Annotated in this window: 48 protein-coding genes, 1 tRNA gene, 1 pseudogene and 1 other annotated feature (2 of these 51 only partly in view); of the genes and pseudogenes, 24 read left to right on the top strand and 26 right to left on the bottom strand. The window is 52.1% G+C overall.

The genetic code is table 11. The annotated features are described in order from the left end of the window. The 9 genes and pseudogenes from ACOQPM_RS11160 to ACOQPM_RS11200 form a co-directional block, all read left to right on the top strand. Positions 1–442, top strand: the 3' end of a protein-coding gene (locus ACOQPM_RS11160) for a M24 family metallopeptidase (RefSeq protein ID WP_420629338.1). Its footprint begins 890 nt before the window's first position; the window shows 442 of its 1,332 coding nt (coding positions 891–1,332); the start codon falls outside the window, past its left edge; its stop codon occupies positions 440–442. Between the two features lie 59 nt (positions 443–501). Continuing rightward, entirely contained in the window at positions 502–1,500 is a 999-nt protein-coding gene (locus tag ACOQPM_RS11165; protein ID WP_420629339.1) for an aldo/keto reductase, read from the top strand. 55 nt (positions 1,501–1,555) lie between these two features. Then, the gene (locus ACOQPM_RS11170) at positions 1,556–2,353 is read left to right on the top strand and encodes a phosphotransferase family protein (protein ID WP_420629340.1); all 798 of its coding nucleotides are present in this window, start codon (positions 1,556–1,558) and stop codon (positions 2,351–2,353) included. Positions 2,354–2,425: 72 nt separating this feature from the next. Beyond that, a complete protein-coding gene (locus ACOQPM_RS11175; RefSeq protein WP_420629341.1) occupies positions 2,426–2,656 on the top strand; it encodes a hypothetical protein in 231 nt (76 codons plus the stop codon). Beyond that, a complete protein-coding gene (locus ACOQPM_RS11180) occupies positions 2,653–2,916 on the top strand; it encodes a hypothetical protein (RefSeq protein ID WP_420629342.1) in 264 nt (87 codons plus the stop codon). Before ACOQPM_RS11175 ends, ACOQPM_RS11180 begins: the two co-directional genes overlap by 4 nt. Before the next feature lie 93 nt (positions 2,917–3,009). Next, positions 3,010–3,465: a GNAT family N-acetyltransferase gene (locus ACOQPM_RS11185; RefSeq protein WP_420629343.1), complete on the top strand. Its 456-nt coding sequence runs from the start codon at positions 3,010–3,012 to the stop codon at positions 3,463–3,465. A 100-nt stretch (positions 3,466–3,565) separates the two neighbouring features. Beyond that, positions 3,566–4,780, top strand: a pseudogene (locus tag ACOQPM_RS11190) (PIN domain-containing protein). A 47-nt stretch (positions 4,781–4,827) separates the two neighbouring features. Continuing rightward, positions 4,828–5,145, top strand: a complete 318-nt coding sequence (locus ACOQPM_RS11195; RefSeq protein WP_420629344.1) for a hypothetical protein — start codon at positions 4,828–4,830, stop codon at positions 5,143–5,145. A gap of 41 nt (positions 5,146–5,186) precedes the next feature. Then, entirely contained in the window at positions 5,187–5,711 is a 525-nt protein-coding gene (locus ACOQPM_RS11200; protein ID WP_420629345.1) for a hypothetical protein, read from the top strand. 73 nt (positions 5,712–5,784) lie between these two features. Here the strand turns inward: ACOQPM_RS11200 and ACOQPM_RS11205 are convergent, their stop codons facing one another. The 5 genes from ACOQPM_RS11205 to ACOQPM_RS11225 all read right to left on the bottom strand — a co-directional run bounded on the left by ACOQPM_RS11205 (position 5,785) and on the right by ACOQPM_RS11225 (position 12,202). Then, the gene (locus ACOQPM_RS11205) at positions 5,785–7,110 is read right to left on the bottom strand and encodes a BCD family MFS transporter (protein WP_420629346.1); all 1,326 of its coding nucleotides are present in this window, start codon (positions 7,108–7,110) and stop codon (positions 5,785–5,787) included. Positions 7,111–7,268: 158 nt separating this feature from the next. Next, positions 7,269–8,717, bottom strand: a complete 1,449-nt coding sequence (gene hemG, locus ACOQPM_RS11210; RefSeq protein WP_420629347.1) for a protoporphyrinogen oxidase — start codon at positions 8,715–8,717, stop codon at positions 7,269–7,271. 101 nt (positions 8,718–8,818) lie between these two features. Then, positions 8,819–9,451: a MerR family transcriptional regulator gene (locus ACOQPM_RS11215; protein ID WP_420629348.1), complete on the bottom strand. Its 633-nt coding sequence runs from the start codon at positions 9,449–9,451 to the stop codon at positions 8,819–8,821. Between the two features lie 267 nt (positions 9,452–9,718). Further along, positions 9,719–10,822: a hypothetical protein gene (locus tag ACOQPM_RS11220; RefSeq protein ID WP_420629349.1), complete on the bottom strand. Its 1,104-nt coding sequence runs from the start codon at positions 10,820–10,822 to the stop codon at positions 9,719–9,721. Positions 10,823–10,864: 42 nt separating this feature from the next. Then, the gene (locus ACOQPM_RS11225; protein ID WP_420629350.1) at positions 10,865–12,202 is read right to left on the bottom strand and encodes a hypothetical protein; all 1,338 of its coding nucleotides are present in this window, start codon (positions 12,200–12,202) and stop codon (positions 10,865–10,867) included. Positions 12,203–12,426: 224 nt separating this feature from the next. On the opposite strand from ACOQPM_RS11225, the gene ACOQPM_RS11230 reads away from it, so the two are divergent. From ACOQPM_RS11230 to ACOQPM_RS11255, 6 genes are all read left to right on the top strand, one after another. After that, complete coding sequence (locus ACOQPM_RS11230; protein ID WP_420629351.1) at positions 12,427–13,137, top strand: hypothetical protein; 711 nt, start codon at positions 12,427–12,429, stop codon at positions 13,135–13,137. Positions 13,138–13,620: 483 nt separating this feature from the next. Continuing rightward, positions 13,621–15,135 carry a DEAD/DEAH box helicase gene (locus ACOQPM_RS11235; protein WP_420629352.1) on the top strand — a complete coding sequence of 505 codons (1,515 nt, stop codon included), beginning with the start codon at positions 13,621–13,623 and terminating at the stop codon, positions 15,133–15,135. A gap of 96 nt (positions 15,136–15,231) precedes the next feature. Further along, positions 15,232–16,002, top strand: a complete 771-nt coding sequence (locus ACOQPM_RS11240; RefSeq protein ID WP_420629353.1) for a sugar nucleotide-binding protein — start codon at positions 15,232–15,234, stop codon at positions 16,000–16,002. Between the two features lie 87 nt (positions 16,003–16,089). Then, entirely contained in the window at positions 16,090–17,034 is a 945-nt protein-coding gene (locus ACOQPM_RS11245; RefSeq protein ID WP_420629354.1) for a TerB family tellurite resistance protein, read from the top strand. A gap of 80 nt (positions 17,035–17,114) precedes the next feature. Beyond that, positions 17,115–17,525 carry a DUF4259 domain-containing protein gene (locus ACOQPM_RS11250; protein ID WP_420629355.1) on the top strand — a complete coding sequence of 137 codons (411 nt, stop codon included), beginning with the start codon at positions 17,115–17,117 and terminating at the stop codon, positions 17,523–17,525. A 23-nt stretch (positions 17,526–17,548) separates the two neighbouring features. Then, positions 17,549–18,289 (top strand): LppX_LprAFG lipoprotein, encoded by a 741-nt coding sequence (locus ACOQPM_RS11255; RefSeq protein ID WP_420629356.1) that lies wholly within the window; start codon positions 17,549–17,551, stop codon positions 18,287–18,289. A 51-nt stretch (positions 18,290–18,340) separates the two neighbouring features. Here ACOQPM_RS11255 and ACOQPM_RS11260 read toward each other — a convergent pair whose 3' ends face one another. Continuing rightward, entirely contained in the window at positions 18,341–19,429 is a 1,089-nt protein-coding gene (locus ACOQPM_RS11260; protein ID WP_420629357.1) for a hypothetical protein, read from the bottom strand. A gap of 183 nt (positions 19,430–19,612) precedes the next feature. On the opposite strand from ACOQPM_RS11260, the gene ACOQPM_RS11265 reads away from it, so the two are divergent. Beyond that, positions 19,613–21,193, top strand: a complete 1,581-nt coding sequence (locus ACOQPM_RS11265) for a hypothetical protein (protein ID WP_420629358.1) — start codon at positions 19,613–19,615, stop codon at positions 21,191–21,193. Positions 21,194–21,277: 84 nt separating this feature from the next. Here ACOQPM_RS11265 and der read toward each other — a convergent pair whose 3' ends face one another. The 5 genes from der to argF form a co-directional block, all read right to left on the bottom strand. After that, positions 21,278–22,645, bottom strand: coding sequence for a ribosome biogenesis GTPase Der (der, locus tag ACOQPM_RS11270; RefSeq protein WP_420629359.1), 1,368 nt, complete (start codon positions 22,643–22,645; stop codon positions 21,278–21,280). 110 nt (positions 22,646–22,755) lie between these two features. Next, positions 22,756–24,177 carry a YbbR-like domain-containing protein gene (locus ACOQPM_RS11275; RefSeq protein ID WP_420629360.1) on the bottom strand — a complete coding sequence of 474 codons (1,422 nt, stop codon included), beginning with the start codon at positions 24,175–24,177 and terminating at the stop codon, positions 22,756–22,758. Further along, entirely contained in the window at positions 24,174–24,989 is an 816-nt protein-coding gene (cdaA, locus tag ACOQPM_RS11280) for a diadenylate cyclase CdaA (RefSeq protein WP_420629361.1), read from the bottom strand. Before cdaA ends, ACOQPM_RS11275 begins: the two co-directional genes overlap by 4 nt. 12 nt (positions 24,990–25,001) lie before the next feature. Beyond that, on the bottom strand, positions 25,002–27,272 hold the full coding sequence (locus tag ACOQPM_RS11285; protein ID WP_420629362.1) for a tetratricopeptide repeat protein: 2,271 nt from the start codon (positions 27,270–27,272) through the stop codon (positions 25,002–25,004). A gap of 79 nt (positions 27,273–27,351) precedes the next feature. Continuing rightward, on the bottom strand, positions 27,352–28,266 hold the full coding sequence (argF, locus tag ACOQPM_RS11290; protein ID WP_420629363.1) for an ornithine carbamoyltransferase: 915 nt from the start codon (positions 28,264–28,266) through the stop codon (positions 27,352–27,354). Between the two features lie 240 nt (positions 28,267–28,506). Between argF and ACOQPM_RS11295 the strand changes: the two genes are divergently transcribed. Continuing rightward, positions 28,507–29,562, top strand: a complete 1,056-nt coding sequence (locus tag ACOQPM_RS11295) for a hypothetical protein (RefSeq protein WP_420629364.1) — start codon at positions 28,507–28,509, stop codon at positions 29,560–29,562. 146 nt (positions 29,563–29,708) lie between these two features. Then, complete coding sequence (locus ACOQPM_RS11300; protein ID WP_420629365.1) at positions 29,709–30,647, top strand: NAD-dependent epimerase/dehydratase family protein; 939 nt, start codon at positions 29,709–29,711, stop codon at positions 30,645–30,647. Positions 30,648–30,727: 80 nt separating this feature from the next. Here ACOQPM_RS11300 and ACOQPM_RS11305 read toward each other — a convergent pair. Together ACOQPM_RS11305 and ACOQPM_RS11310 are read right to left on the bottom strand one after the other, a co-directional pair. After that, positions 30,728–30,810, bottom strand: a tRNA-Leu gene (locus tag ACOQPM_RS11305). Positions 30,811–30,892: 82 nt separating this feature from the next. After that, the gene (locus tag ACOQPM_RS11310; protein ID WP_420629366.1) at positions 30,893–32,035 is read right to left on the bottom strand and encodes a beta-ketoacyl-ACP synthase III; all 1,143 of its coding nucleotides are present in this window, start codon (positions 32,033–32,035) and stop codon (positions 30,893–30,895) included. A gap of 216 nt (positions 32,036–32,251) precedes the next feature. Between ACOQPM_RS11310 and ACOQPM_RS11315 the strand changes: the two genes are divergently transcribed. The 3 genes from ACOQPM_RS11315 to ACOQPM_RS11325 are packed head-to-tail and all read left to right on the top strand — an operon-like array spanning position 32,252 to position 35,187. Continuing rightward, complete coding sequence (locus tag ACOQPM_RS11315) at positions 32,252–33,070, top strand: SDR family oxidoreductase (RefSeq protein WP_420629367.1); 819 nt, start codon at positions 32,252–32,254, stop codon at positions 33,068–33,070. Between the two features lie 8 nt (positions 33,071–33,078). Further along, a complete protein-coding gene (locus tag ACOQPM_RS11320) occupies positions 33,079–33,966 on the top strand; it encodes an RNA polymerase sigma-70 factor (protein ID WP_420629368.1) in 888 nt (295 codons plus the stop codon). 6 nt (positions 33,967–33,972) lie between these two features. Then, positions 33,973–35,187 (top strand): DUF3048 domain-containing protein, encoded by a 1,215-nt coding sequence (locus ACOQPM_RS11325; RefSeq protein WP_420629369.1) that lies wholly within the window; start codon positions 33,973–33,975, stop codon positions 35,185–35,187. A gap of 324 nt (positions 35,188–35,511) precedes the next feature. Here the strand turns inward: ACOQPM_RS11325 and ACOQPM_RS11330 are convergent, their stop codons facing one another. The 3 genes from ACOQPM_RS11330 to ACOQPM_RS11340 all read right to left on the bottom strand — a co-directional run bounded on the left by ACOQPM_RS11330 (position 35,512) and on the right by ACOQPM_RS11340 (position 38,811). Further along, complete coding sequence (locus ACOQPM_RS11330) at positions 35,512–37,980, bottom strand: tetratricopeptide repeat protein (RefSeq protein WP_420629370.1); 2,469 nt, start codon at positions 37,978–37,980, stop codon at positions 35,512–35,514. A 79-nt stretch (positions 37,981–38,059) separates the two neighbouring features. Next, complete coding sequence (locus tag ACOQPM_RS11335) at positions 38,060–38,455, bottom strand: IS1 family transposase (protein WP_420627216.1); 396 nt, start codon at positions 38,453–38,455, stop codon at positions 38,060–38,062. Further along, the gene (locus ACOQPM_RS11340; protein ID WP_420627217.1) at positions 38,452–38,811 is read right to left on the bottom strand and encodes a helix-turn-helix domain-containing protein; all 360 of its coding nucleotides are present in this window, start codon (positions 38,809–38,811) and stop codon (positions 38,452–38,454) included. Before ACOQPM_RS11340 ends, ACOQPM_RS11335 begins: the two co-directional genes overlap by 4 nt. A gap of 134 nt (positions 38,812–38,945) precedes the next feature. On the opposite strand from ACOQPM_RS11340, the gene ACOQPM_RS11345 reads away from it, so the two are divergent. From ACOQPM_RS11345 to ACOQPM_RS11355, 3 genes are all read left to right on the top strand, one after another. Then, complete coding sequence (locus ACOQPM_RS11345) at positions 38,946–40,016, top strand: metal ABC transporter substrate-binding protein (protein WP_420629371.1); 1,071 nt, start codon at positions 38,946–38,948, stop codon at positions 40,014–40,016. Between the two features lie 126 nt (positions 40,017–40,142). Beyond that, a complete protein-coding gene (locus tag ACOQPM_RS11350; protein WP_420629372.1) occupies positions 40,143–40,547 on the top strand; it encodes an SRPBCC family protein in 405 nt (134 codons plus the stop codon). 21 nt (positions 40,548–40,568) lie between these two features. Then, positions 40,569–41,345 carry a helix-turn-helix domain-containing protein gene (locus ACOQPM_RS11355; protein WP_420629373.1) on the top strand — a complete coding sequence of 259 codons (777 nt, stop codon included), beginning with the start codon at positions 40,569–40,571 and terminating at the stop codon, positions 41,343–41,345. 98 nt (positions 41,346–41,443) lie between these two features. Here the strand turns inward: ACOQPM_RS11355 and asd are convergent, their stop codons facing one another. The 10 genes from asd to pheS form a co-directional block, all read right to left on the bottom strand. Further along, complete coding sequence (gene asd, locus ACOQPM_RS11360) at positions 41,444–42,499, bottom strand: aspartate-semialdehyde dehydrogenase (protein ID WP_420629374.1); 1,056 nt, start codon at positions 42,497–42,499, stop codon at positions 41,444–41,446. A gap of 96 nt (positions 42,500–42,595) precedes the next feature. Next, positions 42,596–42,840, bottom strand: a binding site (T-box leader). A gap of 91 nt (positions 42,841–42,931) precedes the next feature. Next, positions 42,932–44,629, bottom strand: coding sequence for an alpha-amylase family glycosyl hydrolase (locus ACOQPM_RS11365; protein ID WP_420629375.1), 1,698 nt, complete (start codon positions 44,627–44,629; stop codon positions 42,932–42,934). 135 nt (positions 44,630–44,764) lie between these two features. Next, complete coding sequence (locus tag ACOQPM_RS11370; protein ID WP_420629376.1) at positions 44,765–47,914, bottom strand: FG-GAP-like repeat-containing protein; 3,150 nt, start codon at positions 47,912–47,914, stop codon at positions 44,765–44,767. Positions 47,915–47,929: 15 nt separating this feature from the next. Further along, a complete protein-coding gene (locus tag ACOQPM_RS11375) occupies positions 47,930–49,642 on the bottom strand; it encodes an alpha-amylase family glycosyl hydrolase (protein WP_420629377.1) in 1,713 nt (570 codons plus the stop codon). Positions 49,643–49,757: 115 nt separating this feature from the next. Then, entirely contained in the window at positions 49,758–50,675 is a 918-nt protein-coding gene (locus ACOQPM_RS11380) for a sugar ABC transporter permease (protein ID WP_420629378.1), read from the bottom strand. Further along, on the bottom strand, positions 50,668–52,266 hold the full coding sequence (malF, locus tag ACOQPM_RS11385; RefSeq protein ID WP_420629379.1) for a maltose ABC transporter permease MalF: 1,599 nt from the start codon (positions 52,264–52,266) through the stop codon (positions 50,668–50,670). Before malF ends, ACOQPM_RS11380 begins: the two co-directional genes overlap by 8 nt. A 202-nt stretch (positions 52,267–52,468) precedes the next feature. Further along, the gene (locus ACOQPM_RS11390) at positions 52,469–54,199 is read right to left on the bottom strand and encodes an extracellular solute-binding protein (RefSeq protein ID WP_420629380.1); all 1,731 of its coding nucleotides are present in this window, start codon (positions 54,197–54,199) and stop codon (positions 52,469–52,471) included. 151 nt (positions 54,200–54,350) lie between these two features. After that, on the bottom strand, positions 54,351–54,839 hold the full coding sequence (locus tag ACOQPM_RS11395; protein WP_420629381.1) for a MarR family winged helix-turn-helix transcriptional regulator: 489 nt from the start codon (positions 54,837–54,839) through the stop codon (positions 54,351–54,353). A gap of 139 nt (positions 54,840–54,978) precedes the next feature. After that, positions 54,979–57,516, bottom strand: a complete 2,538-nt coding sequence (gene pheT / locus ACOQPM_RS11400) for a phenylalanine--tRNA ligase subunit beta (protein ID WP_420629382.1) — start codon at positions 57,514–57,516, stop codon at positions 54,979–54,981. 50 nt (positions 57,517–57,566) lie between these two features. Then, positions 57,567–57,671 carry the final stretch of a phenylalanine--tRNA ligase subunit alpha gene (pheS, locus tag ACOQPM_RS11405; RefSeq protein ID WP_420629383.1) on the bottom strand. 921 nt of this gene lie beyond the right edge of the window, so 105 of the gene's 1,026 nt are visible here — the last part of the coding sequence; its start codon lies off the right edge, out of view — the gene reads right to left on this strand; the stop codon is at positions 57,567–57,569.

Raw genomic sequence — 57,671 nt, forward strand, 5'->3', positions numbered from 1 at the left:
GATTGGCCCGTATGGCATCTGCGTAGATATTTCGCGCACCTGGCTGTGTGGGGATAGAGAGCCGACGCCTGCACAAAAAGAGATTTACACGATGGCGTATGAGCAGGTGCAGAAGAACAGGGAGATGTTGCGCCCAGGCGTCACATTTAAGGAGTTGAGTCACAAATCGTTGGTCTATCCTAAAGAACAGTTCCGCTACTACTCTTGCCTTTATCACGGCGTTGGCCTATGCGACGAATATCCGGACGTGCCTTATCCCTGGAACTGGAACGAACTGACCTGCGATGGCGTACTTATCCCCGGCATGGTGCTTTGCGTAGAAAGCTACGTGGGGCGTTGGGAAGGCGGGCCGGGCGTCAAGCTGGAAGATCAGGTGTTGATTACGGAGGATGGGTATGAACTGCTATCGCATTATCCGTATGAAGCCGAGCTTATACTTTAATTTTTAATAGTGAGGTGGAGAAACGGCCGTTTCCCACCAATCATAAAAGGAGATTCAACATGGCAGTAACACATAAACGACTCGGCAAACATGGTGTACTCGTGAGCAACCTTTGCCTGGGCACGATGAATTTTGGCTGGCACACTAGCGAAGAAGATAGCTACAAAATTATGGATCGCGCCTTGGAACTGGGCATCAATTTCTTCGACACGGCTGATGTGTACGGCTGGGAAGTAGAGCAAGGGCACACTGAAGAGATCATCGGACGTTGGTTTGCCCTGGGCGGCGGACGGCGGGATGCCACTGTGCTAGCGACCAAAGTGTACAATCCCGTGGATCGCAAAGCTAACTTACCAGAAGTGAACAGCGACGGCCGTAGCCTCTCTGCCTACAAAATTCGCAAGCATTGCGAAGGCAGCCTCAAGCGACTGCAAACCGACTGGATTGATCTGTACCAGATGCACCACATTGACCGGGATTGTCCCTGGGATGAAACGTGGCAAGCATTTGGCAGTCTGGTTGACCAGGGCAAGGTGGTGTATGTTGGTTCCAGCAATTTTGCAGGTTGGGACATCGCCACTGCCTGCCAGGAGGCGTCTAAACGGGGCATGATGGGCTTGGTGAGCGAGCAAAGCATTTACCATTTGGATAACCGCATGGTTGAGCTGGAAGTCATCCCCGCCTGCCGCCACTACGGTTTGGGGCTGATTCCCTGGAGCCCGCTGGCAGGTGGCTTGCTAGGCGGCGCGTTGGAAAAACTGGAAACCGGGCGGCGCAAAGGGGAGCATTTTGAGAGGATGGTCAACGAGAAGCGAGACCAATTAGAAAAGTATGAAGCCCTCTGCCGCGAGATTGGCCATCCGCCAGGGGAAGTGGCACTGGCCTGGCTGCTGCACAATCCCATCGTCACCGCACCCATTATTGGGCCACGCACGATGGAGCACCTAGAAAGTGCCGTGCGCGCCACGGAAATCGAGCTGGACGACGAAACGCTGCAAAAGCTGGATGAAATTTTCCCCGGCCCCGGCGGCGAAGCCCCGCAAGCCTACGCTTGGTAACAAGAACGACAGAGCCGCCCGCAGAAAAGTGCGGGCGGTTTATTTTGAGGCGCGTATGAATCTTGAGCTTGGTTCTCCGATTGCTTACGGCGCAACGGCCGAAATCTATGCCTGGGAAGAGGGGCAGATCCTCAAGCTATTTTTCGACTGGTTTGGGCGGGAAAATATTGAATACGAAGCCCGAATGGCCCGCGCCGTTTACGCTAGCGGCCTGCCGGTGCCTGCGGTGGGGGAGATGGTGGTAGTGAACGGCCGTATCGGACTTATCTACGAGCGGGTGGCGGGGAAATCGCTGTTTGAGGTGATGCCCAGCAAGCCGTGGACCATTTTTCGATATGCACGGCGCATGGCGGAGATGCACGTCGAGATGCACGCCAATCCGCTTGAGCCAGAGATTCCCCGTCAGCGTGAGCGGCTAGTGAGAAAAATTAAGGCTGCAAAAGCATTGCCAGACGCTTTGCGGGTGCGTGTTTTAGCTACTTTGGCCAAGATGCCAGATGGCAATCAAATTTGCCACGGTGATTTTCATCCGGGCAACGTGATGGCCTCACCGCAAAGTGAAATCATTATTGATTGGATCGATGCCACGCGGGGCAATCCGCTGGCAGATTTGGCACGTTCGTCCATTATTGCTTTGGGCGCAGCCGCCAGCAGCCAGACTCCAAAGCGTACGGATAAAATGTTTGTGCGGCTGTTCCACAGGCTGTACCTGCGCCACTATTTTTCTTTGCGGTCAGAAGGGAGGGGGGAATACGGCCGTTGGCTCCCCATCGTTGCCGCTGCCCGGCTCAGTGAAAACATCCCAGAGCTAGAACAATGGTTGCTGGCGCAGGCGGAGAAGGCGGTGGATTGAGAGACGGCCGTTTTTCGTTTACAATGGATGCAGAAAATTGGCTAGATAGAGTTTAGTTTGAGGAAAATGGAAATGTCATCTACAGCAATTGCGACCATGAAAAAAATGATGGAATCTTTGCCGGAAGCTGCTCAAGAACAAGCAGTGGAGCAACTGCGTGATTTTATTGCCGAAATGCAAGAAGAAAGTGAATGGGATGCGCTGTTTGAAAAGACACAAGATCAGCTCATTGTAGCTGCCAGGAAAGCCAGGGCAGAGATTGCGTCGGGCAAGTCGGAACCAATGGATTATGAGCAGTTATGAAGTCGGCAACCTTGCCTTCATTCTGGAAGGCATATCGCTCACTTGATGGAACCATCCAGAAAAGAGCCAGAAAAGCTTACATTCTGTGGCGAGAAAATCCCTTTCACCCTTCCTTACGCTTCAAGTGCATTAACAGCCAAGAAAATATTTGGGCTGTGCGCGTGACTTTGGGCTACCGTGCACTTGGTATCTTTGAAGGTAATACGATCACATGGTTCTGGATTGGGAGCCATGACGATTATGAACGCTTTTTTGGGTAATATGGCAACGCTTAGAAATGTGATATGCGAAGCGATGGGATAGTGTTGAGCCATCGCTTTTTTATTTTACATTGAGCTTGAATAGAAAGTGTCATGATGCAGATTCGCGTGGCGAGAGTGGCTGATGCCGAAGCGATTTGGCAACTGCATAACCGCTCCGTTTTGTCGCTTTGTGCGGCGGATTATAGCCTGGAACAACTAGCCGATTGGGTGAAGCACAGCACGCTGGCGCGGCAGCAAGCGCGTCTGAAAAAGCACTGCGTTTTCGTGGCAGAGGAAGATGATCGGCTGATTGGCTTTGTGCGCTGGAATCCGGCCACCAATGAACTGTGCTCCCTCTTTGTAGACCCCGATTTTGTGCGTCGTGGCGTGGCCTCCGCCCTTATGGAAACAGCTTGCCAGGACGCGCTTGCCTGTGGGGTAACTAAATTTTGGCTGGATGCGAGCTTAACGGCCGTTCCCTTCTACAAAGCCACTGGCTGGCAAACCATCAAACAAATGATGCACGGCGAACTGGCCTGCGTGCGCATGACCAAGCAGCTTGGGTAATTGAAAGGTGGGTGGAGAAACTGCCGTTTTTCGTTTACAATGTTTAGCCATTTTTTAATGTTTGTTTATTATCAAAAACATCACGGAATCCATCAGATAAATGAGAAATTTGTTTCCACATTACTACAGGCTTTCAGAGTTACAACTTGCTCAAATCTGGCAAGATTGTGTTTTTTCTTTTGATGCAAATGTCCTTTTGGATATTTACAGATACACCTCTCAAACGCGTGAGCGTTTCTTAGAGATTTTATTTTTGCTGAAAGACAGAATTTGGATTCCGAATCAAGTGGCGTTCGAATTTCATAAAAATCGACAAAGTGTAATATTGAATCAGCTGCAACCATATTAGGAAATCAGAAAAATGGCTCAACAAGCTTTTGGGGGATTAAAAACTGATATAGAGGGTTTGAATCTTAAAGGAAATCGTCCACATCCTTTTATAAAAGCTGAGGAACTCTTCAAGATAATTAATACCGCTCAAGAAAAATTACAGGTTGTCTTGGATGAAATGGAATCTCACCATCCAAATTACCTATCGTCAGATGGGCTACTTGAGGTAATCACTGAGCTTTTCTCAAATAAAGTTGGTATACCGTATTCCCAAGAAGAGCTTGATAAAAAATACGAGGTTATAAAAATTCGATATTCTATGGATATTCCTCCTGGTTATGAAGATGTGAAAAGCAAGAAGGTTCCTCAAAAAGGTGATCCAGAACCCAAAGCGTACGGTGATGCGATTTTATGGATGCAAATGCTCGACTTCATAGAATCAGAGCATAAGCCATTGATTTTTGTTACTGGTGATGTTAAGTCTGATTGGTGGTTAAGATTAAAAGGTAAAACAATTGGTGCAAGACCAGAATTGCGTAAAGAAATGCTTGAAAAGGCACAATCTGATTTTCATATGTATCAAACACACCGATTTATCGAGCTCGCTCAAAGGTTTTTAAAGCTCGAACGCCAAGATGAAGCTGTTAATGAGATTCGAGAATTGGATCGGAAAAATCATGAACTAGATTTAATCGTTTCAAATTGGCCTATCATTCTAAGGTATGTTGGGAGTCGAGATGAAACTTTAAGAGCTTATCTTTCGGTTGCAAAACTGTTAGATTTTAGTGGGTCTGTTTTTACAATCGGATTCGATTTCTTAGCCGTAAAAGAGAAGTTTGAAAAAGTACCGTTAGCTCATGAAATTGTGAAAGAAGCAATTTCGGTCACCACTGCATTAAGACATTTTAGTTTCCATACAACTTTGGTATCTGAATGGAAGCCTATGAAGAGCTCTGGGTTCGATGTGGATGATGTTCCATTTTGATTTCTAAAGAGACAATATAGATATTGACTAACTAAAGGACATAATCAATGAAGATCGAGACGGACGGTGCATACGGCGAACCCCATATTGTGTGCCCTTATTGTGATTTTGAATACGTTCATCCAGCTAAAGTACGAGTATATCCAGTTGAGGGGGATTTGGAGTGGGAAATCACCTCAAAAGGCCCCGCTCTTCGAGATTCTGACGCGGCCAAGCATCAGCGTGGTGTTACGATAAGTATTACATTTTTCTGTGAAAGTGGGCACTCATGGGAAAGCGTTTTTCAATTTCATAAGGGTAGCACTTTTTTCAATGTAATAGAAGTAAAATCAGATAATGATTTAGACACTTTGTGGCGAGATTAGAATATTTCTATTAATTGAAGATTTAATTTGATTTGATGTATATGGGCCAAGAATCATTTCAAGAGATGCTAACCGGTGGCCACCCAAATTCGCTGGGGCGGACGGTGGAGGTGGCGGCGCTTGTCCTGGCGGATCGGGCGCGGCTGGGGGAGCTGTATGCCTGCTACCAAAGCGAGGATGCGGTGGTGCGGCTGCGCACGTCCAATGCGCTCAAGCGCATCTCGCGGGAGAAGCCGGAATGGCTGGTGCCGCTCATTGATGGCTTCCTGACGGAAATCGCCGAGCTCGATCAGGCGTCGGCGCAGTGGACGCTGGCGGATTTGTTCCAAACGCTGGCTCCGCATATGACCCCCAGCCAACGCCAGCAGGCAGAAGCAGTGCTTAAGCGCAATTTGGCCAACCACAACGACTGGATTGTGCTCAACCAAACAATGAAAACGCTCGGCAGTTGGGCTAAAGATGACCCTGAACTGCGCCATTGGCTGGTTCCCCATTTGGAGCGATTGTCTGGAGACGGCCGTAAATCCGTCGCCAAAACCGCTGCCAAAACGTTGTTGAATCTTTAGCAAAGTAGGACTGGCAGTCCTGTAAACTGGTTAGTCTGTCACGACGAATACAGAGGACTGCCAGTCCTGAGTTTTAATCAGTTGGTGTAGGAACGGCCGTTCCCCACGCCCCAATCCGCGCCACAGATGCTTTTGCTTCAGCCACATCCACCTTAGCAATTAGCCCAATCGCCACAATGACCAAAATCGTTTCCAGCACAAACGCCGTGCCGTAAGCCAACATCTCGTTGCCACCAGAAACCGACAGCAAACTGTCCACAACCAGACCACCCAGCAAACTAGCCATCGCCCGCCCCAGCTGGTGCGCCACGCCCCAGACGCCAATCAGCAAGCCGGCGCGCGCTTCCGTCGTGAACTCAATCATCGAGACGAGCAGGCTGGCCGCTGCCAGCCCCGTGCCCAACCCCAGGAATACAACGGCCAGCCGCAGCAGGTTGGCATTGCCCGTAAAACCAATAGCCACGATGACTAAAAACATGACGGCGACAACGCCCAAACCAATGCGATAAATACGCAGGTAGCCAAATCGCTTGATCAAATAGAGGCCAGAAGCCAGCATGGCGATGAGCGTACCCAATCCCCAAAATGCGGTCAGTTGGGAACTTTCACCTACCGTCATGCCAAAGCGAACGGCCGCATACGGCTCCAGCAGCACATCCTGAATTTGGGTGCCCAGCAGCGTTAGCATCACCACCACAAAAAAGCGGCGCACCTGCGGGTTGCCCATTACAACTTGCTTCACAATCGTTCTAAAATCTTGCGAGCGAGCTTCCTGGCTGCCCCGATCGGCGACGTCACGCGGTTCTTGACGCGGCGCAGCAAACAGGGCAAACAGCAACGCCATTCCCCCGATGACGGCGACAACCACCGTGAGCCGCTCTGGTGTGTATGGCTGCAAGGTTGCGCCCACAATGCCAGCCCCGGCGATGAGGCCAATCATGTTCACCACCTCGTACAGCGTGGCGGCGCGTGAGCGGGGTGCGCCCTCTTCAAATTTGTCTGCCAGCAACGCTTGGAAGGTGTTGCTCGTCAGGTTTTTGCCGATGCCGTACACAATCAGGAACAGCAAGGTCGCTGCTGCACCCACACTGAGTAACGATTCGGTTCGCAGCACAAGGGCCACGGAAACGGCCGCTCCCAAACCAGCCAATCCTGCGCCAATGATGATGTACGGCTCACGCCGCAGCCCGCGAATGGGGTAGGCGTCGGAGCGATGCCCCAGCCAAACCCGCACGGGCGCAACTAGCAGCGGCACGGCCAGGAAAAGTCCTGCCAGCGTCACGGGTAGACCCAACTCCACCACCATGACGCGGTTGATGACGCTGCCTGCCAAAATGCTGATCAAAGTTAGGCTCAGCGGTACGGCCGCTAGCCGAATCAAGTTAAAACGATGCTTCATTTCTTCTTCTCCTCTTCAGAAATTCCCCGGAAATCGTCTCAGTTTCTGAGGAAAATAATTACCATCCCATTCAAATTTAAATTAACCAGCATATTCGGGTAGGGGCAGACCCCCGTGTCTGCCCGAAGTCGGGCGCACACGGGGGTACGCCCCTACCATCAAAAATTCCGTTGCAAAGGATTGTATTCAGCAATATTTGCCATGATCTGCTTAACCAAGTTGCGGGATTGGCGAATGCAATCTGGAATGCCCTGGCCGCGCAAGCCTGCCCCGGTGAGATAAAGTTGGGGTAGCTGTTCCGCCAGCTTCTGCTCAACTTGGGCGATCATCGCCAAATGGCCAACAGGTGGTTGCGGGTTGGCTGGCAACCAGCGCTGCACGTGAATTTGTGTGGGATTGGCTGTGATGTCAAAAATTTGCTCCAGCTCTTGCCGCACCAATGCAATTAGCTCATGTTCCGATAAGCTGGCCAACGCTGGATGCTTTTGTCCGCCCACAAAGGCGCGCAGCACAAATTGGTCATTGGGGGCGCGGTGAGGGAACTTGACAGACATGCCTTCAACGGCCAGAAGGGAGGATGATTCGGTATCGGGGACGACGACGCCAAAGCCATCGAAGGGATTATTGATTTTATTCCGGTTGAAGGCGAGGTTGACAGTGGTGACGGGGTTGTAAGGAATATTGCGGAGGTCGTTTATAACGGCCGTTTCCACCAATCCATCCAGCAAATCGGCTATCACAAAGGTGGGAATTGCCAGAACGACCAAATCGGCGCGGAGGGCGCGGCCGTTACTGAGCGAAAGTGTAAAAGGATGGGTGTGGGTTAGGTCGTGGTGCAGATGGGTAACTGCCGTATCCAGCAAAATCTCCCCTTCAATTCGATCCGCCAACGTTTCGATCAGCCCCATCAGCCCCGTTTTCAGCGTGGCAAAGCCGGGCTTTTTGGCCGGGCGGGGCTCGCCAGACGCTTTGCGGTCGGCGCGCTTCTCTTTCATCAGGCCAAACATCCCCCTGACTACGCTGCCGTGCGTTTGCTCCATCTCCGCAAAGCGGCCGAACGACACCTGCACGCTCATCTCGTCCACATTGCCCAAATAAACGCTACCAATGGCGGGCTTGACGATGTTGTCCACCATCTCATCCCCCACGCGGCGGCGCAAAAAGCTGCCCAGCGATTCGTCGCTGGTTTCTGTGCGGGGCTTTACAAATGGCTCTTTGAGCAGCCGCAGCTTGCCTTTGGCAGAAAGCAGCGGGGTAGAAAGGAAGCTCCCAGGCCCAGATGGTACGATGGCGGGACGGCCATTGTGCAAGACATAATTTTTGCCGGAGCTGGTGGTGCCAACGAGTTGATCTTGAAGCCCCAGCTCATGGCAAAGTTCCCACGCTTCTGGCTTGCGGGTCACAAACGATTCAGGTCCCCCTTCAAAAACGAAGCCCTCTTGCTGCTGCGTGGCAATCTTGCCACCCAACACATTCACTTTTTCTAAAACGGTGGTATGAATGGTGATGCCTTGCTGACGCGCCTCTTTTTCTAAATAGTAAGCGGTGACCAAACCAGAAATGCCGCCGCCCGCGACGACAATCCTTTGGATTCCATGAGCTGTCATCTCATCTTCCTCACTTTCAACAGGCAAACAGTAAGAACGGCCGTTGCCACGCCGGATTTTGTGGAAATCAAATTTAATTTTGAGTTACAGATTGAAAGATTCTACGATTGCTGCTCGTAAATTTGCGCGATGGCTAACTGCACCACATTGAGCAGTTCGTTTATGCGTCGCATGAGTCGCAGATTGGCTTCTGGTTTGATGGTGGCGGTGCTGGGCAGCTGGAAGGCGGTGTCTACTAGCATGTCGCGGAAGCGGAGCGTGGTTTCCAGTGCTTCGGTGAGAGGGAGGTTGGCTTGTATGGCCAGACGGCCGTATTCTAAACCAATACCTTTTGCCTCTTTTAGCAGCACACCATTCGATTCTGGGTCAGAGATGTATTGCAACGTTAAGCCCATCAACCGACGACCCAGCAAGCGATGTTGCTCGCGTACCTTGTCATCAAACTGGGTCAGCCACCCTTCACCTTTGTGGGCCGAAATTTCTTGGCGCGTTTGCGTCAATGCTTTTTCAGCCCAAAGCTGCTCTAAACTGCTGGGGAGCTGTACCTGCCGCCGCCCGGCTGCAAACTGATTTAGGTCGGACAATGCAAAGCGCCGATGCCCGCCTGGGGTAAGCATGAACGAAATTTGGCCGCCATCCGCCCAGCGCCGCAGCGTGGTGCTGTGTACGCCAAGCAAATCTGCCGCCTGCGAGAGCGAAAGCCATTGTTCAGTTTCAGGAAGAAAGTTGTTCATAAAACCTACCTAAAATCATTGCAAAACCGTGTAAATCTATGCAAATCTATGTAACTGTGAGGATTATACTAATCTGATTTTAGAGCGTCAATTGGATTTGGCAACTATTGACAAATGTCACGGAGGGGGTATGACAAATGGCTTGCTATTTTTTGGCGAATAACAGAAAAATATTGCGTATAACGTATTGTGTAGCCCCAAGCAGGCACGCAATGTGTTATACGCAATACAAAAGAATCCACGAGTTCTAAAAAAGGAATCTAAATCCTAGGATGAAGATTGCACGTTGTTGATGTACCAGGCGTAGAGTAGTGGCAGGACGGCCGTTCCGCCCACACCAACTGTTAATACCCCCACGAGACCAGCCCATGCCAGCGCATCCTCCGCCACGGTAAAGCCGAGCCCCAGCAATACCAGTGTCATCAGCAAGAAAACGGCCGCGACGCCCAATATGATGCCTGCCACACGCCGCGCCCGCTTCATCGAGGCCCGCTTGATGGCGTGCAGCTTGCCGGATTGCCCGTGCAGCAGCACCATCTGGGCGCGATTGTCATCGTCCAGGTAGTAGCTGGTGTAAAGTGGCAACAGCAGTTGGGTCCAGTGCTGGTTGGCAAAGCTGGGCGACCATTTGAAGCCGCGTGTGTGGTCGGCTTCACTGGCTTGGCGGCAATCCTGGGAAACGGCCGTTTGCAACACTAAAACCGCATCATTCCAGGCATCATCCGGTGGGCGGTTTGGCAGATGCACAATGGCTCCCTTCAAGTCGCCTGGATGGAATGGCTTCTGGTCTTTCGTTTGAAAACGGCCGATTTTGGCCTCGACCTCATCTTGCTGTTCCAAAGCAGGTGTGGCCTGATTGTGATAAGCACGGTTGAGTCGCCCCAAGCGTGGCTCCCAGCGTACGCGATTTTCTTTTACCCGCTCCGTTTGCCAATCATTATTTTTGTACTGTTCCCGGTGGCTCACAATTTCGTAATTGAAGCCCATTTCGGCTTGCCAGCCGCCCTGCACGTGGGCATCCACCAGCCACATAGGTAGGTAAACAGGTTGCAAGCGACCGAGTAAGTTGCGCTCCTGCAAATCGGACGGAGCCAGCCAGATGCTTTTGGCAAATTGGCTTACGCTTTGTCGCAAAACATCCTCATTAGCGCGGTACGGCACTACCATTTCCGGTGGCTGCGTGTAAATGGGGCGGTCATCGGTGGGGTCCATTTGGGCCAGGGTCGCTTGCCCGCAAAGCGGACAGCGTTGGCTGACCTTATCTGGCGGCAGCACAAACACGCCGTTGCAGCTTACGCACCCCTCCAGCACCCAGTCAGTTCCCCACTGCTTAATCCAGTTTTCATTTGCCATTTGGCTTGTTTCAGACATCTAATTAACCACTTGCAATTAAAAATTAACCGTTAACCATTCCTAGGCATCTGTCATCTTGCCAGCTTTCCGCAGCGTGTCGATGACAAAAATGAGCCAAGTGAGCAGCGCAAAACCAGCTACCAGCAAAACGGCCGCCCCAATCCCAATCTCATTCGCCAGCAAAACGGCCGCAATAATCGCCAATAGTAGTCCCGGCAAAAACCAAAGCCCCAGCACCCTGGCTACCTTGCGCCAATCCACAGGCCGCTGCCCGGCAATGATGCCGGTTTGGCCGTTGATAAGTACCTGGAACACCTTGTCGCCGTAGCGGTAGGTCGCCAGGTAGAGCGGCAGCAAAATGTAGCGCCAGCTCTCGTCGCTGAAATCCATTTTCATGCTGAAGTTGCGCATGTTGCGGGCGCTGGCCTGATCTTGGCAGGCTCTTTTGGTTCGGACACGCATGGTGCGCCGCGCCGAGGCCCAGGCGGTTTCCAAATCGATATCGTACGCTTGGGCTGAGAGGCCCGCGAGGAAGGTGGGTTGGTACGGTACCAGTTCGCCTAGGCGATAGCCGCGCATATGCTTGAGCAGCTTTAGACTAATTTGGCGGCTGCCACTCACCAGTAGATCGTCCGTGAACAGGCTAATCGCCCCGGATTCCCAATCCCACTGATTGCCTTCGCGGTTGCCCATTTTGAGGAGTAACTGCCGTTCCCACTTCCAATTGGGCGCAGAGTGTCGGCGACGGCTGGCATCAGTGTTGTACACCTCGGCACGCCAGCCGGCTTTGGTGCGGGCGTCAAAGGTCCAAAAGGGAATGTAGATTGGCGTGTATTCGGTGCTGCGCGCCAAATTTTGCAAATCTTTAGGCAGCAGCCAGCTATTTTGTAGCCAGTCGGCCGTAATTTGGCGGCAATTTTCTGTGGTGGTTACAAATGGCACCAAAAAGCGCGGGCGCAGCACGTCTTGCGGGGCGCGGGTTTGCACCACTGCGTTAGAGCCGCAAAACGGACAGGTGTGGCTGAGCATGTCGGTAGACAGCGTGGTGTGGGCGGCGCAGTTGTTGCAAACAAGCTCTTTCCGTTCTTGCCCCCAGCCGTTTGTGGAACGCTCCACCGTCTCTACGGTGAACTCAAACTCTTGTGCCCCTTTGCCCACAATTTCTACTTCGGGGGCTTCATAGTAGCCGCAGAAGGAGCAGGTAAGGCCGCCGTCGTCGGTGCTGAAGGCGGTGGCTCCGTCGCAGTTGGGACAGCGAAAATCCACCACCGGGCGGGCATCTTCCAGCTCTTCCGGGGTTAATGGTCGGTAAACTTCTATGCCTGAAACGGCCGATTTTGTTTTGACAAACCCATTTGGGATAAATGGGTCTCCTTCAGGTGGGAATCTATTACTCATTGGTTTCCTGCTTTGGTTGCTCCACAGATTTCAGAGATAAGATTAGTACATTGGCTTGGGGTTGGCAAGCGGTTCAAACAATGAAAAGATTTACCACGAACGGCACGAATTGACGAATGAAACGAATAATTATTTGAGAATTCGCGTTATTCGTTCATTCGTTAAATTCGTGATTGCTTTTTCCAGGATTCTGCTAAGATCAGCGCAAAAGTGAGCGTGAATTTGTGAAACGAAACCGACGATTTTTAACGATTTTACCTATTTTGGCAGATGCGGCGGGTGCGGCGGCCATGATTTTGCTGCTGCCGACGCTGGTAGCACAGTTTGCGGAGCCAGCGACTATCAATGTGCTGATTTTGAGCGGGGCGTTTGTGGTTTACTGCACGGCCGTTTACCTCATTCGCAAATTGGAGCCAGCCGCCGACGCCGGCAGGGTTTCTCGCCTGCCAGCGTGGCTGACCCAAACGTTGACGATGCGCGTGCTGGCTATTCTTTTTTCGCTGGCTTTTGTGGTGGAGTTGCTGCGGCAGTTTGGCTACTGGGATTCTATTTTTGTGGTGGATGACCGCATTTTAGGGGCAGGGGAATCGGCTTCCTTTTTTGTGTACGGGCCGGGGGCGTTGATTGGTTCTGCGCTATTTTATGTGCTGGTGCTTAGTGCCTCGGTGCGGGTAACGATTGAGGATGCGTCTCGAAATTATGCGGGGCTGGTGCTGCTGGGTTTGCTGATGGTGAATGGAGCGGTGCTGGTGGGAACGGCCGTTCTCCAATCCATTCCACTTTTTAACGGCTGGCTGGGCATGATTGGTGCTTTTGTGTTGCTCATTTTGCTCTTTTTGCCGCCGCGCATTTGGTATTTGAGCAAACGGCCGTCTTTGCTGGCGGCTATTTCGTATCTGGCGTTGCTGGGGTTGATGTCTTGGCAGGTTGCATAAAATACATTGAACCGCTCCGGCGTTCTCTAAAAAGGCGATACTTCAATGAAATTAAGATATTGTCGGCACTGCAAAAAAGAAGTACCGATGTTCAATAACGAAGAATACGAACAACTTCGAGAAGTTTTTAGTGAATGTATTCGGAATATTAAAGAGTACCGTCGAACAAATAATGCCACTCTTCCAGAAACGCCATTGGATAAGCTATATAAGCCTTTTTGGGAACTGTATACATGGTTCGCTGGTGTCGGGCCTGAGTTCGACGTAGATGAAGTTGTTCGGCGACATTACCTGGCTCGATGGAATAAGTACAAGCACGAAGCAAATTAAAAAAAGAGAACAAGCCCATTCGGGTGGCCCCGAAGGGATTTCACAACTAGCCGGATGGCTTCAGCCTCTGACGTGGCTTGCAAACTCGCCTACTTGCATACTTGCCCACTTCTTCAGGTGCAGAAACGGCCGTTTTAGGCTAGACTCACCTCCATGAACGAAACAGAAATAATCGAACAACCAGAAGAAGAAATTACCGAGCCTGAAACGGCCGATCTAGCTGTAGAGGAAGAAATTGAAGAGCCAGAAGACAGTCTGCCATCGGTGCAGATTGGTGATTTGCCCCCTCGTTTAAGCGAAGCCACCGCCCGCGCGGGCTGGAACTCGCTCACTCCCGTGCAATCCAAAGCGATGCCCTACATCTTTGCCCAACGGCCGATGATGGTGCAGGCGCGCACCGGCAGCGGCAAAACCGGCGCATTCATCATGCCCATCATGGAGTTGGTGAATCGCTTCAAAGACGAAACGCAGGCGTTGGTGCTGGTGCCTACCCGCGAGTTGGCTACCCAAGTTGTTGCCGAGGCGAAGACCTTGTTTGGTGATAGTGGGTTCCGAGTAACGGCCGTTTACGGCGGCGTCGGTTACGGTGCTCAGCTCAAAGCCTTGCGCGAAGGCACACACCTCATCGTAGGGACGCCAGGGCGCGTGCTGGATCATTTGCTGCGCGGCTCGATGTCACTGAAAAAGCTGAAGGTGCTTGTGTTTGACGAGGCTGACCGCATGTTGAGCATGGGTTTTTACCCCGATATGCGCCGCGTACAGGAATATTTGCCAGACAAAGTTTACACTTGCATGTTCTCCGCCACATTTCCGCCCACGGTGCGTAGCCTGGCGCGGCAATTTATGGAAAATCCTGACTTCCTCAGCCTGAGCCGCGATCATGTGCATGTGGCAGATACCTCTCACCAAACCGTCATGGTTTCGCCCATGGAAAAAGACCGAACGTTGGTGCGGCTCATCGAGCTGGAAAATCCCGACTCGGCCATCATTTTTTGCAACACCAAGCAACGTGTTCATTATGTGTCGGTGGTTTTGCAGCGATTTGGCTACAACGCCGATGAGCTAAGTGGCGATTTGCCGCAAAAAGAGCGCGAGAAGGTGATGGATCGTTTACGTAAGGGCAAGCTGCGCTTTTGCGTAGCCACCGACGTGGCAGCGCGGGGCATTGACATTTCCGATCTGTCTCACGTCTTCCAATATGAGCTGCCGGAAGACCCGGAAATTTACATTCACCGCGCCGGGCGCACCGGGCGAGCGGGAGCGGCTGGCACGGCCGTTTCGCTCGTGGGTGACTTCTCAGAACAGGTGCTGCTCAAGAAGATTGCCAAGCAGTACAGTATTGAATTTGAGGAACGGCCGTCTCCCGATGAAGCCGCCTTAGCCAAAATAGTATCCGAGCGCATGATTGTGCAGCTAGAAGCCCAAATGCGTGACCGAGACAAGCTACGTGTGGAGCGGCTGCAGCGTTTTGTGCCGATGGTCAAAACTTTAGCTGAAAATGAAGAAGGGGCGCAGCTACTGGCCATGCTGCTGGATGATTTGTACCAGCAAACGCTCCATTCGCCGCCCGCAACAGTGGAAGTAAGAGAGCCGGTACGTCGCCAATCATCAGACAAACCCAGGAAAAAACGCCGGCGACGGTCACGCGGCCGTTCGCGTAAATCCTAAATTTATCCGCAGATTCCGCAGATACGCGCAGATTTTCTCCGTGAAACTCTGAGTCTCCTCTGCGTAACTCTGTGCTACGCTTTTTTACAAAGTTTTATGAAAGCACTTATCACAGGGATGAACGGGGCAGTCGGCACTGCCTTGAACGAATACCTTTTGGCAGATGGTCATTTGGTGGTGGGTTGGGATCGAACGGCAGTTTCTCCCAACGACCTCCCTGCGGCCAAACAATTTTTGCAAGCCACCCAGCCAGATGTGCTGTTTCATTTGGCCATTGCTTCCCAATCCACCGGGCAGGCAAATGAAGGGTGGCGCATCAATGTGGAATGGCCCACCCAACTGGCGCAGCTTTGCCATGAGCAAAACATCCGCTTCGTTTTTACCAGCTCGGTGATGGTCTTTACGGACGATGCCGTTGGCCCATTCACCCCGGAATCGGTACCGGATGCCCGTGAAGGGTACGGCTATGACAAGCTAATGGCCGAACAGCAGGTGCGTGCCGCCAATCCAGAAGCCATCATTGTCCGGCTGGGCTGGCAAATTGGCGACGCCCCTGGTTCCAACAACATGGTTGACTTTTTAGCAAAGCAAGAAGTGGTGCGCGCCAGCGAAAAATGGCTCCCCGCGTGTAGCTTTTTGGTGGATACGGCCGTTGCCCTGCAAACCCTCGCTCACGCTACCCCCGATCTGTACTTGCTGGATAGCAATTCACGCTGGAACTTCTACCAAATCGCCACCGCCCTGAACGAATTACATGGCAACCAATGGCGCATCGAAAAAACGGCCGATTTCATCTATGACCAGCGCATGAGAGATCCCCGTGCCGACATGCCCTCGCTGGACAAACGCCTGTCCTCCCTCGCATAATTACGAACAGTCTCAATTACTTGGACACAGATTGACACTGATTTATCTTGCTTGTGTCCTGTTATTTTATTCAGCTAGGAAGTCACTATGTCTGATCGCAATCTTATTTTTACGTTAGCTAAAGTGATAATTGCCGCTGCTTGGGCCGATGGGGAGGTGAGCACCGAAGAGGTGAACAGCCTCAAGGATTTGCTATTTCAGCTACCCCGCGCCGGAAAGGAAGGTGGCCTGCAAATGAGCGGCCAGGAATGGTCGCGGCTGGAGATGTACATTGACCAGCCGATTGGCGAAGCAGAACGCGCTCGCTTGGTTGTTGATTTGCAAAATGCGCTGCGTACCCCACGTGACCGCCAATTGGTGCGGCAGGCTCTGGATGAAATGGTGGGTATTGACGGTGAGATCACCGCAGAAGAGCAGGTGCTGGTTGATGAGGTGAAACGAGCGATTGCTGATGTGAACTTGAGCCTGTTTATGCAGATAGGCCGGATGGTGGGTGGGGCGATGGCGCGGCGAACGGCCGTTGCCGACACACCCAATCGTGAACGCCATTTTGAAGATTACATCAAGAACAAAGTGTTTTACGCTGTTAGCCATCGGCTGCATGTGGAGCAGTCTGAATTGCAACTGCCAGAGGCGGCGTTACGCAAACTGAGCCTGGCCGGAGGATTGATGGCAAAGGTAGCACATGTGGATCATGATGTGTCTAAAGCTGAGTTTGGCGCAATGGTACAGGCGTTGCAAACGCATTGGGAGGTGGATGAGGTAACGGCCGTTTTCATTACCGAAGTTGCCGTGTCTGAAGCAGCCAAAAAGCTGGATCACCACCGCACCGTGCGCCAATTTGCTACTCGCACCACCCGCGAAGAGTGGCTGCACTTTTTGGACGTGCTGTTTGCCGTCGCTGCAGCCGACGGCATGGCCACTTACGATGAAATCGAGGAGATTCGCGCCATCGCCCGCACCCTCAACCTGACGCGCGAGGCGTTCATCGAAGCCAAGCTAAAAGTCCCCCGCGAAAAACGCGAAGCGTAGATTTTAGCCACAGATTTCACAGATTAACGCAGATTTTCATAATTTATCCTTCATAATTCATAATTTTCATAGGAGAAAATATGGGAACCTGGGGCTCAGGTAATTTTGAAAACGATGCAGCCGCAGATTGGCTGTACGATTTTGGTGAGAATGATTTTCGGTTGATTGACCGGACGCTGGCAGGCGTGGCGGGCATGATTGATGCCGATGAGCTGGATGCCGACGAAGCGCAAGAGGTGTTGGCCGCCGCTGAATGTGTGGCCGCCGCCGCTGGCTTTCCCCCAAACAATCCGCCGGCAGAATTGGCCGAGTGGCTGGCGGAAAACAGCCCAATGCAGGTGAAGTCAGCATACATAGAAATGGCGCAGAAGGCAGTGGCTCGCGTGCTAACAAAATCGGAGCTGCGTGAGCTGTGGCTGGAGAGTAATGAATTTGGTGCGTGGGAAACGGCCGTTACCAACCTCCAATCCCGCCTCAACCGAATCAAATAAAACGAATGAATCTGAGTTTTAAAATGATGCGCTTACGAAACAATCCGCTTTGTCTGCTGATATTATTTCTTCTTTTGCTTGTCCCATCTGCCTGCGGCGACCCTTCTCTGCCCGAAATTTCTGCCGAGGAACTGGTACAACTCTCCTCTGAGCGAATGAAAAACAGTGATGGCTTTCAGTTTGTCATTGAGCGCGACGGTGCGCCTGCCTACCTTGATCCGGGCGAAACGCTATCCTTCCGGCGGGCAACGGGTGCCTATGTGGCTCCAGACCGCGCTTTGGCGACGGTGCGGGTCATTGGCCCCGGCATCATTACCGATGTGGACGTGATTAGCGTGGCGGAAATTCAGTGGCAAACCAACGTCGTGACGGATGTTTGGGAGGAGCTGCCGCCCAACTGGGGTTTTAACCCTGCCGTTCTCTTTGACGGCGATATTGGCATTCAGGCGGTGCTGCTGGCTGATTTGTCTGAGATTGCATTGGCTGAACCGGAAAATTTGGCGGAAAGTGAGGGGCCGGATGAGCTGCTGTATAGCGTAACGGCCGTTGCTACTGGTGAAAACATTTATCAAATGAGCGGTTACCTTATTGGCCCAGAGCAGGTGGATATTCAGCTCTGGATTCGCCCAGAAACATTTGAACTGGTGCGTATTGTGGTGCGTGAGCCAGAGCCAGAGGATGAAGAGCTAGAAAGCATCTGGCAAGTGGATATTTCTAACTACGATGAACTTATTGACATTGAACCACCAGAATTGGGTAATTGAGTAACTAGGCAATTGACATAATGACTTAATTGCCAATTCCCAATTACAATTTTAGCTACGGCGGAGGATGTAGATACGCCCCCACTGCCCCAGCACGGCAACGGAGTAGCCAGTTAAAATCTCTAAATTTGAGCATTGGCGGACGGACTCTTTTACCAAATCGTATTCGCTACTAAGCACGACGGCACGGCCGTTTCTTCCCAAAACCCGCTCCAATTCTCCAAAAAACGCTGGATACAATCTTTTTAGTGCCTTAGGTGAACTAATTTGCTTGCCAAATGGTAGGTTGGTTGCCACTTTGGTGATGCTGCCGTTAGCCAGTGGCAACCGGGTTGCGTCCAGATGCAAGGCACCAAAACTGTTGGGCGGCTCCTTACGCAACGCATGTACGTTTTGTCGCGCGGCCTGCGTATGGTCATAAAGCATGTCTCCCGCCAGCATTTGGCTGTACGCTCCGGCGTAGCGCCGCTCCATCAGCAGCGTGCCACTGCCGCACATCGGGTCTAGGAAGATGTCATCATCAGTAGGTTGGGTGAGGTGAATCATGGCGGCGGCGACGGACGGCCGTAACGCAGCTTTCAGCGGCATGGGCTTGTTAAAACGATGGCGCATGGTGCGGTCTGTCAGGCGGATGCCGCCCACCAGGCGCGAGCCGAGCAAGTTGATCCAAATTTCTAGCATGGCGTGGTCATCTACCAGCCGCCAGCGCGGGTATCGTTCCTTCATCCCTCGCCGCACCGCCTCGCCGAGCTGCTTGCGGTAAATGTCGTGGCTGCCATACAGACGACTAATTGCCCGATAAGACGGCCGTCCCGGTTGCTTACGGATAGGCATGGCGATGTCAATGGCATGTTGGAAGGTTGCCGATTCGCCAATCAACTCCGTTAGCTGCGGCAGCACTTGGCGGGTACGCGGCACTTTGTCTATAGAAACCGCTAATACAAAAACGTCTTCCACGGCGCGTAACTGAAACAAATCGGAAGCGTCCCCGGAGTAGCTAAAAAGCAAAAGGCCATTTTGGTCTTTGGCAAAGACAGTTTCACTGAATTTGGCACCTGGCAGCTTGTCTCGAATTTCTAGCCAGGCAATCTCTTCTACCCCTGGCATTGTTTGCACATAATAGGTTGTTGCGTTGTTCATCCTGATCTTCATTCCCTGTAAAAGTCGCTAGATGATACCACATGACCAATCTGAATGATTGGATCATTGGCAAACTAGTTGCATAAACCCCCGACAATAATTACACTGTATTTGTGTCCACCCAGAAAGAATGAGAGTGCCCCAAATATTTACTCAGTTCCAAACCGCAACTAGGAGGTTAAAGTGATTCAAAAACATAAGCCCAGCAAACTTTGGTCTGCGATTTTACTTTTGTTAACGGCCGTACTGCTTTTCACTGTAGCGGCTTGTTCCAGTGGTGAACAACTGCTGCTGGCTGAATTTAATCGGGATTTTGAAGCGGAAATATTTTTAGCCGAATTAGGTTCTGAATCAGGTGAATGGCAATCTTTGGCTGAAGATGCTGTGTCAACGATTCTGTTTGATGGCAGGTATGCAACATTTGTACCCGATACCAACCATATTCTGCTTTGGTATGAAGATGGAAATGATCTGCGTGTAGAGCAAATGGAAATCGGAGATGATGCCCCAACTGAACTTTTTGAAGGGGATGTAGCCGACCGCGTTTTTGGGTCTGTTTCAAGCGATCCGTTTCTCATATTTTTGACTGAAACAGAAGATTTTTCTGAATTTAGCTGCTATGTGTCTGTTGATGGGGCAGAAGCTGAACGGCTGGCGAAAGGGTCCATTTGCTGGGTTTCAGAACACGGTGTCGTGTCGGAGGAGAGGGATGAAGATGAATTAACCCTAACCCTCTATTCACTCGATGGTGAAGAAGAAACAGTCATTCTTGATGGCGTTGAGGATGTTTTAGACACCGCTTGGAATCAAGATTTATCTACTTTTGCTTATGTAGAACTTGATCGTCGGGATGCTCAGGCGTATATGATCGAGCCAGGTGACGATGAAGCAACCCCTATTGGTGATGAGTTTGAAGTTATCGTGTCTGTGGGCTTCATGGCTGATGGCGAGACCATCTACATTGTGGGTAAACCGGATGAAGATGATGATGAAGCGGGATTGTTCATCAACGGTACCGGGGATCCAATTTTGGAAGAAGAGAGCATTCGCTATGCTGGCCGGGACGAAGAGGGCGACTATGTCCTGTTTAGAACCTTAAACTCGCGAGGGGAAACGCTTTTCGTTTATGATGTAAATGATGAAACGGCCGTGGAAGTAGCAGACGGAGACGCTGTTTCTACAATTGGTTATCTTAGCGATCGGCTGCTTTTTTCTGTGGCGGAAGATGATGATTTTGCTGTGTTTAGCGCCGAGGCAAATGGTGCGGAGCCAGTTGAGCTGTTTGCCGATAATGATTTTGAAGTGATTGCAATTCAGGTTGATGAGGCAAACGGCCGTATCTACCTGACCTTGCGCGATGAAGATGGACTTTCCTCTCTGTTTGTGTCTAGCCTGGATGCTGAAGATGGTTACATTTTGGTGGAAGAGTGGGCCACAATTAGTTTGTTGAACAGTTCGGATGATACGGCCGTCTTTGCTGCACGGGAAGATTTTGGCGACGACTGGATTCTGTACGCCATTCCTGTGGAAGACGGCGCGGACGAAATTGAGCTGGATGATGATGCCGAAAATGGTTTTGAGAACGCCTTTTTGACGGGTAACGGCCGTTCCCTGATTTATACGGCCGTAGGTGACGACATTAGTGAGGCAGAAGTACGGCAAGCACCGCTGGATGGCGAAGAAAACCCAGAAACGCTGTACAAAGACATTCTTCTGTTAGACGTTAACTGGGAGGGGGCTTCAAATCTGGAGCGTCTTCGCTAGAGCTTAATCAGACTTCAAAAGTCTTGTAAGCAATTTGGCTAAGACCAGATGCGATCGAGACTTTTGAAGTCTATAATTACCCAGTTACTTACCAAAACGATCCTCGCTGCGGGCGCGGAAAAAGAGCCGAATAGGAACCCCCGTAAACGGCCACCGCTCCCGCAGCCTATTCTCCAAATACCGTTTGTATCCAAAATTGAGCCAATCAGGATTGTTCACAAAAAAAACAAACGTGGGCGGGGCCACGCTCGCTTGCGTAACATAGAAAAACTTGACTCGCCTGCCACCTTTGCCTGGCGGTGGGTGCTGCGTGATGGCATCCCGCATAAATTTGTTGAGGGCACTGGTCGGTATGCGCTGGTAGCGTGCCTCATTCACATCCATCACGTGGGGCAAAATGCGGCTCACCCGCTGCCCCGTCATCGCCGAAATGAAAAGGACAGGCACAAAAGGCAGAAAGTTTAGATCTTGCCGCACTTGCTCTTCAAATGCTTTCATGGTGTACGTATCTTTTTCGATGGCGTCCCACTTGTTTACTAGCACAATGGCCCCGGCGGTTTCATCAGTAATCATGCCCGCCACATGGGTGTCTTGGGCAATGATGCCACTCTCGGCGTCTAGCAGCATCAGCACCACGTCGGCACGTTTGAGCGCTTTCATGGCGCGCAGCACGCTATACTTTTCAACGCCGGGGGCAATTTTGCCCCGCCGCCGAATGCCCGCCGTGTCAATGAGCGTAAATTCCTGGCCATGCCACCTTATTTTGGTGTCAATGGCATCGCGGGTGGTGCCAGCAATGGGGCTGACAATGACGCGCTCTTCGCCGATAAGTTTGTTCACCAATGTGGATTTGCCCACGTTGGGGCGGCCTAGCATGGCAATTTTGATGGCGTTGTCTTCTTCGTCATCGTCAATGGGTGTGGCAGGAACGGCCGTTACTACCGCATCCAGCAAATCACCCGTGCCATACCCGTGCAGGGCCGAAATGGAGAACACTTCACCCAGAGCCAGTTCGTAAAACTCATATACATTTTCGGCCAGCTTGGTAGATTCCAGCTTATTGGCTGCTACCAGCACTGGCTTGTTGGATTGGCGCAAAATATCCGCCACTTCTTGGTCAGCAGCCGTGACGCCAACCTGACCATCCACGACCAAAATCACGACGTCTGCATCCTGAATGGCAACGGCCGCTTGCTGGCGAATGTACGGCAAAAATTGCTCCGAATCTTCAGACAGCGGCTCTGTGTGCCAGCCAGTGGTTACTTCAATACCGCCCGTGTCTACCAGCGAAAAGGGAACACCTGCCCACTCGCTGTCGGCATAGAGCCTGTCGCGGGTGGTGCCTGCGGTTTCAGAAACAACCGCCATGCGGCGGCCAACAATGCGGTTAAAAAGGGTGGATTTGCCGACGTTGGGTCTCCCGACCAACGCGACCAAAGGTTTTGCACTCATAATTGTCAATCGTTATTTGCTACAGAGAGCACGGAGAATTTAGAGAAAAATATCTCACAATTTTCTGTGTCCTGCTTCGGCTGCGCTCAGCACAAGCCTGCGGCTAAAAACTAAATAATTTTGTGGTTGGGTAGCCAGGCAACAATGGGTTGGATGAGAATAGGAAGCTGGGTGGATACGGCCTGCACTGAGCTGCTCAACACAGCTGGGCTTGCCGAAGCGGCCGTATCTCCCGCGCCCACTACCAGCAGCAAACCGGGCGCAATCGGCAACAACGACTCCGTTTCGGTAATCTCTTCCGTCGGCGTCATTACCTCTGTAATCACTACTTCAATCACTGCGGGTTGAATTGAACGCAGCTCCAGGCCACGATCTGGTACGTCCACATCTGGCTCTAGCGCATACTCGCCTGGTTCCAAATCAAACAAATCCAGCGTTACCCGCACTTCTTGCTCTGTTAAAGTATCCAGCACCGGGGAAGGCCCAAACAAAACCACCCGCACCGTATTTGGGCTGATGGTTGCCTCAAGCGTTTCCGTAATGCCCAAAAGCTCAATGGGCTGATTATATATCTTTGTGCTGGAAAAAGGTTCAATTTGCACCGTCACCGTGATTTCCGTTACGCTGTCCAGGGTAATGCCAATTGGCAAATCCAAAGAGACCTGATCCTGAAAAGTTTCCGTCAGACCCGTAATGTCAATTGGTTCCGTTTGCACGCGGAACGGCTGCGCCAGTCGCGTAGGCAACCCTGTCACTAACACGCTAGATGGCTCAATCGTGACTCCCAGCACTCGGTAGCCGGGTGCCACTTCGCCTACAATATCGGCCGTAATCACCTTGTTGGCAAAGTCAGCCGATTCGTTGATGGGAATCGTTACCTCCACCTGCTCAGTATTTAGCTGCAAGCCGCTCACGCTGGCCACGCGCCCCTGCCTATTAAAAAAGAGCGCCTGTGGCGATTCGATGCGCGTTTGCGTGTCGTCATTCAAAAAGATAGTAACCTGGGCAAAATCCAGCAGATCTACTTCTGTTTCAGTGCCAGTAACGGTGATGACGGGCGGATCGATGAGTGGTTCTCCCATCGTGTGTCCACGAGCAACATCGCCCCGAATGTCTAGCTGAACATCAATTTCACGGGTGACCAACTTTTCTAAGCGCACCGTTACCGTTTCTGGAATGGGGGCTTCGAGGACAATATCGGTATTCTCCGCCTGAATTTCAACGGGCACAGTCACATCGCTCCCCAGTGGCACCTCGCTCAAGTCTATGATGGCTGTAAAATCAGTCTGATCCAATGCTGAGACAATGGATGTGGGCCCTTCGTAAGTGATAAGCACCGGGGGATTGTCATCAGCAGGGCTAAGGCGGGTGACATCTTCTGGCAAACCAACGAAAGTGGCTGGAATTTGCAGCACGCGCTTGAGATCGGGATCGTCAACCTGCATGGCATTTACCCAAATGATAACAGCCAAAATGAAGGAAAGTATCAACGTTACCAAATTGGCAATGAGGGAACGGGCCACGCGCATCATACGTCTGCCCTCTGGCTGTTTTGCCGGTTGTGTAAAAATGCGTACAAAATATCATCCAATCGGGCGGGGTCTTGGCGGCGAATGACACGGCCGTTATGAGCAATCGAGACCTGCCCAGTTTCTTCAGATACAACCACCGCCACGGCGTCACTCACTTCGCTAATACCCAGGGCAGCCCGATGGCGCAACCCCATCTGCCGGTCAGTTAGGCTGCTGGTAGAAAGCGGCATCACACAAGCAGCCGCAGCCAGCTTATCATTCCGCATAATCACAGCACCATCGTGAAGCTCTGTATTTTTATTAAAGATGGTCAGCAGCAAGTCTGGAGACACTTCGGAATTGAGCAAAATGCCGGTGTCAATGTACTCTTGGAGGCCGGTGTCTCGCTCAAATACAATCAGCGCCCCGTGCCGCCGCTGCGACAGCCGAACGCTGGCTTCCTTCACGGCCACAATTACCGGGCTTACCTCATTTCGGCGCAAAAAGCGAAAGAAACTGCCGGTGCGCCCGAGCTGCTCTAAAGCCCGACGCAGCTCGGGCTGAAAAATGATGGGGATGGAAAGCAACAGCGTGGGCAAAATCCAGCTAACCAACTGCCGAAAAGCGGTGAGGCCGGGAATTGAAGAAAGCAGCAGGACGATGAGAGCTAACCCTACAAAGCCGCGCAGCACCTGCACAGCACGCGTACCCCGAATGAGCAGAAAGCCACTGTAGATAACGGCCGTTACCAACAAGATATCAATTACACTAATCCACACGTCGGTAGAGCGGCTTAGTGCATCGGCAATACTCTCCCAGGAAAAAATGTTCATAGGTGGGGGCGATTACGGCCGTAATTGGGCTAACAACTGCCGATAACTAGCGGCATTGGGGGGATTTAACGCCAGAATTTTCTCGATAGTTTGGTAGGCAGCCTGGGTTTCGTTGGCTTCTAGCTGGGCTTCCCCCAGCTTGTCTAGCAGTTCAATCGCTTCAGCCTGCCGTTTTTGTTGCAAATAAAGGCGAGAAAGACGATCAACCAGATTTTTGTCAGACGGCCGTTGCCGCACCATATCTTCCAAAATGCCAACCACTTTAGCCCCGCGCCCGCTGCGTACTAACTGCTTTAAGTAATTATCCAGTTCGCCCACCGCATTGATTGGCTGCCCAACCTTGTAATACAAATCAACCAGGGTGATGGCTGTGCGCTCATCATTGGGATCCAATACCCGCAGCTCTTTGTACGCTATCAGGGCTCGTCGCCAATCGAAGCGCTGCATATCAATTTCGGCCATTAGCCGCAAAAAGCGCACCTTCCAGTTTTGCTCATCCGCACCACGCGGTGCTAATTTGAGTGCTTCCTGGTAGGTGTCTCGCGCTTTGTCAACTTGCGCTAGCTGATAATAGGCATCGCCAACCGCCTGATAGTGCTCCAGCGCACGATCAATTTGCCCATGCTGTTTGAGCATATCAATCAAACGGCCGCGTGCAGATAGATCCAGCGGCATCATTTCTACCGCTTTCTCATAAGAGATGATTGAGCCATTGACATCGCCACGATTGCGGTAAGTGTCGGCCACGGTGATGAACTTTTGTGCGGCCGTTTCGCGACGACCTTGCTTACCTAATAACTCACCCAACTGGATGTGAGCAGGCAGATAGTCGTTGGAAAGTTGAATGGCGCGGTACGTTTCTTCAACGGCCGTATCATACATACCCCGTTTGGCATATTCCTGGCTCAAGTAAAGCGATTCCAGCACCTGCTCAGAGCCAGCCGTCAGCATATCGCCTAAAATCATCATGCCAGAGTCAGAGATCGCATCCAAACGCCCCCGCGCATCCTTCGCTTTATCTTCCCACCCCTTGTGGCTGAGGAACTCTACCAGCGCATTGGCAAAAGCAGAGGCCTGGTCTCGCTCGCCCTGTGCCATCAGACTGTCAGCTAGATTTTCGTATAGCTCAATAAGGCGATCCGCCTGACTGTGCTGCACAGTAGCTAAGTCTACAATTTTGAGTACGTTAATGAAATGCTCTAGCGCTTTTTCAATACGCCCTCGTGCCCGATGGCATTCGCCCAACGAAAAGTGGCTGGCCAGCCGAAAATCATGATCTTGTACCGAAAGCTCAAACTCCCGCACGGCGTCTTCAAAGCGGAGTTTGTCCTGGTATAGCAAGCCGAGGTTGAAATGTGCGGCCAAATTGTCTAAGCCCAGCCCCATTGCCTCTTCGTAAGCACTAATTGCTTCATTGGTCATGTTGCGTGTTTGGAAGTCCAAAGCCTTGCTAATGAGCGTGGTTAGCTGAAGTGTTTGGGCGTTCAGCTCCGTATCCCCATCGCCAAACAAATCTTCAGCTAGCTTTTCAGAGGCCAAACGACGTGCATCTTGCACTGGGCTGGCAGCATCTGTCACCTTGCCGTTGCTGCTGCCTTCCTTTTCTTGCAAAGCGGCCGCCATGTGCTGTGCTACTTCGCTTATGCTGTCGGAGGATTGGTAAGTAGGGGAATCTGATTCGCCAGCCAGCTTTTCGCCGCTGCGAATTTGCTCAATGGCTGTCAGCACTTCGGCATTGCGCGGGTCTAGCTTTAGAGCCAACTGGCACGCTTGCAGCGCATTTTCCGCTTCCCCTTGGGCATTGAGAATGCGGGCGATGGCCAAATATTCTCGAATGGCGTTGTGTACCGAGCCTTGCCGCTCGTAAATGGAGGCTAATCGCTGATGAGCGCGCAGCAAATCTGGTTCCAGGCGCACGGCTCGGTTCCAATTGTCCATTGCTTCGGTCAGCCGCCGCCGATTCAGCTCAATTTCACCGATGGCCATGTATGTTTTGCCCGCTTCACCATATTGCCCAAGCCGCTCTTGTACGTCGGCCACCTGGCGCAGATAAATCACATCCCCACGCGAGAAGCGTGCTGCCAGCTTATAATTTTCTAGCGCTTCCTGTAGCTTGTTCAGCTCCAAATAGGCCATGCCCAGCCCGGCATACGGTGCTGGTTCATTGGCAATTTCCTCAATGGCGACCTCAAATTCCTTGATCGCTTCTTGCCATTTTTGGTCCCAACTATGGGAATGGCCTCGGTTTAATGCTTCCTCAAATCGGGCCCGGTTTCCTGCCACGATGGAGCCTCCGTGAACGGTGTTCAGTTATCAGTAATCAGGTTGCCCTGTCTTTAGTTATGGGCTCAATTAAGCCATTTTAGCTCATTAACTCAACCAGAATTGCTTTCTGGGCGTGCATCCGGTTTTCTGCCTGCGGGAAGAGGATTGAGTTCGGGCCGTCGGCGACCTCGTCGGTAATCTCTTCGCCGCGGTGGGCGGGTAAGCAGTGCATCACCAAGCAGTCTGGTTTAGCTAATGTGATCAGTTGCTGGTTTACCTGGTATGGGGGGAAGACTTTAAGACGCACAGCCGTTTCTTCCTCTTGCCCCATACTCGTCCACACATCTGTGTAAATAATATCGGCATCTACAACAGCTTTGTTTGGATCTTCATATATCTCTATTGAAGCGCCTGCGGTGCTAAACTGCTGCCCCAGGTCATAATCTTCTTCGTCGAGTGTGTAATTGGGCGGGGTGGCAATGGCGAAGTGCATACCAACCTTCATACAAGTAAATAGTAAAGACCGCGCTACATTGTTGCCATCCCCCATATAGGTCATTTTCAACCCTTCCAGCTTTTTCTTGGCTTCCAGCACCGTGAAAATATCGGCTAATGCCTGAGCAGGGTGATTGTAATCGGACAAGCCATTGATGATGGGAACAGAGCCGTACTCTGCCAGTTGCAGAATATGCTCATGTTCAAACACACGAGCCATAATGCCATCTACATAGCCAGACAGCACGCGAGCCACATCGGCTACGCTCTCGCGGCCACCCATTTTTATTTCATTGGGCGACAGATAAAGCGCGTGCCCGCCCAGGTGAACCATGCCCATCTCAAACGAAACACGGGTACGCAGCGATGGTTTTTGGAAGACCAGGGCAAGGCTTTTGCCTTGCAGCAGTGGGCGGTTGCCGCCATTTTGCCATTCCTGTTTTAATGAAAGGGCTAAATCCAGCAGATTGTGCAGTTCATCGGGGGACAAATCAGCGATGCTAAGAAAATGTTTCACAGTGTAAATTCTCCGAACCGTTGGCGTAGAATTTGGGAAAATTGGGCGATACGACCGTACCCTAAATTCCCGCTGGTGCCACTGGCCACCTTAAAAAAGTATACCACAGCCAAAAACAGAGGAAAAGCATTCAACATAACTTGACGCGACTATTAGTTATGGTAAGATACAAACTGTAGAGGGGATGTTATGTCATTATCATAATGTCCCACATTGGGGGCAATAGAAGGCAGGTGCCACATGGATTTTTTAAAGAATCGACCGGAACTTTCTGTTCTAATTGCTTTAGTTTTAGGGTTTGCTTTTGGGTTAATCTGGGGCTGGTATGTTGACCCCATTGAATGGACGCAAATCGGCCCCGCAGAGATGGAGCAGTCTGAGCAAGACATTTATTTGCAAACCATTGCCGATGCCTACTCTTACCAGCCAGGCAATACCGGTTTAGTGACCAATGCGCTCCGCTCTTGGCCCAATGCTGCCGAAGCCATTTGTGAACTGCGCGGCCGTACAACTGCCGACCCCGCAGCCCAGCAACGTTTAGACGCCATTGCGATGGTGCAAACAGGCGGCCAATCTTGTGGCGCGCTCCCCGCAGACGGTGCTTTGCCCGAAGTACCCACTCCAGAGGAAGATGGCTCCAATTTAGGTGCCATTTTGGCGCTGCTTTTTGTCCTAGCGTTGGTTGGCGCTGGCATTGTGGTGGTACTCAATCGGCGCAACAGCATGATGGCTGAAGATGATAATGTAGACATCTACACGGACAACATGCCAGAGAGCGCACCTACAATGGTAACAGAGGAAGGGGTGAATGCTGTGCCGATTGCCCGCTTCCAGAGTGACTACGCATACGGCCGTGACAACTACGACGACTCCTTCAGCATTGAAAATTCCGGTGGGGAATTCTTAGGCGAATGTGGTGTGGGCATTGCCGAATCCATCGGCAGCGATACGCCCAAAAACGTTACGGCCCTGGAAGTGTGGTTGTTCGACAAGAATGACATTAAGACCATCACCAAAGTAGTGATGAGCGACCACGCCTTCTTTGATGAAGCGCTCAAAGCCAAGCTGGCACCGAAAGGTGAACCGGTACTGGCGCGCGAAAATGAGGTGATTGTGCTGGAAACGGCCACGCTCATCATCAATGCGGAAATCAAGGAGATGCAGTACGGGGCTGGCTCGCTGCCGCCGCAAAGCTACTTTGAAAACTTCTCTATTGAGCTATCAGCCTGGGCCAAAGAGGGAGATTTTGACGATCCCGACATTGAAGGGCGCGTAGACGAATTGTTAGAGTATTAAATTCAAATTCAAAAGATAATTTGAAGCCCCGGCTGATTTCAGTCGGGGCTTTCTTGTTTGACTATGATTCAGACTTTTGAAGTTTTTGCGTTAGCTTGTGACAGTTGCAAGTGGATGAAACTTCAAAAGTCTTTTTGGAAAACGAGATGCGGTTTTTGGTAACGGGTGGCGCAGGTTTTCTGGGCGCGGCACTGGCAAACAAGCTGGCGGCAGATGGCCATGCGGTTGCCGTTTTAGACGATCTGAGCAGTGGCGATGCCAGTTTGCTGCGTGACGATATTCAGTTTACCCAGGGGGGTGTCAACAATATTCCACTGCTTTGGTCTTTATTGAGGGATGTAGATTGTGTATACCATCTGGCAGCACGGGTTTCTGTGCCGGAGTCTGTTTTGCACCCGCAAGCGTACAATGCGGTGAACGTGGGGGGCACGGTGAGTTTGATGGAGGCAATGCGAGACACTGGGGTGCGTCGGGTGGTGTTTACTTCGTCGGGGGCGGTGTACGGCCGTTTGCCCACGCAACCCGTCCACGAAAATGACCAGCCCAACCCAGATTCGCCGTATGCCGTTAGCAAATGGGCTGCTGAACAATACATTCACACCATTGGTCGGTTATGGGATATTGAGACGGTGGCATTACGCATCTTCAACGCCTATGGGCCGGGCCAAAACTTGCCCGTTTCCCATGCGCCGGTGGTACCTCGCTTTTTGCATCAGGCACTCACGGGTGGCTCTGTGGTGTTGTATGGCAATGGGCAGCAAACGCGCGATTATATCTATGTGACGGATGTGGTGGCGGCCTTGCAAGCTGCCGCCACCGCCAAGGCGGTCAATCGTCAGGTGATCAATATTGGCAGCGGCATTGAAACCAGCCTGACGCAGCTTGTGGCACAAATTGAGCTGGTAAGCGGCAAGCGAGTAAACCAACTGCACAATCAGCAAAAGGAGGGCGGCGTGCCGCGCTTGGTGGCGGATATCAGCCGGGCGCAGCAGCTATTGGGTTTTCGGCCGTTGGTAAGTTTGGAGGATGGTTTACGGCAGATATTGAGGGAAGACAGCCGTTTCCAAAAAAATTACCACGAATAACACCACTTTCACGAGTTTGTACCGATTTCGCGGCGAAAATTTGCAACAAAAAACGCCAGCACCATGTGCTAGCGTTTGTGTGCCCAAGAGAGGACTCGAACCTCCACGCCCAAAAGGGCACAGGCCCTCAACCTGCCGCGTATGCCAATTCCGCCACTTGGGCTTAAGTGAATATTCAGTAGCTGAAAATTCAACTTTGGCAATTATAGCGATTGCCAGATGGCTGTCAATGCAGTAACGAACCTTTAAGCTCTTACCAATTCAGCGATGGCTGGAGCCGTTGCGCCATTGGTGTAAACCTGGCGGGCCTGGGTAGGGGCCATTTGCAAAACGGCCGAAGCCCACGTTAATCCAGAGCCAAAACTCACCAGCAACAGTCGGTCATCCAAGCTGATTTCCCCAGCATCCAGACCATCACAAATAGCGACCGGAATAGACGCTGCTGATGTGTTGCCATACTTGTGTACCTTCACCAAAAAGCGCTCCATTGGCAAATTCATGCCCCGCGCTGCCGCCTGGATAATACGTAAATTGGCCTGGTGCGGCACGATGCAGTCAATATCATCCAGCGTTAGCCCTGCTTGTGCCAAACTGCGCTGGCTGGTCCTGCCCAAAATGCGGGTGGCAAACTTGAATACTTCACGGCCGTTCATGCGAATATAGTGCCGCTTCTCGGCAAACGTGGTGGCATCTACTGGTTCAGCCGAACCCATCGCTTGGGCAATAATGTGGTGGCTACCGCTGCCGTCTGAGCCCATGTCGAAGCCCGTGAGACCGCATGGCTCGTGGCTGGCTTGCATCACAAAGGCTCCCGCCGCGTCGCCAAAAAGAACACAGGTGCTGCGATCCTGCCAATCAATAAAGCGGCTGAGCAGCTCCGAGCCGATGATAAGGATGTTGTCGTAGACGCCGCCGTTAATGAACTGTTGGGCGGTGGTTAGTGCGTACAAAAAGCCGGTGCAGCCGTTGGCCAGCACAAAAGCTGGTACATTGGTTGCGCCCAGCATGTGCTGCACCTGGCTGGAAACGGCCGGCGTGATGTGGTCGCCCGTAGTGGTAGCCACAATGATTAGGTCTAGATCGGTCGCACTCAGATTGGCTTTTTTGAGGGCGCGGCGAGCGGCCTCAACCGACATTGTGGCGTTGGTTTCTTCAGGGGCGGCAATGTGGCGTTGGTGGATGCCAGTGCGCTGTACAATCCATTTATGGCTGGTATCTACCATTCTCTCCAGATCATGGTTTGTCAGCACTTTTTCCGGGACGTATGCGCCCCAACCGGTGATACGGCCGTATCGCTTTTGCATGTTCTGCTCCTCAAAGGCTTTTTGGTGTTGTTGTACCGTCTCTTCTTCAAGTTGTTGAATCCGTGACAACGTATTAAACCCCATTTAAACCGATTCGTCACGGTGCTCTGCGTCATATGCAATCGGCAAAAAGTATTTGGAATATAGCAAGCCAGTTTCTGGCCAATTGCTTGAGTAAACCGCAGGGAAAGGCTTCTTTTTCATCCGGTAGCACTCTGCGGTTTACTTAGACGCGCATTTTGTCACAAAACGGCCGTTACCTTCGTCTACATGTATAAATCGGAAAAATTTTCGGAGGTTATGATGAAGAAAATCTTGATTACAGGAGCAACAGGTGGATTAGGTAGTCAACTACGGCCACGTCTGTTGGCTGCTGGTTACAATGTGCGTGGCACCAGCCGCCGCCCGGTAGCGCAAACACAAAAAATGGACTCCAATGTGGAATGGTCGCAGGTTGATCTGGAAACCGGAGAGGGGCTTGCCGAGGCCGTGCAGGGTGTAGATGGCATCATTCACGCTGCTAGCGCCGCTATGCCTTTTGGTAAAACCCAGCGTGTGGACGTGGCAGGTACAGAACGTTTGCTGCACCATGCAGAGCAGGCAGGCGTTGATCATCTCTTTTACATTTCCATTGTGGGCATCGATCGCATTCCGTTCAGCTATTATCGTTACAAATTGGCGACTGAAGCTGTCATCGAGAAAGCAAACTTGTCTTGGAGTATCTTGCGGGCAACCCAGTTCCCATATTTGCTGGATATGTTTTTTCATAGCCTGGCCAAGCTGCCCATCATGCTGGTTCCTACGGATTTCCAATTTCAGCTCATTGATTCTGGCGAAGTAGCTAATGTGATGGTGCAAGCGCTAAAACAGGAACTGACTGGGCGATTGCCCGATTTGGGCGGGCCAATTGTGCAGACAGCCGGTGAATTGGTGCAGCCCTGGTTAGCACATCAGCCATTTTCCCGGCGCGTGTGGCATTTGCCCATTCCTGGGCAGGTTGGGACGGGTTTCCGGGCCGGGTACAATACCATTCCTGAACGGCCGTCTGGCACTGTTACCTGGGCCGATTGGCTACTGCAAAAATACGGTCAGCCTCGTTTGGAAACGGCCGTTTCCTGAGGATAAAAATGAGCGATCCAGCACTGTTCGACACTTATCGCGCGTACCTGTTTGCCATTGCCTACCGCATGTTGGGCAGCGTGATGGATGCCGAAGATATGGTGCAGGAAGCATACCTTCGCTGGCAAAAAGCACCACCTGCTACGATTGATTCGCCAAAAGCTTATTTGGCGACAATCATCACTCGCCTCTGCTTGGATTTTCTGCGGTCGGCGCGGGTGCAGCGGGAAACCTACGTGGGGCCGTGGCTGCCTGAGCCGCTGCCGGAAACAGATGTCTCATCAGAAGCGGCCGTTTCCACCGAAGGAGCCATCATCTTGTCTGAATCAATCTCCATCGCCTTTTTAGTGTTGCTAGAAAACCTCTCCCCAACCGAACGGGCCGTTTACTTGCTGCGACAAGTCTTCGACTACGGCTACGCCGACATTGCCCGGATGGTAAACAAAAGCGAAGCTGCTTGCCGCCAACTGGTTCGCCGCGCCCGTCAGCATTTGCAAACCCACCGCCCGCGCTACACCGCTACGCCAGAAGAATCTGAGCAGCTTACGGCCGAATTTTTTCAGGCGTGTACCAATGGCAATACCCAGAAACTGTTCTCGCTGCTGGCCGAGGACGTGGTGGAATGGTCAGATGGCGGCGGAAAAGTTCATGCGGCTCGCAAGCCAATTCTTGGACGCGAAAAAGTAACCCGCTTTTTGCTGGGACTCGCTCGACAAGCTCCGCCAAACGTTGTGCCGCAATTCAAGATGTTTAACGGTCAGCCGGGGGTGGTTGTTTATGTAGACGGCCGTCCTTTTACCGTTATCATTTTAGAAATTGTTAACAATCAAATTCAAAACATTTACAGCATTGTAAATCCCGATAAACTGCGTCACATTCCCAATTTAGGGAGCTGAACGCATATGAGAAAACAATTTTATCTGTTTGCTTTGCTGATCGTTTTACTGTTGATTGTGGCCTGTGGTGGTGAAGATTCCCCTACGCCCACGCCAATTCCGCCGCCGCCAACGGCCGTTTCCACCCAACCCAGCAACACTCCCCCCGCAACCCCAGCCGAGACAGCAACCATTCCCGTCACTCTGCTACCCCCGCCAACCCTTGCCCCAGTGGCCACCAGCACCGTGGCTAGTGAACCCCTTGCCGAGGGCGTCAGCCTGCTGACCGCCGCCGATTTTGGCACCGACCGCAACCCGCTGACGGGGGAACTGATGGCCGATCCGATGCTGCTGCAAAGACGGCCGCTTGCCATCAAAATCTCCAATGCGCCGCCCAGTTTTGTCCGGCCGCAGGCGGGGCTAAACAGTGCCGACTGGGTCTTTGAACACACCGCAGAAGGCAACATCACCCGCTTTACGCTGATTGTGTACGGGCAGGAAGTGGCCCAGGTTGGCCCCATCCGCAGTGCGCGGCTCATTGATGTGGAGCTGCCCGCTATGTACGATGCCGCCCTCGCTTTTTCCGGGGCCAGCGTGGGGGTGAACCAGCGGCTCAACGCCTCAGATTTCGAGAGCCGTATCATCCGCTCGGCAGACCCCGGCTACTTCCGCACAGGGGAAGATAAACCGTTTGAGCATACTTTGTACGGCCGTCCCGCCATTTTTCGCCAGGGATTAGAAGCCTTTGGACTCAATACCCCGCCCAGCTTCAATGGCCTGCTCACCTTCACTAACCAGCCGCCTGCCGGAGGCACGCCAGCCAGCAGCGTAGCGCTTAATTATGAGTGGGAAATTGTGGAGTGGCGGTACGACTCCGCCACAGGCCGCTATCTACGGTGGGCTGCCGGGGAACCCCACCTGGACGGCAACACGGGCGAGCAGGTGAGCGCGTCCAACATTGTGATCATTGCCCCGAACCATGTGGAAGATGCCACCATTTGTGAGCAAATTACCAACGATGTCTGTACCCATCTGTCGGTGCAGATTCAGCTATGGGGCAGCGGCACGGGCATCATTTTGCGCGATGGGCAGCAGTACCCCATCACCTGGCACCGCGAAGAGCGCAACGATTTGCTTACCTTCACTGCTCCCGGTGGCACCCCCTTCCCCCTGCAAATTGGCAACACCTGGGTGCAGTTCATCCCCACCTGGTACGATGACCCGGTTTCTGTAACCCCGTAGGCAGTAATCAGTGAACGGTAGGTAGAAGATCTGCGGTGGTTAACCGCCATTTTCCCCATCCGGTCATTCCTGCGGAGGCAGGAATCCACCCAACCCAGCAAAAATGGATACCCGCCTTCACGGGCATGACGCCACACAGGTAGGGGCGAGGCGGTTGGCAGCCAATGAACGAATAACGGCAAAACAACCCCGCCAACCGCCTCGCCCAAATGCCACAATGACCAGATGGTTTGCCAAGTAAAAGGGCAAGGCAGGTGGAGAGAGTCAAGCAACAAAATTTGCCAGATGGCGGCCACCTGCCTTGCCCCTACCAGAGATGAATTGTTATGAGGCAATTTTTGCTTCAATGACGACGAGGCTTTCGCGGGAACCGACGGTGTCTGGATGGTCTGGTCCCAGCCGTTTTTCGCGGATGGCCAACGCCTGCCGCATTAAACGAGCTGATTTAGTGTACTCCCTTTTGTGGTAGGTCAGTATAGCAAGGTTGCTTATGCTGTGAGCTGTATCAGGGTGATTAAGGCCATAATGTTTCTTGTAAATTGCGACAGCGCGTTCGAAATATGATTGTGCGGTTGATAGATCTCCAATATCTTGCAGTAAAACACCCAAGTTTAAGAGAGGAGTAGCAGTACGAGGATTGTCCGGACCTATGGTTTTTTCGTAAACGGCTAAGGAACGTTCAAAATAAGGTTGGGCGTCTGTTAGGTTACCCTTGGCTTGCAGCAAAAAGCCCAAATTGTTCAGGCTATTTGCGGTATCAAGATGATTAGATCCCAGCACTCTTTTTCGAATTTCGAAAGCCCGCTTGTAAAATTGGTATGCGGCGGAAAGTTCGCCCATGGCTTGTAACAAAAGTCCTAGATTATTAAGACTTGTGGCGGTATCGGGGTGATTTGTCCCGAGCACTTTTTCTCGGATAGAAAGCGCACGTTCGAATAGCGGATGTGCGGCTTTGAATTCAGACAAGTCTTGTAGCAAAAGACCTAAATTGTTGAGGCTAGTGGCAGTATTTGGATGGCTAGGTCCTAAAGTTTTCTCACAAATTTTGATTACACGTTCAAAATGTGATCTTGCGGCTGAGAGCTCTCCTGTTTCATGTAATAAGGTACCTAAATTGTTAAGAATTGAAATAATTATTGGATCGTCATACTCTAAAGTCTTTTCACAAATGGTGCGAGCGCGTTCGAAGTGTTGCTGAGCGGTGGTCAGCTCTCCCATAGTTTGCATCAAAAGCCCCAAATTATTAAGACTGATGGCCGTATCATGATGATTAGTTCCAAGGGTTTTCTCATAGATGATGATAGCACGCTCGAAATATGATTGTGCGATTGCCAAGTTGCCCATATTTTGAAGTAGCAATCCTAAATTATTGAGACTTGTGGCGGTATCAGGATGATTCTGGCCAAATAGCTTTTCCCGAAGGTTGAGAGCATTCTTATAAAAGGGCAATGCAGCGGCATAGTTGCCTCTAATTTCGATGTAATAGCCCGTTACATTGTTTAAATAAGCAGAGTTGGGAGTCTCACAGTTGAACTTGACGGCGAAGTCCGTAATGGTTGTAAGATGAGGTATTAACTTAGCGTTGGTTTCCCAAGTGTCAATGTCATAGTGATCATAAAAGTATACATTCGCCAGTAAATCAACTGCCACTTCCACCCAGGCGCGGGCGCGTTTGCTGCCCATGCGGTCACGGGCCACCGTTTGCACCAGCCGATGCAGCGTCAGGGTGCCATCTTCCACTTGCAGCAGGGAGTAGTCGCGCAGTGCCGTCAGCGCCAGCCGTAGCTGCCGTTCATCCGCCACCACCTCTCGTAGAGGCATTGTCTGCAACGTCTCTACATCCGTCACGCGCTTAATCAAATCTAGCGGAATCCCGTCCGGGTCTAAAAAGCAGCACAAATTCAGCAGCTCGGCCGCGCCCTTGCGCTTTTTGGCGTGGTCAAAACCAATCTGCCACGTCGTGGCGACCGTTTTGGGGTAGTCGGTTGGCGCATCTTCCTCCGCCCACAGGCTGTCCCGCGCCTCACGGAACCAGCTCAAATATTCCGTTGCAGGCAGCTGCTGCATCTGCATAAATGCCGCCGCCTGCTCCATTGCCAACGGTAGGAAACCTAGTTCATCTGCTAGCTCCTCCAGTTCTGGCGCGTCGGGCAGCTTGCGCTCCTGCCAAAAAGCCGTGGCTTCCACCGCACTAAACGTATCTAAAGCAAGCGTCTGCCCAAATTTTTTCCAATGGGCAGCGGCGCGGCGGCTGGTAATGAGCACGTGCCCACCACCGGGCAGGTAAGGGCGCAACTCACGCGGGGTTAGTTCATCCACATTGTCATACAGCAGCAACCACCGCTTCTTGCTGCTGCTTAGGTGGCTCAGCACCTTGGCGCGTATCGCTTCTGCCTCAGTTTCTTCTTCGGTAACAATCTTCAGCGTTACCCCCAACAGGCGCAGCTCGTTGTCCAGCGTGGGGGTGTCGCTGGCGCGCAGCAGCCACAGCATGTCGTACTGGTCGCGGCAGGTGTGGGCATAGGCGAGCGCCAACTGCGTTTTGCCCACGCCACCTAACCCGGCAATTGCCTGCATTACCACTTGCGGGTTGGCTGGACTGGCAAAGTTTGTGGCAATCGCTTCAAGCTGTGCTATGCGTCCCACAAAATGCGGATTTGGCGGGGGCAGGTTGTACACGGCTTCTGGGCGGTATTCAGGGTAAACAATTACTTTGGCGTTACGACCAATGGCAATATTTTGGCTGTTGGTAATGTTTCCAACGGTTATTTTGTCGTTTGTTTCGTCGCTCATAGTGGTTCCTGCTGGTTGTCTGGCTGAACTAGGCACAGTATACCGGAAAATGGGGTTTGACTGAAAGGTTAGGGAGTGGCTAATTCTGTAGGCATACGAACTCAATCACATGTTTCTTGTCAAACGGCCGCATCCGATTGTGCAACTGACGTCGGTTCCAGGCATGAGCAAACGCTTTCACATGACGATTTAACCAAACCAAGCTGCGTGAGAAGCAACGGCTCTTTCTGACTAGTCGAGTGAGATAGTGTCGCAGTTCCGCATTGCCTCCTTCAACTGAGTACGTTTCGCTCTTATCTCTTAGCGATAAATGGTAGCCGCGACGATAAATCAAACTGTCGTACAGAGGGAACTTGTCACTGTAATACTGCTCGGCAGGCGCCTCATCAATCATTTTTTGTGCCACTGCCTGCGTGCGTTGCAAAACGGGCTCAATCCCTAGAAAACAGCGGGTTTGCCGGTCTACAACGGTCATGATGTAGATTTCGTTTTTTTCTCACCGATAAAGGTGAAGAGCTCATCCTGTTCAGCTACTTCCACTGGTTCATTAGGGCCGGGCAAGGTTGATGGCAACTTATCAGCGTATGCTTTAAGCCAATTAGCGACCGACTGTGGCGCAACACCTAGATGTCGTGCTGCCTGACGTTGGCTATTGCCATCCAAGACCAAGCGAATGGCTTGTTGGCGGATGGCAATTGGATGGCCATTTGGCTGAGGCTGGGGTACATATTTACGATTGCAGGCTTTGCATTTGAATACTTGGCTACCAGCCACAGTTTTGCCATTTCTAACTTGAGAATCTGTTCGGTGACAGTGCGGACATTGGTTCATGTGCCTTTTATACCATGCCTTTGTGTTTAGTCACTCCCGAAAGGTTAAATGGTTCTTTTTGACAATCAAAAACAGCTTGCTAGAATTGATACAAAATACCTTTTGGTACAATGTCTCAATATAGAAGGGTGAATATGAAACAACTAAATAAACAAATCTGGATACTGTTGCTCCTCATTGGAGCCATTTTGGTGGTGGGTTGTTCTGGCGCAGGCGAAACGGCCGTATCCATCCAAGACGATCACGAAAGTGACCACGACCACGAAACCGAAGCAGGCGTACTCACCCTGCCAGAACTGGAAGCCGCAGCCTTGGATGGTGCGCCGCTAAAGGTCGTGGCGACCACCAGTATCATCGGGGACGTGGTGGCGCAGGTGGGCGGCGAGGCCATTGAGCTGACCACCTTGATGGGGCCAGGGCAAGACCCCCACAGTTTTGAACCAAGTGCGCGGGCGTTAACGGCCGTTGCTGACGCCCACGTTATCTTTGTAAATGGCTGGGATTTGGAAGAAGCACTGGTGCATGATTTGGAAGAGATCGGCGGTGATGTACCGGTTGTAGCCATTTCTGCCAACATCGAACCGTTAGCTTTTGGTGAGGATGTTCATGACGATGAACATAATGACGGGCATGAAGACGAACACGAGGATGAGCATGCACACAGTGGCGCGGATCCGCATGTTTGGTTTTCAATTCACAACGTTGAGCAGTGGGTGGAAAATGCAGAACATGTCTTAAGCGACCTCGATCCGGCCAATGCAGACACATTTGAGCGTAACGCAGCTACTTACCTGGCCGAACTGGCTGAGCTAGAAGCATATGTGGCAAGCGAGCTGGCTCAAATTCCAGAAGATCGTCGCTTTTTGGCTACCAATCACGGTTCATTCAGCTACTTTGCCAAGGCGTACGATTTTACCGTGTTGGGTACGGTCATCCCTGGCAATAGCACCGTGGCTGAACCGTCTGCCAGCGACCTGACAGATCTCATCGAGACGATGGCAGAGCATGATGTCTGCACCATTTTCACAGAAGTGACGGTGAGTGATGGGTTGGCACAAACCGTAGCAGGCGAGCTAATTGAGTGCGACGAGGTGCAGGTTTTACCGCTCTACACCGGCGCACTTGGTCTGGCTGGCAGCAACGCAGATAGTTATATCAGCATGTTTCGTACCAATGTAGATGCCATTGTTGCTGGTTTGCAGTAACCTATTTGGGGCTTGTGCTTTGGCAACGCCGATTTCAGCGAAAATGTCGCATTTTTACAAGACATGCGTTGACCAATCGGGTAATGTTTAGCTATTTAAGCACTGCACCACATTAGGAAAAGTATCATGTCTGAGCTAACGATCCATAAAAAATACAGTATCAATCTGCCGCCAGAGCGACTTTTTGAAGCCTGGATTTCACCGGAGACTGTGATCCCACCGGTTAGCAAAATTGAAGTTGATCCAAAAGTAGGCGGCTTCTTGCACCTAATTGTGGAATCCCCGCAAGGAAGCTCCATCATGAAGGGTGAATTTCTGACGGTATCCTATCCCGCTCAACTGGTATATAGTTGGGAGTGGAATAGCGATGGCGAGGTGACCCAAATAACCGTTGATTTCAACAAATTGGCCAATGGGACTGAATTACTGATTACCCATTCAGGTTTTCAGAGCGAAGCTAGCCGAGACACGCATGACAGCGGCTGGGATTCTTACGTGGCTGGCGTTATTCAGAAATTGAAAGAGGCGTAACATTCACAAAATAGTTGAGGCATGTATACAGAATCCAAGCCCAAATATTTGAGCAGCTTAGTCAGCACAATTTGGCATTCTGACTCTGACGTTGACCCGAATGAGGGGTATATTGTCCCACCCAGCCTTGGCTCCCAACTTGTTATCAAAATTTATTCTTCTGCGGCTGAAACGGTGCTGTCTGGCCCGGTAACCCAACAAAAGCAGTACCCTTTTGTTGAAGGAGCCGCTTATTTTGGGATTGAATTTGTGCCCAATGCGGGTTCTGTCTTCAATGATTTTTTATTGAAGGAGCTGCAAGATAGCTCCTTCAATGTCCATCAGGTTTTGGGCATTGATTTGATGACCTTGGCGCACCAACTTCATGAATCAAAGGGTTGGATGGAACAGAGGCATCTGCTTGAGGCCGCGGTTTGTCGGAATTATCCTGTAAACGGCCGTTTCCAGAATCCCAACGTTTTGTTGGCAATGGAGATGGCCAATAGTCGTTATGGCAATATTGCCATCAGAGAGCTTGCTGCCTATGTGGGCGTGAGTCAACGACAGCTAGAACGACTCTTTTTAAGGCACACGGGCTTGTCGCCTAAAACGTTTTGCACTACCTTACGCATACAACACGTTTTGAACTTGTTGAGGTGTAAGCAACAGGTGTCGTTAGCACATTTGGCGTTGCGTTGTGGCTACAGTGACCAGGCACACTTGGCAAATGAGTTTAGGCAGGTGATGGGGACAACTATTTCAGCCTACTTAAAATCGGCCACATATGTAGAAGCCAAAAACTACTTTGAAATACAATGATGGCGCAATTGGCTTCTACTTGAGCAAACCACAGAAAAATCGCCCGTCGGTTTTCAAGATACTTCCTGTGGTTTGCATAATGTGTTCACCCCCCAGATTTACCGTTTGATAAACCCTTGCTTGACCAACAATTCTGCATTTAACACCGAGCCGCTGGCTGCACCACGCAGGGTGTTGTGCGTGATGGAGAGGAAGCGGATGTCGTTGACTTTGCAATTACGCACCCCGCCAACGGTCCAGGCGAGGCCGTTGCCTGCGTCCCGGTCCAGGCGGGGCTGGGGGCGGTTGGCTTCGGGTCGGTAAATGAAGACCGATTCAGGCATGGTAGGTAGGTTGCGGATGATTTCGGGCGGCTGCCACGTTTTGAACAGTTCGATGACCTCTTCGGCGGAGGCGGATTGGCTGAGCTTGACGGAGACGCTGCCCAGATGGCCGTCTATCACCGGTACGCGGTTGGCTTGGGCGCTGACTTTGAAGGGGGCCATTTCAATTTCGCCATCCTGATAGGTGCCGCACAGCTTGCGGGGTTCAGTTTCCAGCTTGCCATCTTCCCCGCCAATGTAGGGGACAATGTTGTCTATGATGTCTAGCGAGGGGACGCCGGGGTAGCCCGCGCCGGAAATGGCTTGGAGTGTGGTGACAACGGCCGTTTCTATCCCAAAAGTCTGGTGCAAAATTTGTAACGGCAGCACAATGCTGGTTGTGGAGCAGTTGGCGTTGGCCACAATCCAGCCGTCCCAACCGTATGCCTCTTTTTGGCGGGGGATGAGTGCCGTATGGTCTGGGTTCACCTCTGGGATGAGCAATGGCACGCACGGGTCCATACGGAACGGCGAGGCGTTGGTGAGGACGATGTAGCCTGCCTGGGCAAACTTCGGCTCTAGCTCACGCGCCTGGGCGGTGGGCAGGGCAGAGAAGAGAACGCGGGGTGCCAGATTTGGCTCGGTGGGCTGGACGATCATCTCGGCAACGGCAGCGGGCGGGTCGCCAGGGAGCAGCCAATTTACGCCTTCGCCATACGGCCGTCCTGCTGTGCGCTCGGAGCCAGTAAGGGCGGTGATTTCAAACCAGGGATGGCCGACCAGATGTTGAATAAAACGTTGACCGACTGAGCCAGTGGCGGCCAAAATGCCGACGGGGATTTTGCTACTCATAATTAACTCTCCATTTAGGGAGATTGGAGATTTGTAAGTACATCGCGTTCAATCTCCAATCTCCTCATCTCCAACAATAAAAAACGCCATCACCCACAATGGGGCGACGGCGTCGCGGTTCCACCCAATTCGGTAATCATTGGTCGGTGAACATTAACCGATGACAGATTACCCTTGAAACGGCCGTTAACGGGGCCAACCGTGCTTCCTTACTAAAAATTGTTCAGGAAGTCGCTCTCAGGGGGTTTTGGGGATTATCTTTGTTGCGGAGGCTCGCAGCCGATGGCGCTCCGTTCTCTGGTACAGGCTTAATCCTTACTCGTCCTGATCATGGCTTTTACGGGGCGACAGGTTTGTCGCCTTGTAAATTTCGCTGGATTATAGAGAATCTGGTTGACCTGTCAAGCATTTTTGAGAGTTTCCAAAGGTTTCTCAATCAAAGCAATGAACGTCGCCAGACCAGGGTTGGAGGGTGAAAGTATGCTGGTGGTTTTGGTGCACGGCCGTAACCGCCTGCGCTTCCTCGCTCACATTCAGTGCCACCCAAATCATTTCTTGCTCATTGGTTCGCGCGTACACCAGTGTGTGATCATTCGCATGGAGGATTTGGGAACGGCCGTGCCGCAAAGCGGGGTGCGCCTTACGAAATTGGATGAGCCAGCGGAAATAGTCTCGAATTTCATCATCTTGCTCATCGCCCCACAGCATTGGCTGGCGATTTTCCTCCATGCCTGCGCTGTTCGGGTCAGACATGCTTCTGAGTTGCTTCACGCCCACCTCGGTGCCGTTGTACACGATGGGCGGGCCAACCAGCGTAAATTGGCACAGTGCCGCCAGCTTCAGCTTGCGTTTGTCGTGGCCAGCGGCGAAGTAAAAACGGTTCATGTCGTGGTTGTCTAAAAAGCTGGGGCGACTGTATGTTTCCGGGAAGAAGCGTTCGTGCTTAATCAAGAAACTGGCAAATTCGGAGATGGTCATGCGCTGGAGGGCAAAGGTGTCTCGCATGGCTTGCTCCAGCGAGAAATCAAGGCAGCCGTCTAAACGGCCGTCGTAACTCAGCAGGGTGGTGGGCGTTTCTACCACTTCGCCAAAAATCCAGGCGTCAGGCTTGATTTGTTTGACGGTAGCCCTCAGCTCCGTCCAAAAGTCGTGGGTGGGGCCCAGGGCGTAGTCCAGGCGCAGGCCGTCGAAGCCGACATCTCCCAGCCAAAAGCGCACGCTATCCAGCAGATATTTGCGGACTTCGGGATTATTGACGTTGACTTGAGGCAAATCCATTACACCAAAAAAGGTTTCGTAATCATGCGGATAATCAATCCAGTTGTACCAGCCGACATAGGAGCTGTGCGGATCGCGGATGGCTTCCTGGAAGCTATGGTGTTCGCTGCCCCAATGGTTAGCCACAAAGTCTAGCAGCAGACGAATGCCTTTGCTGTGGGCGGTTGCTACCAGCTCGCGGATGTCGTCCATGCTGCCCAGGCGGGGATTTACGGTGAAGTAGTCGGTGGCGTGGTAGCCGTGGTGGCTCTCATCTGGGAAGAAGGGGTTGAGCCAGATGGCGTTGAAGCCCATCTCGGCGACGTAATCCAGCTTTTGGATGATGCCGCGCAGGGTGCCGCCGTAGATATCGTTGAGGGATTGGGCGGGGTTCCAGGAACGGCCGTTTCCCACAAAAAATCGGTCGGGGAAAATCTGGTACACAATGGCTTCCTGACTCCAGGCGGGTGGCTCGCTGGGGCCAACGTAGTAAGAGAAGATTTCGCCGTCGTCTGCCAAGATTGGATCGGAGCCGTCGGCAGGGTATGCTTTGATGGCGTAGCGCACCAGGATGCCATCAGGCTGTGGCGGCAGAGTAACTTGCCAATGTTGCAAATATTGCCAGTTGAGCAGATCCCACTCTGTTTGGCTGCGGGTAAATTGATAAACGGCCGTTTCTGGCAGGATCACCTCACACTCAATCCGGTCAATGAGCTGGGGCAGCCCCACAATGACGGTGAGTACAGGGGGATCGTCCGCCTGCGGGGCGCGCGGCATGATCAGGCTGTGATGCTTCACGCCTTGCCGCCATTTTTGATAATAGTTCAGTCTTTTTTCAGTGGTGGAAAGTGAGCCGAATACAAAATCGTCCATTTACTTTTCTGCCTCATAACAATGTGCCATTCAAAATAGAATAATCAACAGATTTCGCAGATTAAGTAGATAAAAATCTTTTCAATCTGTGTGATCTGCTGATAAAAATCAGGTGTTACTCTGCCTGAAATTTTATTAGTTGATAGAGCCGCCAACTTGTAGCCCGCTGGGTACTGAATCGGGAATGGTGTGGCTTAAATCCAGTGCCGATGGAGAGGTGAGCGATTCTAAAAATGCAAGCAAAACGGTAATTTCTGAATCAGTTAAGGTTACCTGGGGTATGGCAAAGGAGGGGGCGTTGAGGGCGACGGTGTGTACGGCCGTATCCCCAGAATCTTCTGCCAAAACCAATAGTGATAGCTGCCCAAAATCATAAGTTGTCACGGCCTCGCGCGGATTTAGATGGTGTCGAATGACTGCCTCCAGCGTGGCATACGCGCCATTGTGCATCCAGGGGCCGGTGATGGCCACATTCCGTAGCGGCGGTGTGCGGAAGGCAAATAGATCGCTCTCGTCACCAGTTTCGCGGGCACGGCCGTAATCAAACGGCGCTTCATTTCCCTTGCCGGGGCCAATTTGCGGCACGCCGATGTTGTGGAACTGCATGTCGCTGAGCAGCGACCCACTGTGGCAGTCGGCGCAGCCCGCCTCGCCGTAAAATAGCTCGGCTCCGGCCAACGCCGCTGGCGACAGCGCACTCTCATCCCCCCGCAAATAGCGATCCCAGGGGCTGTCTAAAAAAGTAAACGTGTCCATTTGGTAGGCGGCCAGGGCGTTGGCGGCATGGGCAAAGGTGAGTTCATCTAGCGGCACCGTGGGGTAAGCAGCCTGGAACATCTGCTGGTAGGCAGGCACAGCTAACAGTTCGGCCATTAGCATTTCCCACATGAGGGTGATTTGATGATTTCGGATGCGGCTCAGGCTGTTGCGCTGGCCAAAAATATCTATTTCACCGGGGTGGCCACGCATTTCGTCTTGCGAGGTGACGGGGAACATGGCCTGCACGGCGACGACGTTGGCCAGATTATAGGGCATATCGTCGTTGGCAGGGCTGTCGAATTGGCCGTCTGGTATGGCGGAAACACGGCCGTCCCAAAACATCACGTCCATGCCGTCCAGACCCAGGTTGTAGATAGGCGTGGCGTTGCGCGGCACCAAAACTTGCCGGGCGGTGGGCAGCAGCACCCGCTCTGGCCCCAATCCTTGCCCGCCCGTGCCGATGGACAGTGCCAGCTCGTCACCGGTGCCGAGGTTGGGATGGTGGCAGGTGACGCAGGCAATGTCTTTGTTGCCGCTGAGGATCGGATCCCAAAACAGGGCGCGGCCTAAAGCAACTTCTGCCTCGGAAGCGGCGGGTAGCTGCAAGGGGGGGATGGCTCCGGCCTGGGCCAGACGGTCGGTGAATCTGTTTGCGGGTTCACGGGTTTCAGGGGGTGAAGATGTGGCTTGTAGATTGGTGAAGAGGTAAACGGCCGTTACCAGCAAAATCACCAACATGCCCACCCAGCGCAAGCTCTGCCAGCTAATTCCCAAATTGTGGCGATAACGAAAGATGAGCAGGAACAGCCCCAGCCAAGCGATTGCATTGGCAGCGATAAGGAGGTTTGTGGGTAGTTTGTTAGTGGCTGGTACGTTACTGGTGAGCGGGTAGAGGGCAGCTTGCTGGGCGGCTTCGGCGGCGGCGTCCAGCGGGTAGGGCAGGCTGATTTGGCGGTTGGTGGGGATGTTGGTGAAGGTTTGGGTACGGCCGTCTGGCCAACGAATCGTCAACTCATCCACCAATTCAAACGCGCCCAGGCCAAAATGGAGCCGCAGGTCATGCCCAGCTCCCAGGCTGCTGCCGTTTTGCACCTCGCGCATTTGCACATTGCCATCGGCCGTGCGGATGGTGACGCGGCTGCCCACGCCGTCCCGATTAACCGGCCCCGCGCCAACCAGCTCTAGCGTGAGCCAGTTGTTCCCTGATTGGTCACCGCTTTGGTTGTGAAGCAGGCTATACCCTTCATCTTTGTTGCCCAGCAGCAGATCAACCCAGCCGTCGTTGTCAAAGTCGGCCAGGGCGATGCCCATGGTAGGGCCAACATCGCCCGCGCCGCTGCCGGAGCTGACGCGGCTAAAGGTGCCATCGCCGTTGTTGTGGAAGAGCGGATTGGCGGCAATGCCCTGGTGGTCGGCAGTGGTCATGACAGCCAGGTACAAATCTTGCCAGCCATCGTTATCATAATCCAGGGCGGTGGCGGCCCAGGCGATGTTCTGAGACATCTCAACCCCTGCCTGTTGCGCCACATCGTGGAAACGGCCGTCTCCTTGATTTTGCAGCAGGGTCATCGGCCCGGCGTTGGAGAAGTAAAAATCAAAATCGCCGTCGTTGTCGTAGTCACTGGTGGCCAGCCCCATGCCCATAACGCGGGTATCTGCCCCCGCTTCTTCCGCAATTTCGGTAAAGCAGTGAGCGAGCGGGTCTTCGTCTCCTTCGGCGGCACAGCCGGGGCCATCGTTGCGCCACAGCTTGTTGCCAATGGGGAAGAGAAACTCATCGTTAACCAGGTAGATGTCTTGATCGCCGTCGTTGTCGTAGTCGGTGAAGCTGGCGACAAAGCCTGCGCCGTAGGTTTGCCCGTTTAGCAGGCGGGTCACTTCGGTAAAGGTGCCGTCGCCGTTGTTGTGGTAAAGACGGTCGGTATCGCCTTGATTGGGACGGCCGCATTGCGGGTAGCAAGCCCAGTTTGCCACGTAGAGGTCTAGCCAACCGTCGTTGTTGTAGTCGCCCCAGGAGGCGGTTTGGCTGTTGTCTTCTTTGCCGCCTACGCCTGCCTGGAAAGTGACGTTGGTAAAACCCTGCCCCGCTTCATTGCGGAAGAGGACGTTTTGCCCCCAGTTGACCACGTAGAGGTCTGGCCAGCCGTCGTTGTTGTAGTCGGCGAAGCTAGCTCCACCGCTGTAGGCTTCTGGCAAGGCAATGGTTTCAGCCAGCGGCGGGCGGCTAAAGGTGCCGTCGCCGTTGTTGCGGAAGAGGCTGTTGGGGCCTTCTGTATCGGTTACGTAGAAGTCAACCCAGCCGTCGCGGTCATAATCACCCCAGGCTTGGCCGATGGCGCGGTCATTGCCCTGGCGGGTTTGGGTGATGCCAGCGGCGCGGCTGATGTTTTGAAAGAGGGGGGTGGATGACTGGGTGGAAACGGCCGTTTCCACCCAGTCATCCATATTTTCTTGGTTTGATTCTACCCGCTGGCAAGCAACTAAAAAAACGAAAATCAAGAAGATGAAAAGTTTTTTGGTACTCATTTGTGCTTGATTACACTATCCTTCGGGTACAAGCTGGATGATGTGAACCGACTGTGGTGGGATTTCATCGAAGGGAACGTAGCCGCCGCTGGTTGGGTTGCTGTTGGGTTGGAGGCCGTGGAGGGAAACGGCCGTAACCGCTCCATCTAGCTCCAAATCCAGACTGTAATCATCAGCCCCCACCGCATTTCTGTTTGCATTGATGATAACCAGCACGGTTTCATTTTCCGTTTGGCGCAAGAACGTAAGCAGCCTGGGTGAACCTGCTTCTACCGGCGTCCAGTCGCCCACGCGCAAAGCCTCGTGCGCGTTGCGAAGGTGAACGAGATCACGATACAGGCTGAGGAGCGAATCGGGATCATCCGTCTGGCGGTCAACGCTGCGTACCGGGAAATCAGCGGCGGCGGGTCGCCAAGGCGTGCCTTCGGTAAAGCCAACGTTTGGGCCGTTGCTGGCCCACTGCATGGGCAGGCGAATATCTTCATCAGGCTTGACGCCCGTCATGCCAATCTCTTCGCCATAATAAATGAAGGGGACGCCGGGGCTGGTGAGCAAAATTGCGGCCGCAACCCGTGCTTGCCCCTCATCTTCATCCAGTTGAGACATGATCCGGTTTTGGTCGTGATTGGTGATGAAGGTGGCGTACTGATTCGCTGGGAAAGAGTCGTACACTTCTACAAGCGTATCTCTGTAAATTTGACCCAGCCCAACTCTGGCTGTGTTCAAAATATCTTCAGCCAGGAAGAACTGGAAGGCAATGTCTACCTCATCACCCGTGTACTCAACCACTTGTTGGGTACCTGTCCATGCTTCGCCGACGGTTAGCGCATCCGGGTTGACTGCTTTATAAAATTGGTAAAATTCTTGTAGCCACTCATGCGTGCTAGGTGTGTTTTGTTGTCCTTCTCCTTCTTCAATCATATGTTTGATTGCATCAAGGCGGAAACCATCAACGTTCATCTCTTCCAGCCAGAACCGGGCGGCGTCAAACATCTCAAAGGTGACGTTGGGGTTTTCATAGTTCAGGTCGGGCATACCGCTCCAGAAGACACCATAATAGTAGCCACTGTCGCCGCTGTGCCACACCACTTGGCCGTCTGGCCCACGATATTCGGGATTTTCTTCGGCCCAGATGTACCAGTCTCGCTTTTCAGAGTCAGGGTCTTGCGATTCGATAAACCAGGGGTGGGAGATGGAGGTGTGATTTAGGACGAGGTCAACAATGACGCGAATGCCGCGGGCGTGGGCTTCGTCCATCAGCCGCAAAAAGTCTTCATTGGTGCCATATTCTGGGTCTACCTGAAAGTAGTCGGTAACGTCGTAGCCGTGGTAGCTGGGGGAGACGGTGATGGGCATGAGCCAGATGCCGGTAACGCCGAGATCGTCGGTGGTGGTGGGGTCGCCATCGTTCAAATAGTCCAGTTTTTCAATGACGCCGTTCAGGTCGCCAACGCCGTCGCCGTCACTGTCGTAGAAGCTGCGGACGAAGATTTCATAAAAAACGAGGTCATTCCACCAGGGAAAGCCGTTGGTGCCGCTCTCGAAGGGGTCTGGCGTGGCGGTGGGGCTGGGTGTGTTGGTGGGTGCTGGGGTGGTGGGTTCGGTGGCAATGGCCGTTCCCACATCACCATCCGACGTCGCAGTTGGTTGCCGGGTTGGGGTTGCCCCGTCACAGGCAATCAGCACAAAGATGAGCGTCAGGAAGATGAGAAACAGGCGTTTTTGCATAGAAGGCTCCTATTAAAAACGGCCGTTTCCTTCTTCACCGAACCGAACGGGTCTTTTTGGAAACGGCCTTAATAACATTAACAATTAACCATTTACATTCACAATTAATTATTACTTATCCTTTCACAGCCCCTTGAGTCAAACCACCTACAATTTGGTCTTGCAAAGCCAGGTAAACAATCATGATAGGCAAAGCACCAATAAGCGCCCCAGCCGTAAACTGCCCCCACTGTTGGGCAAACTGCCCGGAGGTAAAGATTTGTAACCCGACCATCAGCGTATATTGCTCCGTGCTTTTCAGCAAAATACGCGCCAAAACAAAGTCGCCGTAGGTGCCAATGAAAGACAAAATGCCGATGACCACCAAAATCGGCCGCATCAAAGGCAGCAGCAAGCGGGTGAAAATGTACCAATGAGAGGCACCATCCACCATCGCGCTTTCATCAATTGCGCGGGGAATCGTGTCAAAAAAGCCCTTCATCAGCCAGATGTTGATGCCCATTGCGCCACCCATGTATACCAAAATCAAACCGGCATGGGTATCCAGGCCAACGAAAGGAATCACATCACCCACGTCAGAAATCATCAAGAAAATAGCCACAATTGCCAGCAAGCCAGGAAATACCTGGATGAGCAAGATTAGCTTCAGCAGATTTTGCCGCCCTGTAAAGCGGAACCGGGAAAAAGCAAAGGCTGCTACCGTCGTAATGGACACAGACAGCACGGTTGAGATCGAGGAAATCTTGATCGAATTCCAAAACCAACGCCAATAAGGAAAAATCTCGCTCGTGAGCAGCTCTGTATAATTTCCCAGACCTGCATTTTCAGGGATAAGCCTTTGGTTAGCCAGCGTGGCAATGGGGTTAAAAGAAGCTGAAAGAACCCAAACCACCGGAAAAACGGCAAAAATGATCAAAAATACGGAGATAACCAGGCGAATGCCAATGCTTAACCGCTTTTGCAAAGTTTGTGACTGTCGCACTCGGCTTAATAAGCCACCACGTTTTTCACCAGATACTTGAATACTAGACATTTTCGCTTATCTCCTCCCACATATTTGTGTATCTAAATTGGAACAGCGTAATGGCGCCTACAATTAAGAAAATGACAATGGTAATAGCCGAAGCCAGACCATAATCCTGGCCGCGCCCACCGGCAAAGGCCAGATTGTAAACATAGCTAATCAAAATATCGGTATGACCGGCTCGTGCAGTGGCACCCGCAATAGGCGGCCCCCCGTTTATGAAGAGGAAGATCAGGTTGAAATTGTTGAAGTTAAAGGTAAATGACGCAACGAGCAAGGGGCCAACTGAAACCAGCAACAGTGGCAGCGTAATCTTCCAAAAACGCTGCCAGTTTGAAGCACCATCCACTTCGGCCGCGCTATAAATATCTTGGGGAATGGATTGCAACGCACCGCTGGTAATAAGCATGAAATATGGGTAGCCCAGCCACAAATTGATGAGCAAAATCGCTACCTTTGCCCAGATAGGGTCAGTAAACCAGGGGGGTGAAAAATTGATCACCGATTCCAACATGCGGTTAATCACACCCACTTCAGGGTTCATCATCCCTCGCCAGATAATGATGGTAATTAACGAGGGGATGGTGTAAGGAATTAGCAAAAAGGAGCGAATGATCTTCTTGAAGGGAAAATCTGGATCGTTGTAAATGAGAGCAATTGCCAAACCTAGCGCAAATGTGGTAACTACGCTGAGAATAGCGAATGCAAAGTTCCAGGTAACGATGCGAACCAAAGGGCCACGCAGCGCCGAGCTAGTGAAAAAGCGGGTGAAATTCAAGGTTCCCACTGAAGCCCGATATCCGGGGCGAAGTTCATCGCCATCCACAGAGGTAAAAGTGCCTAAAATGGGACTGTAAACCACGCCAGTCTCCTGGTTGGTGATCATATCCGTTTCAGGGTCATAAAGATAAAGCGGCTGTAATTCGGCCGCTTCCTGAGGCGACCGCACCTGAATCGTGACGCCATCCTCTTCACCAAATAGGATATTGGCCAAGTTCTCGTCGGCGGTGGCCAGGAGGGTATTTAATTTTTGATACCCTGCAATTTCGGACGGCACGCCATCGTCATCCAGTTCGCCTACGCCATTTTCGCCTACCACGCCAGGTACGGTTGGTTCGCCCGGCCGCGCCAGGAAAACGTCGCCAGCTTCATCAATGAGCCACAGGGCATACGCATCATCTTCGGTGCGGAATGCCGTCCAGCGGTAGGCTGAACCTCCCTCAGGCAGATAGGTTTGTTTTTGTATCTGTTCAATGGCTTGGTCTTTGGTGAAGAGATGGCCATCACCAAAGTTGGTAAAGGCAATGGAGATGGTAAAGAGTATGGGGTAGATGACAAAGAGGATCATAAAGCCAAATCCCACCATCATCCAACGTACCGGATAAAGACTGCTTCTTAAAAAGACAACATTAAACAGAATAGCAACAACAGCAACGGCCGCTGCTAAAAAGTAAGCTTCGTTGTTATAGGTATTGATAATGAACCAGATGGCGGCGGCGTCGAAGACAAACAAAAACAGCAAGCGGAAAATCAAACTGGAAGCTGTTGTTGTTTGGTTGGGACCTTTTTTGCCGCTGCCCTGCATTTGGACGACGCTCATTCTCCTTCCTCCTTAGAATACGCCTTTGATGTCTAACCAAAATTGGGGAACCCAATGACCGTTCAGTCATTGAATAATTAGTAATTGGGTAATTGACCGTATAAATGACTCAATTACCTGATTACCAAGTTACGAACAAAATCAATTTAGTTAAAAAAGAAGGTCGGGATTTTCCCGACCTTCTTTTTCTTCATAATGATAATTATGGGGTGACGATGTCTAGCAGATTGGTTTCTGAATCATACGTGAAGGTTACAGAACCATCGGCGGACATAGTGAACATGTAGTTCGCGCCATCTGCTTCGCCATCAACGCCGTAATTTGTATCCCAGGTAGCAGCCAGGGCAACTTTCACTTCGTAATCGCCTGCAGGCAGGTCAAAGGTGCCAGAGAAGGTGCCATCACCATTGTCTGTCAGGGCTGAACCTTCGCAAGCGGGATCCCAGTCGCCTGTACAGGCGCCGGAAGCGGCTTGCCAGGAGCCAGGTACATTCACCATATCGGCAAGTGTATCAAGGCTGCCAATGAGATCGCGGATTTGGAATGCACCGGTTGTCAGAGCTTCGTCGGCCGTTAGTTCCTGGGTCAGGATAAGGCTAAACGCATCACCCCAAGAGGACCAAACAGCACCCATTTCGGGGATGGCGGGCATGAGGACAGCATCTACACCTGCTTCGCCAAACAAGATGATATCTGGATCATCGGTCGCTTCTAAGACAGGGATGAAGGCAGAATGACGATTCCCGTCCAGATACAGTTCAGACATTACTTCTTCCGTCGCAACAAACTCCGTAAGGAATGCTTGTGCTAGAAGAACGTTTTCACTGAGGGCGTTAACCATGAAACCTTGTACACCAGCAAATGGCTGTCCACCATCTGGGAAAGTTGTGATGCCATAAGGGACACCGGATTCACGAATTCGATTTAATGCCCAGGGGCCAGCCATGAGGAAGGGAACCTCACCAGTTTCAAACAGAACGTGGTTGGTGTCCCAGTCGGTGCTGTCGCTGATGAGGCCGTCGGCAACAGCTTGTTGCAGGAAGTCGCCAGCGGCAATCATGCCTGGACTATCAATGCCAACGTCGCTGGGATCGTAGTTGCCGTCAGCATCTTGGCCAAAGATATAACCGCCAAAGGCCGTTTGCAGCGGGAAGGCATCGTAAGTGGTGCCAGTGAGCCCCATTGCGTAGGTTACAGTGCCATCAGCCTGTAGTGCTCCACCCACTTCCATAACCTCAGCCCAGGTTGTTGGCGGTTCTGCAACGAGCTCTGTATTGTAAAAGAAGGCTAGATTTTCGGTAGCGTAGGGCATTCCGTAAAGCTGTCCATCAAATGTAAAGCCTGTTTTGGAAACATCAGTGAATGAATCTGCTTTGTCACCCAGATCCATAGGAGCCAGTAAGCCGCTGTCTACCAGTTGGCCTAGCCAATCGTGAGCGCCCAGGATGATGTCGGGGCCTTCGCCAGCCGGGGCAGCGATGACAAATTGGTCACGAATGTCGGCTACTTGCTCAACAACCAAACCAACGCCATATTCAGCCTGGAAATCTTCGGCCAGTGCCAGAAGAATGGGCGCACGGGTGTCGTCAGCCCAAATGGTGATGGAGACATCGAACTCTTCATCTGCGGCTTCTTCTTCCATTTCTTCGTCAGCCGCTTCTTCTTCCATCTCTTCATCTGTGGCTTCTTCTTCCATTTCTTCGTCAGCCGCTTCTTCTTCCATCTCTTCATCTGTGGCTTCTTCTTCCATTTCTTCGTCAGCCGCTTCCTCTTCTTCCATCTCTTCATCTGCAGCTTCTTCTTCCGTTGTGTCGGTGGTGGCCGGTTCATCGGCCGTTTCTTCTGTGGCTGGTTCGCTACCACCGCAGGCGCTTAAAAATAGGGCGCCCAGTAAAAAGAAAACAGCTATAAGGTACCATTTTTTGTTGTTCATCTCTCTCCTCAAATAGAATTGAATTTTGTTAAATTTGGAAATCGTTTTGGCATATGGTTTTTTGAGTGCATCACCTCCTCTATTGGATGTAAACAATAGTATCCACTTACTAGGTTTTCATTGTAATCTTATGTCTACATTTGGGTATCCATCAGGGTAGTTCGTTTTCACCTGAAGCGTTTGAATTTCCATTTACCGATACGAAGGGCTTGGCCAGCTCTTCTTGAAGGGAATCGTTCAAAAGAGACAGGTTTTCCAGGAGATTGCCCTGGGATATTTCATTAAGGCAGCTTAGACGTAAGTCGTTGTATGTTTGATGAGCGGCAGAGATTTTTGTGCAGACAGATTGACCTTTTTCAGTGAGGTAGAGGCGGAGGGTACGGCCGTCTGATTCATGCGGTTTGCGGACAATATAGCCAGTGTTTTCTAGTCCTTTGACAATGCGCGTCACGTTACTTTTGTCACATAAGAGGCGATCGCTGAGTTCGCTGGATGAGAGTCCGGGTTTTTCTGCAATATGAAGTAATGAATAATACCTGGTTGGGCTTAGATCAAACTGGCCAAAAAGTTGTCGATCACCATCATCGAGGAGGATAAAGGTTTGTTTTAGAAGATTGTACAGTAGTTCCCTGTCACTCATGCTATTCAGGCAGATCCTCTTGGAAGAGTCACGAAATATAGTTGACATCTCAACTGTTGATGTATCAACTATATCACTGTTTTTTAGACATGTCAACTAATTTTTTAGGTCAATTTTTGGTCATTTCACATGTTGATCTCTACTGGCGCAGCTGTGCCTGTAGCCTGTGTTTAAGCTGCCCGACAATCTTTTTACGAACCTTTTGCACCACTTTGTCAGTAAGGGTTTTGTCTGGCGACTGGAAGGTAAGGTGGTAGGCAAGGCTTTTCTTGCCTGCACCGATTTGCTCGCCTTCGTACAGGTCGAATAGCTGCACGTCCTTGAGCAAATAGCCGCCCGATTTGCGAATAATGTCAGCAACGGCCGTTGCTTCAATACTCTTGTCCACCACCACTGCAATATCCTCATGCACGGCTGGATATGCCGAGATGGGGTCGTAGGGATAGTGCGAAGGAATGTGCGCGATGAGCGCATCCAGATCAATATCAGCCGCCAGGACGGGTTGGTCGCTGTTTTCCAACTGCACATCGAACTGCTCAACAACTAGCGGGTGCAGCTCACCCATCACGCCGACCTGGTTTTCGCCCAGCAGCAGCCGCGCGGTGCGGCCAGGACGGTAAGTGGGATGATCCACTGGTTCATAACTGATGTTCAGATGCAGCTCGTTGAACAGCGCTTCCAGCACACCTTTCAAATCGAAGAAGTCGTAACTGCCAGCGTCCCCATTTTGCCAGCCCAACACGGTGCGCTGCCCGCTGAGTACGACGGAAAGGCGCGTTTGTTCCTGGGGCAAAATCTCATCCTCGTCAGCGATGAAGACGGGGCCGACCTCGAACATGGCCAGACGATTCTGGAAGCGGCTGTTGTGGGCGGCAATTTCCACGACGGAGGCAAGCAGACTATGGCGCATGTCGGCCCGTTCGGCAGAGAGGGGATTGGTGAGGGTGACATACGGCCGTCCATCTGGCCCAGCTGCGTGATTTTGCGGAATCAACTTGGCTTCCTGCGCTTTGGAAGTAAGGCGGAAGGTAATCAATTCTTGCAGCCCGGCCTGCACTAGCGTGTCTTTGATGCGCTCTTCCTGCTCTAGCTGGGCATTGCCTCGCTGCGGTGGCAGCACATCAGACAGCACGGTGGAGGGGATGTTATCGTAGCCATACATGCGGCAAATTTCTTCTACCAAATCGTGCGGCCCTTCAATGTCCATGCGGTGGTCTGGCGCGGTAACGATGAGATGATCGTCGTGTACCTCGGCTTCAAATTCAAGCCGCGCCAGCAGAGCGGCCATTTCCTCACCGCTTAAATCCAGGCCGCTCAGACGGCGGGCATAGTCCAGCTTGAGCGTCACGGTGACGGGTTCTGGCGGATTGGGGTAAGTGTCAATGACACCGTTGGCGACGGTGCCGCCTGCCAATTTGTTCAGTAGGTCGGCAGCGCGGGTTGCGCCCAGCAACGCTTGGCTAGGATGCACACCTCGGCTGAAACGGAAAGCCGCGTCGGTGTGGATGCCCAGCTTACTGCTGGTGCGGCGGATGTTGATGAAATTCCAGGCGGCCGCTTCCAGGAAGACATTTTGCGTTTCAGGCTTGATTTCGCTGTCTGCGCCACCCATCACGCCGCCTAAACTGAGGTTGCCCTGCGGGTCGGTCACCAAAATGCTGTACGGTGCCAGCTTGTGGCTGATGCCATCTAGCGTGGTGAGCGTTTCGCCGTCGTGGGGCAGGCGGGTGTTGATGTGGATGGGGCCATCGGGGTTGTACTGGTCGGCGCGCTGGCGCAAGAAGTCGTAGTCGAAGGTGTGGTTGGGCTGCCCCATCTCTAGCATGACGTAGTTGGAGATGTCTACGACGACGTTGATGGGACGCTGCCCAGCGAGGCGGAGCCTATGCTGCATCCAGTAGGGGCTGGCGGTTTGCTGTACGCCTTCGATGATGTAGCCGACGAAGCGGGGATTGAGTTCGGGTTCTTCGGTGGTGAGTTGGATACGGCCGTCTACCTTTTCCCCCTCCATCTTCACCGAATAATCTGGGTAGCGGATGGGTTGGTGGGTGAGGGCGGCGTATTCACGAGCGACGCCGACGATGGAGGCGCAGCGGGCGATGTTGGGGATGATGTCAATTTCCAGCACGGCGTCGCCCAGCACATCTTGCAGCGGCGTCCCGGCCTGGTAGTCGGGCGCGTGAGCATCTTTTTGAATGAGAATGATGCCTTCATGTTCTTCGCTAATGCCCAGCTCTTTTTCGGAGCAGAGCATGGCGTCGTTGTAGATGCCGCGCAGCTCGCGCCCTTTGAGCTTGGTTTTGGCTAAGCCTTCTTTGTGGCCGTCATACAAAACGGAACCTTCCAAGGCGAGGGGTGAGTAAATTTGCGAGCTACTAATGTCCCCTTGCCCGCGATAATCGAACAAGTTGGGTGCGCCGGTGACAACGGTTTTGGTACGGCCGTTGCCATAGGCGACGGTCGCCAGTACCAGCCGATCCGCGTTGGGATGTTGCTCCACCTTGAGCAGGTGTGCCAGCAGAACCAGCTCACGATTCCATTCTAAATCTGCGCCAGGAATGCCGAAATAGTCAATAGTTTTTACTTCCAATCCCGCGTTGGTTAGCAGGCGGTCTACCTGTGCGACGGGGATGTCAATCGTAACGAAATCTTTAAGCCATGAGAGTGGTACAAGCATTATTTACTCCGTGAGGCGTGAAACGTGATAAGGTATTCACGTTTCACGTTTTAAAACTGTTTGAGGAACCGTAAATCATTATTCCAAAACTGCCGAATATCATCAATGCCGTAGCGAAGCATGGCGACGCGCTCTGGCCCCATGCCGAAGGCGAG

Source organism: Candidatus Leptofilum sp. (assembly GCF_965223525.1).
GTDB lineage: Bacteria > Chloroflexota > Anaerolineae > Promineifilales > Promineifilaceae > Leptofilum.

What these genes read in the sequence shown, in the direction of transcription:
- ACOQPM_RS11165 (WP_420629339.1), top strand. Translation starts at nt 502, where the DNA reads ATGGCAGTAACACATAAACGACTCGGCAAACATGGTGTACTCGTGAGC.
- ACOQPM_RS11170 (WP_420629340.1), top strand. Translation starts at nt 1,556, where the DNA reads ATGAATCTTGAGCTTGGTTCTCCGATTGCTTACGGCGCAACGGCCGAA.
- ACOQPM_RS11175 (WP_420629341.1), top strand. Translation starts at nt 2,426, where the DNA reads ATGTCATCTACAGCAATTGCGACCATGAAAAAAATGATGGAATCTTTG.
- ACOQPM_RS11180 (WP_420629342.1), top strand. Translation starts at nt 2,653, where the DNA reads ATGAAGTCGGCAACCTTGCCTTCATTCTGGAAGGCATATCGCTCACTT.
- ACOQPM_RS11185 (WP_420629343.1), top strand. Translation starts at nt 3,010, where the DNA reads ATGATGCAGATTCGCGTGGCGAGAGTGGCTGATGCCGAAGCGATTTGG.
- ACOQPM_RS11195 (WP_420629344.1), top strand. Translation starts at nt 4,828, where the DNA reads ATGAAGATCGAGACGGACGGTGCATACGGCGAACCCCATATTGTGTGC.
- ACOQPM_RS11200 (WP_420629345.1), top strand. Translation starts at nt 5,187, where the DNA reads ATGGGCCAAGAATCATTTCAAGAGATGCTAACCGGTGGCCACCCAAAT.
- ACOQPM_RS11205 (WP_420629346.1), bottom strand. Translation starts at nt 7,110, where the DNA reads ATGAAGCATCGTTTTAACTTGATTCGGCTAGCGGCCGTACCGCTGAGC.
- hemG (WP_420629347.1), bottom strand. Translation starts at nt 8,717, where the DNA reads ATGACAGCTCATGGAATCCAAAGGATTGTCGTCGCGGGCGGCGGCATT.
- ACOQPM_RS11215 (WP_420629348.1), bottom strand. Translation starts at nt 9,451, where the DNA reads ATGAACAACTTTCTTCCTGAAACTGAACAATGGCTTTCGCTCTCGCAG.
- ACOQPM_RS11220 (WP_420629349.1), bottom strand. Translation starts at nt 10,822, where the DNA reads ATGTCTGAAACAAGCCAAATGGCAAATGAAAACTGGATTAAGCAGTGG.
- ACOQPM_RS11225 (WP_420629350.1), bottom strand. Translation starts at nt 12,202, where the DNA reads ATGAGTAATAGATTCCCACCTGAAGGAGACCCATTTATCCCAAATGGG.
- ACOQPM_RS11235 (WP_420629352.1), top strand. Translation starts at nt 13,621, where the DNA reads ATGAACGAAACAGAAATAATCGAACAACCAGAAGAAGAAATTACCGAG.
- ACOQPM_RS11240 (WP_420629353.1), top strand. Translation starts at nt 15,232, where the DNA reads ATGAAAGCACTTATCACAGGGATGAACGGGGCAGTCGGCACTGCCTTG.
- ACOQPM_RS11245 (WP_420629354.1), top strand. Translation starts at nt 16,090, where the DNA reads ATGTCTGATCGCAATCTTATTTTTACGTTAGCTAAAGTGATAATTGCC.
- ACOQPM_RS11250 (WP_420629355.1), top strand. Translation starts at nt 17,115, where the DNA reads ATGGGAACCTGGGGCTCAGGTAATTTTGAAAACGATGCAGCCGCAGAT.
- ACOQPM_RS11255 (WP_420629356.1), top strand. Translation starts at nt 17,549, where the DNA reads ATGATGCGCTTACGAAACAATCCGCTTTGTCTGCTGATATTATTTCTT.
- ACOQPM_RS11260 (WP_420629357.1), bottom strand. Translation starts at nt 19,429, where the DNA reads ATGAACAACGCAACAACCTATTATGTGCAAACAATGCCAGGGGTAGAA.
- der (WP_420629359.1), bottom strand. Translation starts at nt 22,645, where the DNA reads ATGAGTGCAAAACCTTTGGTCGCGTTGGTCGGGAGACCCAACGTCGGC.
- ACOQPM_RS11275 (WP_420629360.1), bottom strand. Translation starts at nt 24,177, where the DNA reads ATGATGCGCGTGGCCCGTTCCCTCATTGCCAATTTGGTAACGTTGATA.
- cdaA (WP_420629361.1), bottom strand. Translation starts at nt 24,989, where the DNA reads ATGAACATTTTTTCCTGGGAGAGTATTGCCGATGCACTAAGCCGCTCT.
- ACOQPM_RS11295 (WP_420629364.1), top strand. Translation starts at nt 28,507, where the DNA reads ATGGATTTTTTAAAGAATCGACCGGAACTTTCTGTTCTAATTGCTTTA.
- ACOQPM_RS11300 (WP_420629365.1), top strand. Translation starts at nt 29,709, where the DNA reads ATGCGGTTTTTGGTAACGGGTGGCGCAGGTTTTCTGGGCGCGGCACTG.
- ACOQPM_RS11310 (WP_420629366.1), bottom strand. Translation starts at nt 32,035, where the DNA reads ATGGGGTTTAATACGTTGTCACGGATTCAACAACTTGAAGAAGAGACG.
- ACOQPM_RS11315 (WP_420629367.1), top strand. Translation starts at nt 32,252, where the DNA reads ATGATGAAGAAAATCTTGATTACAGGAGCAACAGGTGGATTAGGTAGT.
- ACOQPM_RS11320 (WP_420629368.1), top strand. Translation starts at nt 33,079, where the DNA reads ATGAGCGATCCAGCACTGTTCGACACTTATCGCGCGTACCTGTTTGCC.
- ACOQPM_RS11325 (WP_420629369.1), top strand. Translation starts at nt 33,973, where the DNA reads ATGAGAAAACAATTTTATCTGTTTGCTTTGCTGATCGTTTTACTGTTG.
- ACOQPM_RS11330 (WP_420629370.1), bottom strand. Translation starts at nt 37,980, where the DNA reads ATGAGCGACGAAACAAACGACAAAATAACCGTTGGAAACATTACCAAC.
- ACOQPM_RS11335 (WP_420627216.1), bottom strand. Translation starts at nt 38,455, where the DNA reads ATGACCGTTGTAGACCGGCAAACCCGCTGTTTTCTAGGGATTGAGCCC.
- ACOQPM_RS11340 (WP_420627217.1), bottom strand. Translation starts at nt 38,811, where the DNA reads ATGAACCAATGTCCGCACTGTCACCGAACAGATTCTCAAGTTAGAAAT.
- ACOQPM_RS11345 (WP_420629371.1), top strand. Translation starts at nt 38,946, where the DNA reads ATGAAACAACTAAATAAACAAATCTGGATACTGTTGCTCCTCATTGGA.
- ACOQPM_RS11350 (WP_420629372.1), top strand. Translation starts at nt 40,143, where the DNA reads ATGTCTGAGCTAACGATCCATAAAAAATACAGTATCAATCTGCCGCCA.
- ACOQPM_RS11355 (WP_420629373.1), top strand. Translation starts at nt 40,569, where the DNA reads ATGTATACAGAATCCAAGCCCAAATATTTGAGCAGCTTAGTCAGCACA.
- asd (WP_420629374.1), bottom strand. Translation starts at nt 42,499, where the DNA reads ATGAGTAGCAAAATCCCCGTCGGCATTTTGGCCGCCACTGGCTCAGTC.
- ACOQPM_RS11365 (WP_420629375.1), bottom strand. Translation starts at nt 44,629, where the DNA reads ATGGACGATTTTGTATTCGGCTCACTTTCCACCACTGAAAAAAGACTG.
- ACOQPM_RS11370 (WP_420629376.1), bottom strand. Translation starts at nt 47,914, where the DNA reads ATGAGTACCAAAAAACTTTTCATCTTCTTGATTTTCGTTTTTTTAGTT.
- ACOQPM_RS11375 (WP_420629377.1), bottom strand. Translation starts at nt 49,642, where the DNA reads ATGCAAAAACGCCTGTTTCTCATCTTCCTGACGCTCATCTTTGTGCTG.
- ACOQPM_RS11380 (WP_420629378.1), bottom strand. Translation starts at nt 50,675, where the DNA reads ATGTCTAGTATTCAAGTATCTGGTGAAAAACGTGGTGGCTTATTAAGC.
- malF (WP_420629379.1), bottom strand. Translation starts at nt 52,266, where the DNA reads ATGAGCGTCGTCCAAATGCAGGGCAGCGGCAAAAAAGGTCCCAACCAA.
- ACOQPM_RS11390 (WP_420629380.1), bottom strand. Translation starts at nt 54,199, where the DNA reads ATGAACAACAAAAAATGGTACCTTATAGCTGTTTTCTTTTTACTGGGC.
- ACOQPM_RS11395 (WP_420629381.1), bottom strand. Translation starts at nt 54,839, where the DNA reads ATGAGTGACAGGGAACTACTGTACAATCTTCTAAAACAAACCTTTATC.
- pheT (WP_420629382.1), bottom strand. Translation starts at nt 57,516, where the DNA reads ATGCTTGTACCACTCTCATGGCTTAAAGATTTCGTTACGATTGACATC.